The 57,671-nt window shown below is 49.7% G+C and carries 48 protein-coding genes (1 of these 48 cut by a window edge); 45 read left to right on the top strand and 3 right to left on the bottom strand.

The window, feature by feature from the left end:
• The first annotated feature begins 247 nt into the window (after positions 1–247).
• The 8 genes from ecpA (at position 248) to ACN9MQ_RS14810 (ending at position 9,542) form a co-directional block, all read left to right on the top strand.
• Positions 248–832, top strand: a complete 585-nt coding sequence (ecpA, locus tag ACN9MQ_RS14845) for a common pilus major fimbrillin subunit EcpA (RefSeq protein WP_020883247.1) — start codon at positions 248–250, stop codon at positions 830–832.
• Between the two features lie 51 nt (positions 833–883).
• Positions 884–1,561 (top strand): hypothetical protein, encoded by a 678-nt coding sequence (locus tag ACN9MQ_RS14840; protein ID WP_410377223.1) that lies wholly within the window; start codon positions 884–886, stop codon positions 1,559–1,561.
• Positions 1,562–1,616: 55 nt separating this feature from the next.
• The gene (locus tag ACN9MQ_RS14835; RefSeq protein WP_138014022.1) at positions 1,617–4,109 is read left to right on the top strand and encodes a TcfC E-set like domain-containing protein; all 2,493 of its coding nucleotides are present in this window, start codon (positions 1,617–1,619) and stop codon (positions 4,107–4,109) included.
• A gap of 4 nt (positions 4,110–4,113) precedes the next feature.
• Entirely contained in the window at positions 4,114–5,730 is a 1,617-nt protein-coding gene (locus ACN9MQ_RS14830; protein ID WP_072255707.1) for a fimbrial protein, read from the top strand.
• Complete coding sequence (locus tag ACN9MQ_RS14825) at positions 5,727–6,422, top strand: molecular chaperone (RefSeq protein WP_426021389.1); 696 nt, start codon at positions 5,727–5,729, stop codon at positions 6,420–6,422. Before ACN9MQ_RS14830 ends, ACN9MQ_RS14825 begins: the two co-directional genes overlap by 4 nt.
• A gap of 96 nt (positions 6,423–6,518) precedes the next feature.
• Positions 6,519–7,247, top strand: a complete 729-nt coding sequence (locus ACN9MQ_RS14820; protein WP_422710394.1) for a winged helix-turn-helix domain-containing protein — start codon at positions 6,519–6,521, stop codon at positions 7,245–7,247.
• Positions 7,222–7,695, top strand: a complete 474-nt coding sequence (locus ACN9MQ_RS14815; RefSeq protein WP_410376334.1) for a hypothetical protein — start codon at positions 7,222–7,224, stop codon at positions 7,693–7,695. Before ACN9MQ_RS14820 ends, ACN9MQ_RS14815 begins: the two co-directional genes overlap by 26 nt.
• 359 nt (positions 7,696–8,054) lie before the next feature.
• Positions 8,055–9,542, top strand: coding sequence for an EAL domain-containing protein (locus tag ACN9MQ_RS14810; RefSeq protein WP_047743112.1), 1,488 nt, complete (start codon positions 8,055–8,057; stop codon positions 9,540–9,542).
• 41 nt (positions 9,543–9,583) lie between these two features.
• Here ACN9MQ_RS14810 and yegD read toward each other — a convergent pair whose 3' ends face one another.
• On the bottom strand, positions 9,584–10,936 hold the full coding sequence (gene yegD / locus ACN9MQ_RS14805) for a molecular chaperone (RefSeq protein WP_047355750.1): 1,353 nt from the start codon (positions 10,934–10,936) through the stop codon (positions 9,584–9,586).
• Between the two features lie 130 nt (positions 10,937–11,066).
• Here yegD and alkA point away from each other — a divergent pair, with 130 nt between their 5' ends.
• Positions 11,067–11,939 (top strand): DNA-3-methyladenine glycosylase 2, encoded by an 873-nt coding sequence (alkA, locus tag ACN9MQ_RS14800; protein WP_426021399.1) that lies wholly within the window; start codon positions 11,067–11,069, stop codon positions 11,937–11,939.
• On the opposite strand, the gene ACN9MQ_RS14795 is transcribed toward alkA, so the two are convergent.
• Positions 11,904–15,233, bottom strand: coding sequence for a diguanylate cyclase (locus ACN9MQ_RS14795; protein WP_426021390.1), 3,330 nt, complete (start codon positions 15,231–15,233; stop codon positions 11,904–11,906). The genes alkA and ACN9MQ_RS14795 overlap by 36 nt on opposite strands.
• Before the next feature lie 343 nt (positions 15,234–15,576).
• Between ACN9MQ_RS14795 and udk the strand changes: the two genes are divergently transcribed.
• From udk to asmA, 3 genes are all read left to right on the top strand, one after another.
• Positions 15,577–16,218, top strand: coding sequence for a uridine kinase (gene udk, locus ACN9MQ_RS14790; protein ID WP_020883256.1), 642 nt, complete (start codon positions 15,577–15,579; stop codon positions 16,216–16,218).
• 91 nt (positions 16,219–16,309) lie between these two features.
• A complete protein-coding gene (gene dcd, locus ACN9MQ_RS14785; RefSeq protein WP_020883257.1) occupies positions 16,310–16,891 on the top strand; it encodes a dCTP deaminase in 582 nt (193 codons plus the stop codon).
• A gap of 22 nt (positions 16,892–16,913) precedes the next feature.
• On the top strand, positions 16,914–18,764 hold the full coding sequence (gene asmA / locus ACN9MQ_RS14780; protein ID WP_014170831.1) for an outer membrane assembly protein AsmA: 1,851 nt from the start codon (positions 16,914–16,916) through the stop codon (positions 18,762–18,764).
• A 46-nt stretch (positions 18,765–18,810) separates the two neighbouring features.
• On the opposite strand, the gene ACN9MQ_RS14775 is transcribed toward asmA, so the two are convergent.
• A complete protein-coding gene (locus ACN9MQ_RS14775) occupies positions 18,811–20,394 on the bottom strand; it encodes a TerC family protein (RefSeq protein WP_020883259.1) in 1,584 nt (527 codons plus the stop codon).
• Positions 20,395–21,086: 692 nt separating this feature from the next.
• Between ACN9MQ_RS14775 and ACN9MQ_RS14770 the strand changes: the two genes are divergently transcribed.
• From ACN9MQ_RS14770 to gndA, 33 genes are all read left to right on the top strand, one after another.
• The gene (locus ACN9MQ_RS14770) at positions 21,087–22,226 is read left to right on the top strand and encodes a polysaccharide export protein (protein ID WP_014170829.1); all 1,140 of its coding nucleotides are present in this window, start codon (positions 21,087–21,089) and stop codon (positions 22,224–22,226) included.
• 6 nt (positions 22,227–22,232) lie between these two features.
• Positions 22,233–22,676: a low molecular weight protein-tyrosine-phosphatase Wzb gene (gene wzb, locus ACN9MQ_RS14765; protein WP_014170828.1), complete on the top strand. Its 444-nt coding sequence runs from the start codon at positions 22,233–22,235 to the stop codon at positions 22,674–22,676.
• Positions 22,677–22,678: 2 nt separating this feature from the next.
• Positions 22,679–24,841, top strand: coding sequence for a tyrosine-protein kinase Wzc (gene wzc / locus ACN9MQ_RS14760; RefSeq protein ID WP_032680628.1), 2,163 nt, complete (start codon positions 22,679–22,681; stop codon positions 24,839–24,841).
• 22 nt (positions 24,842–24,863) lie between these two features.
• On the top strand, positions 24,864–25,706 hold the full coding sequence (gene wcaA / locus ACN9MQ_RS14755; RefSeq protein WP_032680629.1) for a colanic acid biosynthesis glycosyltransferase WcaA: 843 nt from the start codon (positions 24,864–24,866) through the stop codon (positions 25,704–25,706).
• On the top strand, positions 25,706–26,197 hold the full coding sequence (wcaB, locus tag ACN9MQ_RS14750) for a colanic acid biosynthesis acetyltransferase WcaB (protein ID WP_014170825.1): 492 nt from the start codon (positions 25,706–25,708) through the stop codon (positions 26,195–26,197). Before wcaA ends, wcaB begins: the two co-directional genes overlap by 1 nt.
• The gene (wcaC, locus tag ACN9MQ_RS14745) at positions 26,194–27,411 is read left to right on the top strand and encodes a colanic acid biosynthesis glycosyltransferase WcaC (RefSeq protein ID WP_014170823.1); all 1,218 of its coding nucleotides are present in this window, start codon (positions 26,194–26,196) and stop codon (positions 27,409–27,411) included. The genes wcaB and wcaC overlap by 4 nt, the downstream gene beginning before the upstream one ends.
• Positions 27,386–28,606, top strand: a complete 1,221-nt coding sequence (wcaD, locus tag ACN9MQ_RS14740) for a colanic acid polymerase WcaD (protein WP_020883262.1) — start codon at positions 27,386–27,388, stop codon at positions 28,604–28,606. The genes wcaC and wcaD overlap by 26 nt, the downstream gene beginning before the upstream one ends.
• Positions 28,607–28,622: 16 nt before the next feature.
• A complete protein-coding gene (wcaE, locus tag ACN9MQ_RS14735) occupies positions 28,623–29,369 on the top strand; it encodes a colanic acid biosynthesis glycosyltransferase WcaE (protein ID WP_014170821.1) in 747 nt (248 codons plus the stop codon).
• 15 nt (positions 29,370–29,384) lie between these two features.
• Positions 29,385–29,933, top strand: coding sequence for a colanic acid biosynthesis acetyltransferase WcaF (wcaF, locus tag ACN9MQ_RS14730; protein WP_151711895.1), 549 nt, complete (start codon positions 29,385–29,387; stop codon positions 29,931–29,933).
• A gap of 24 nt (positions 29,934–29,957) precedes the next feature.
• On the top strand, positions 29,958–31,079 hold the full coding sequence (gene gmd / locus ACN9MQ_RS14725; protein ID WP_014170819.1) for a GDP-mannose 4,6-dehydratase: 1,122 nt from the start codon (positions 29,958–29,960) through the stop codon (positions 31,077–31,079).
• 2 nt (positions 31,080–31,081) lie between these two features.
• Complete coding sequence (gene fcl, locus ACN9MQ_RS14720) at positions 31,082–32,047, top strand: GDP-L-fucose synthase (protein ID WP_014170818.1); 966 nt, start codon at positions 31,082–31,084, stop codon at positions 32,045–32,047.
• A 2-nt stretch (positions 32,048–32,049) separates the two neighbouring features.
• Entirely contained in the window at positions 32,050–32,529 is a 480-nt protein-coding gene (locus tag ACN9MQ_RS14715; protein WP_072126435.1) for a GDP-mannose mannosyl hydrolase, read from the top strand.
• Positions 32,526–33,749 (top strand): colanic acid biosynthesis fucosyltransferase WcaI, encoded by a 1,224-nt coding sequence (gene wcaI, locus ACN9MQ_RS14710; RefSeq protein WP_426021391.1) that lies wholly within the window; start codon positions 32,526–32,528, stop codon positions 33,747–33,749. Before ACN9MQ_RS14715 ends, wcaI begins: the two co-directional genes overlap by 4 nt.
• Positions 33,750–33,752: 3 nt before the next feature.
• Positions 33,753–35,189 (top strand): mannose-1-phosphate guanyltransferase, encoded by a 1,437-nt coding sequence (gene cpsB, locus ACN9MQ_RS14705; RefSeq protein ID WP_014170815.1) that lies wholly within the window; start codon positions 33,753–33,755, stop codon positions 35,187–35,189.
• Positions 35,190–35,298: 109 nt separating this feature from the next.
• Complete coding sequence (gene cpsG, locus ACN9MQ_RS14700) at positions 35,299–36,669, top strand: colanic acid biosynthesis phosphomannomutase CpsG (RefSeq protein ID WP_032680630.1); 1,371 nt, start codon at positions 35,299–35,301, stop codon at positions 36,667–36,669.
• Between the two features lie 62 nt (positions 36,670–36,731).
• On the top strand, positions 36,732–38,126 hold the full coding sequence (wcaJ, locus tag ACN9MQ_RS14695) for an undecaprenyl-phosphate glucose phosphotransferase (RefSeq protein WP_014170813.1): 1,395 nt from the start codon (positions 36,732–36,734) through the stop codon (positions 38,124–38,126).
• A gap of 1 nt (position 38,127) precedes the next feature.
• Positions 38,128–39,606 carry a colanic acid undecaprenyl disphosphate flippase WzxC gene (gene wzxC, locus ACN9MQ_RS14690; RefSeq protein ID WP_032678528.1) on the top strand — a complete coding sequence of 493 codons (1,479 nt, stop codon included), beginning with the start codon at positions 38,128–38,130 and terminating at the stop codon, positions 39,604–39,606.
• 17 nt (positions 39,607–39,623) lie between these two features.
• Positions 39,624–40,904: a colanic acid biosynthesis pyruvyl transferase WcaK gene (wcaK, locus tag ACN9MQ_RS14685; RefSeq protein ID WP_032678527.1), complete on the top strand. Its 1,281-nt coding sequence runs from the start codon at positions 39,624–39,626 to the stop codon at positions 40,902–40,904.
• Positions 40,901–42,121, top strand: coding sequence for a colanic acid biosynthesis glycosyltransferase WcaL (wcaL, locus tag ACN9MQ_RS14680; RefSeq protein WP_014170810.1), 1,221 nt, complete (start codon positions 40,901–40,903; stop codon positions 42,119–42,121). The genes wcaK and wcaL overlap by 4 nt, the downstream gene beginning before the upstream one ends.
• Before the next feature lie 12 nt (positions 42,122–42,133).
• Positions 42,134–43,525, top strand: a complete 1,392-nt coding sequence (gene wcaM / locus ACN9MQ_RS14675; protein WP_426262645.1) for a colanic acid biosynthesis protein WcaM — start codon at positions 42,134–42,136, stop codon at positions 43,523–43,525.
• Positions 43,526–43,703: 178 nt separating this feature from the next.
• Positions 43,704–44,600: a GalU regulator GalF gene (gene galF / locus ACN9MQ_RS14670; protein WP_020883269.1), complete on the top strand. Its 897-nt coding sequence runs from the start codon at positions 43,704–43,706 to the stop codon at positions 44,598–44,600.
• A 349-nt stretch (positions 44,601–44,949) separates the two neighbouring features.
• Positions 44,950–46,035, top strand: coding sequence for a dTDP-glucose 4,6-dehydratase (gene rfbB, locus ACN9MQ_RS14665; RefSeq protein ID WP_426021392.1), 1,086 nt, complete (start codon positions 44,950–44,952; stop codon positions 46,033–46,035).
• A complete protein-coding gene (gene rfbD / locus ACN9MQ_RS14660; RefSeq protein ID WP_020883271.1) occupies positions 46,035–46,934 on the top strand; it encodes a dTDP-4-dehydrorhamnose reductase in 900 nt (299 codons plus the stop codon). Before rfbB ends, rfbD begins: the two co-directional genes overlap by 1 nt.
• Before the next feature lie 51 nt (positions 46,935–46,985).
• Positions 46,986–47,864 carry a glucose-1-phosphate thymidylyltransferase RfbA gene (gene rfbA / locus ACN9MQ_RS14655; protein ID WP_014170805.1) on the top strand — a complete coding sequence of 293 codons (879 nt, stop codon included), beginning with the start codon at positions 46,986–46,988 and terminating at the stop codon, positions 47,862–47,864.
• A 3-nt stretch (positions 47,865–47,867) separates the two neighbouring features.
• Positions 47,868–48,416, top strand: a complete 549-nt coding sequence (gene rfbC / locus ACN9MQ_RS14650; protein WP_047742849.1) for a dTDP-4-dehydrorhamnose 3,5-epimerase — start codon at positions 47,868–47,870, stop codon at positions 48,414–48,416.
• A complete protein-coding gene (locus ACN9MQ_RS14645; RefSeq protein ID WP_052951141.1) occupies positions 48,413–49,402 on the top strand; it encodes a nitroreductase family protein in 990 nt (329 codons plus the stop codon). Before rfbC ends, ACN9MQ_RS14645 begins: the two co-directional genes overlap by 4 nt.
• A gap of 39 nt (positions 49,403–49,441) precedes the next feature.
• On the top strand, positions 49,442–50,950 hold the full coding sequence (locus tag ACN9MQ_RS14640; RefSeq protein ID WP_063215318.1) for an oligosaccharide flippase family protein: 1,509 nt from the start codon (positions 49,442–49,444) through the stop codon (positions 50,948–50,950).
• Positions 50,947–52,101, top strand: coding sequence for a polysaccharide pyruvyl transferase family protein (locus ACN9MQ_RS14635; protein ID WP_063215320.1), 1,155 nt, complete (start codon positions 50,947–50,949; stop codon positions 52,099–52,101). The genes ACN9MQ_RS14640 and ACN9MQ_RS14635 overlap by 4 nt, the downstream gene beginning before the upstream one ends.
• An 85-nt stretch (positions 52,102–52,186) precedes the next feature.
• Positions 52,187–52,993 (top strand): glycosyltransferase family A protein, encoded by an 807-nt coding sequence (locus ACN9MQ_RS14630; protein WP_063215322.1) that lies wholly within the window; start codon positions 52,187–52,189, stop codon positions 52,991–52,993.
• 63 nt (positions 52,994–53,056) lie between these two features.
• Positions 53,057–54,154: an EpsG family protein gene (locus ACN9MQ_RS14625; protein WP_047742845.1), complete on the top strand. Its 1,098-nt coding sequence runs from the start codon at positions 53,057–53,059 to the stop codon at positions 54,152–54,154.
• A 20-nt stretch (positions 54,155–54,174) separates the two neighbouring features.
• Positions 54,175–55,128 carry a glycosyltransferase gene (locus tag ACN9MQ_RS14620; protein WP_270306995.1) on the top strand — a complete coding sequence of 318 codons (954 nt, stop codon included), beginning with the start codon at positions 54,175–54,177 and terminating at the stop codon, positions 55,126–55,128.
• A 13-nt stretch (positions 55,129–55,141) separates the two neighbouring features.
• On the top strand, positions 55,142–56,272 hold the full coding sequence (locus ACN9MQ_RS14615) for a glycosyltransferase family 4 protein (protein ID WP_047742843.1): 1,131 nt from the start codon (positions 55,142–55,144) through the stop codon (positions 56,270–56,272).
• Positions 56,273–56,405: 133 nt separating this feature from the next.
• On the top strand, positions 56,406–57,671 hold the 5' portion of the coding sequence (gndA, locus tag ACN9MQ_RS14610; protein ID WP_426021393.1) for an NADP-dependent phosphogluconate dehydrogenase. The gene runs 141 nt beyond the window's last position; the window shows 1,266 of its 1,407 coding nt (coding positions 1–1,266); the start codon lies at positions 56,406–56,408; the stop codon falls past the right edge of the window.

The raw sequence follows: 57,671 nt of genomic DNA, 5'->3' as shown, positions 1-57,671 counted from the left end.
AATTATAGATTTTTATTTTAAAAATGTTATTTAAATGGTTTTATGTTTTTATTTAAGCGATCTCGTCATGAATGATTATGAGAAAAATCCTAACAGCGGAGGGTTTTTTCGTCATTCGCTTGGTTGTCCTGAAACATAATTCAAATAATACTTTTTTGGCGCGGTAAATCCCGTTCGCATTTAAATGGAGCTTCCAGGTTATTTATTAAATGGCACCTGGCAGTACGTTTGTTCTCAGGAGATGAAAATGAAAAAATTATTACTGGTGGCCTCTCTGGTTTCTGTATTTGCTGCTGCAAATGCTATGGCTGATGTTACGGCATCTGCCACCGCATCATGGGATGCAACGGCCACGAAAGATACAACCAGCCTGCTGGTCGTGACCCCATTGAACTCGCTGACGTTCCAGTATGCAGAGGGCCTGAATGGGTTTAACACTCAGGATGGCGCTTTTGATGTGACGATTCAGGGACAGGAAAGTGCAACCGATTTTGAACTGACTGCTCAGGTCATCAGCAATACGCTGACCAATGCAAGCGGTGATGCATCTACCCTGAATGTGGGCGTGGCATGGAATGGTCAGGCGCTGTCTAACTCTGCCGAAACCGTTCTGGTGAATGCGGCTTCCACTTCAGGTCTGGAAAGCCTGCTGGCCGATGGCGCCTATAACGGCGCTGAGCGTGTAAGCGATCAGTCCAGCTTCAAATTCTCCATCGCTTCAGCGACTTCAGACGGTTCGACTGCTGTAACTGACTATTCTGCGCTGCCGGATGGTTACTGGACGGGTGACGTAAAAGTTCAGTTCAATGCAACCTGGACCACTCCAGCGTAATGAATATTAATTCGGGAGAGGCTCTCTCCCGAATTTCTCAGGAATGCACTGATGAAGAAATATTTGCCACTCGCAGCGCTGGCAGGGATGGCTATATCCTTTTCCAGTCTGGCGATTAATGTGGGTGATATCACGTCAATAATGACGGCCGATCAAAACGCGTTATCAAAAGAAATTATTAACACCACTGATTCCGCCCGCTATGTGAGCGTTACCGTAAAAAGGCTCTCTTCACCGCTGCCTGACGGAACAGAAATGCAATTTGAAACGTCGGGAGAATTACTTTCTACACCGGCGAGCCTTATTTTACCCGGTGAGGCGAAAGATGTTTTTCGCTTTTTCTATAAGGGCCCTGAAGATGACAAAGAACGTTATTACCGGCTGCAGTGGGTTGACGAACCCGTAAGCGAAAGCGCATCGACTAAGGCTGGCAAAGCCGCGATTGCGACGGCGTCGGCAGAAATCGGGACAATTCTGGTCGTGGCGCCACGCAAGGAACGATTTGAATACGGTCGTGACGGGGATGTCATCGCCAACAAAGGCAACGTCTCGTTTCGGGTCATTGCTTACGGAGCCTGCAAAGAGGCGTCACAGGATCGGGGACGCGGGTGTCGCGAGCGTTATTACGTCATGCCAGGTACAAAAATAAGATTGCAGAAAAGCGATGTGTCAAACAGTCGCACCCGCATTGGGATTTGGCATGGCAAGCAATTTATTACAGTGAAGTAATACACGGCGTCATTTCCGGTACCAGTAATAAAAATACCGAAAAGTAAGGATGCGTATGTCTTTTAAATATCTTATAGGAGGGAGTTTATTACTCTCTTATGCGCTAACATCAGGGGTTGCGCATTCTGCACCGGTTAAGATTGGTAATTATGTTATTCCAGGGGCATTCGCGCGTTCTCTTGAACAGGGGATGACGGTCCCCGTTTATATCCGCTACCAGGAGACGGATACAAAAAGCCAACAAAAAATTGCTGATGCGGTCATCTCGCTGGTTGAGGGAAATATCGTTGTAAAATCCATTATGGTTGCCGATCTGCCCAATAACGCGGTGCTTTCAGAGAAAACGCGCGAGATGGTGGAAAAAATAGGCGATGCGAAATTTATCGACAATACCTCTCTTGCCCTTTCGCGAGACGCACGGCTGAAATTAAACGTCTCCTCTTTTCATCTGGAGATGATTGTCAGCCGGGATGCCCTGACTGAAGCGGTGGTCGCCCGCAGTTCATTGCTGGGACCGTCCAGCGTTGATCGACTGTCTACTGTGCTGAATTACAACTTTGGCACCTATTACAATGACTACCGCAATGGCAGCAGCTCTCGCAGTTATTTAACCCTGGATAACACCACCTCGTTGAGAGAGCACCACCTCAATATCAATGGCTCGGTCTATGGTATTGGCGAGAGTAACCGCTCCAGCAAACTGTATCGTGCCATGTATGAGCGCGATTATGAGGGTTATCGTCTGGCGTTGGGCATGCTCGACACCTGGAACGTTCAGTCGATCGCCAGCCTCAATGCTCTGAATGGCGGCAAGATCTACGGCGTCAGCTACGGCAATAAAGGCAGTACGGTGGTTGAAAACACCTCCCTGTCCTTGATCCCAATAACCATATTTTTGCCGTCTGCCGGTGAAGTGCATGTGTTTCGTGATGGGCGCTTGTTAAGCGTTCAGAACTTCAACATGGGCAGCTACGAAATTGATACCAGCCGGTTCCCTTACGGTGTGTATGACGTCACGGTGGATGTCGTGGTAAATGGCCGGACGGTGAACACCCGCGTCAGTCGGGTGAATAAAATTTTTGCCCGCCAGCAGGCCGCAGGCCTGCATGAAGTCGCATGGCAAATTTTTGGCGGTTCACTTGATTACGACCGCGTGAGTTATAAGCGCAATCATTACCGTGATGCCGGCAGTGAACAGACCTGGATTGCGGGTGGTGCGGCCTCGTTAACCCTGGCAATGCTCTCCGGGCTCACCCTGAAAACGACAGGCTATGGGTTTGATGACAATGCCGTCAATGAAACGGACATTACTCTTAACGTCAACGAATATGTCAGCGTCGGGACACAAACGCTGGTGGCGAACGACGGAACATGGCGCAACGTCAGCAGCGCCAGTCTTAATGCTCCAGGCGGGTTTGGATCGCTGTGGGCGTCGCGGGAAGACAGCAAAATCGGTAACCGTCTGCCGGTGCAGGAGCGGGATAACTATTCGATTGGCGCAACATTGAACCTGAGCCGGTTTATTCCGCACGGTGGCACGTTAACGGTCAGCCAGACCGAAAACCGCTATTCCGGTAATACCTATCGGAACCTGGATTACAGTACCACCCTCTATGCGGGACGGTACGCCACAGTGGGGTTACGGGCCGGGGTACAGCGCTATTACTACAACAATACGAATGATGACGGACGTCAGGAACGCTATGTCAGCCTGGATTTATCGCTGCCGCTGGCCTCGTGGATGAGTGTCGGGGTTTCACGCGATCGCTACGGCGCAACACAGGGCAATATCAGCGCGCGTAAACAATTTGAGGATAGCGTTATTACGTCTGCAGGCATTTCCGCCTCGACTCGCCTGAGTGGAGAGCAGAACTACGACAACAATTACGCTGTAAATGGCAACCTGAGTTATGACACCCGCTATAACGGCGGTACGGTTTCGGTGACCCGTTCAGCGGACAACTCGACCAATATGAACTTCTCCTCTCAGGGTTCCGTTGCCTGGGCGGGTGGGGATTTTGGTCTGAGCAAAGAGCGACAGCGCTCGGGCATTATTGTGAAAACCGATCTTGTGGGTGATGGAAAGCTGGCCGCAAAAATAAATAACCGAAATTATATTCTTAGCGGCAAATCGAGCTTTATTGCACTCCCGCCTTACGCGCAATACAAGCTGGAAATTATGAATGATAAAAACTCTGAAGACAGTTTTGACATTGTCTCCGGCCGTAAACAGGCGCTTAACCTTTATCCCGGTAACGTCGGCGTGGTGTCACCTGAGGTGAAAAGTATGGTGACCGTGTTTGGCCGGGTGCGATATCCCAATGGTGAACTGGCGTCAAATACGGACATCCATAACCACATTGGCAAAACGCGCACCGACGCGAAAGGTGAGTTCGCCATTGATATTGATAAGAAGTATCCCGTTATTACCCTGGTGTCCGCCAACGGTAATATCTGCGAAGCGGATTTAGATCTGGAAAAAGCCAGGGGCGCTGCGTGGGTAGGGGATGTTAAATGTGCACCACAAACCACGATGGCGCAGAGATAATGCTATGAAAAAAAGTGCTTCCGTTTTTATTTCGCTCCTGTTTTTGGCGGGGTTAATTCCCTTCTCCGCAAGGGCACTGACCGCCTCATCGTCAGGGGCGATCAACAACACGTTTTTATTTATCGAGAACGACATTGACGGTGAGTATTTCATTACGCCGTCCGCGTTAGATCCCCGTTTCAGCGGCTCAAATACCTGGGTTAAATACGGCACATCCCAGGTCAGCCTCGGTTACCTGGGTTATGTCATTTGGACTGCGCCGGCCAATAATTATCAGGATATGTGGATTGATAATTCGCCCATTGATGCTCCTTTCACAGGAATACGCTGCTACCGAGGTTCGCAGTGTCCGACGACGGGCTACATTGCCGGACAGGGGGTGGATAACAATGGTTTTTACCACGCGCAGGTTGGATCCGTGGCGGGGGTTATTGGCGGAGCGTATGGCTTTGCTTCGCTGAGCAACTCAGCCTATGAGTATTTTCGTAATATGCCGACGGGTGGCAGCGAAACCTATGTTTTTAACCGCTGCTATACCTCGGTTAACTATGATTACGCCTCAGGACAACGCTGTAAGGATCAGACAACAGGTCGCTGGAATTACATCAATTACACGTTAAACAAGCGGGGACATCTGGCGCTGGAATCAACAAGTGCCTTTCAGGAGCTGTGGATCGCCAGTGATGGAACCCCAAGTATCACAAATGATTCCGGATCCTGTGAGCTGGGTGTCGTCAGTAACGTTGATGGCGTAATTTGTAAAATGGTCAAATACAACCTTGAGCAGACGCAAAATTTGACGGCATCGTTGACATTCAGAGCGTATATCGATTCTGCTGCGTTGGGTTTTACCCCTTCCGCAACCACCGTGAAATATTCAGGAAATGGCTCGACATGGTATAACTTCAGCGCCTCGACGGCGTATTACAACGTCTTTTCGACATCTGGCCAGTATATCTATGTCTTTTTGTCGAAAACATTCCTTAAGAATCTGGTGGATGCAGGCGTCAGTATTACCAACAGCCAGCCCTTTACGTTTGCGTTTACGAATGCATTAACCCCGGAGTCAGGCTATTACCAGTTTACCCCCTCTTTACAGCTCAATATTGTGCCGAAGGAGTATGGGATTAGCATTGTCTCATCGAATAATACGGCCTCTGCCAGTGGAAGCGGCACCATCGGAGATGACGCGCCGATCGAGATGGATTACGTCGTCACCGTATCGGGACCCCGTCAGGCTGACAGTATTACGGCCCAGGTTATCGGGGACAGCACGACAATCAACGATACCCCTTACTGCCTGTTTACGTCGGCCCAGGGGGGGATAAACGTGCCTGTCCCTGCCTATCTGCAATACAACACCGCGTCGGGAAGCCCTACTCAGGTGAGGAACAGCTGCAGTGAAAATGCCATTAGTCTGAACGATGCGTTATGGCAACAGGTGCCATGGGATGCCAACAACACGGATGATGGCAGCTTTTTCAGCACCAACTTAACGCTGCTGTTCCCGATGAATGATTCCCGCTCAGCACTGACGGTGGCTGGCGCTGACTGGGAAGGCGTGGTCAGCGCCAGTGGTGAAATCAAAGTCACCGCGAACTGGCTGGGAGTAACAAAATGATGCGCTGGCGGAAGGTCACGGAGGGTGTGGTGGGACTCTGCATTGCGCTTTACACGCTTTCTGCCCACGGGCTGTATCTGGACTCCACGATCTATGATATCCCCGCAGAGCGGTCGTTCATTAGCAAACGTATTTACAACGACAGCCACAAACAGAATGTGTACAGCATTTCGGCGATTAAAATCGACCGTCCAGGACCGGGTGGGGAAAAGCGTCTGCCAATAGAGGACGGGGAGTTGCTGTTTACACCGCTCACGTTTTCGCTCGCCCCGGACGCCGGGGAGTATTTTAAGATCTTCTATCGCGGGCCCGAGGATGACAAAGAGCGTTACTACCGGATTCAGTTTCGCGAGATGCCGGTAACGCTGTTTGCTGAACGTCATTCAGGCAAAGCAAGTGAAGCTGTGCCCGCTATTGCATTGGATACGATACTGGTGGTCAGGCCCAGAAAGCTGACGCTAGGTTATACTCTGGATGAGCAAAAAGGGGCGCTGACAAATACCGGCAATACGTTTTTCAGGATCATCGTACACCAGGGATGCCAGTCAACCGATGACGAGGCGACGATGCGCTACCTGCTGCCTGGAGAGACCTACCGAAGCAGCGCGTTAAACACTAAAAATAAAAAATTCATCGTTGCGTTGAAAAAATATATACCGATAGGCGATGGTTGTTTTAAAAATAACAGTTAAAGTTTAAAGAAACAGTTCTTATATTGCTAACTGAACTCTGGGAATATATTCTGTACTGCGTGCTGGCACTGCCGCCGATAATAAAAGAGTTCCCGGATGAAAAAGATAATCAATGATCATATTATATACGATTCAGAGACCAGAGCGCTAAGTGTACAGGGAGAAAGAGTGGTTCTGTCCGCTGCAACGGCAAGATTACTGGAGCTCTTTATTGCGAACAACCGCAAACAATTACATCGGGATCTGATTATAGAAGAAGTGTGGGGAAGGTATGGGTTGATCCCATCAGGTCACAGTCTGAATAAAAATGTCAGTATTTTGCGCAAAACGTTAGCAGAACTGGGAATGGATAATCTGATCGCAACTATCCCCCGAGAAGGATTTGTTTTTCAGGCGCAGATCGAAAACGTAAAAGAAGATGCGTTGCCGCATAGCATCACTGCATTAACCTCCGCCACCAAACCCGGGTTAAGGCGATACGGTAAAACGATCGTTGGCGGAATTTTAGGCATCAGCCTGGTGATATCTGGCTTTGTCCTTCTGCCAAAATTATTACGAGATACCGATGGTGTCGTGCATGTACAAAAATCCGGTTCCTGTGAAATATTTACGACAGATGATAATTCAGTTGAGAAAATATCCACTTTTTTGAATTCATCCCGATGGCAGCAATTCAAATCTATCTGTAAGGGAAGAAATAAGGTCATTGTGTTTTATGATGACAATGGATTGTCTGCAGGTAATAAACTAAAGGAATCATTTTTCAGTATTTGTACGTTAGGCTCCCGGGGAGTTGCACATGCGTGCGAAAATTATGTATTTTAGTCTTGCCGTAGCGCTTGTTATCATTTTCTTGTTTTTATTTAAACGTCATGAGGTTCCGGCAGCGCTGGTATGCTCAGCGAAGAACCATCTTGTGCTCAATACGCAAAAAACAGGTATGCACATCGAAGGGGAGGTATTGCTGGTTTTCAGGATATCATCTGCTGAAGAGGGGGTATTGTCACAAGTGGGCGTGATTAATGTTAATGGGAAAAGCTACGCTATTAACCGTTCCACGATGCTTAAATTTTTAGGTAATGATAGTGACGGCTACATACGTACCCAACGGGTTTCTGTGATCAAAAATGATAATGATGATTTGCCTGATGAGATCACGGGATTAATTATGTCTAAGCAACACAATTTCTATTATAAAATAATGCATATTGCGAACAATGTGTACGGTGTACGCGATTTGCGACGCACCCTGTTGGTGTGTCGGGCAGCGTAATCCTCAGAATGGGGTGTCGCCTTATTCTGAAATAATAACCTATGTATCACATTATTTATGGTTTTTTATTCTGTTAAAATCGAGTTTACTATCATTAAAATTTGTCTGAATGTGAATATAAGCGCATAAGTTTGTACTCATTTCGGACCTCAGAATTCGCTACCGATACAGCAAGAATATTCTTATCATTTCCCCTGCGCTCAGTTTTATTGCAAGGGGGATGAGCTACTACACATTATGCAATCTAAAGGCATTTTATTTGTTTTACCTTAAGTTTATGTGAATACCAGGTCAATTGTGAATACACTTTCCTGTTCGGGAAGGCTGCGTTTTACAATGAAAACGTGATGGTGATTATTATGAATAAGAAAAAGGTCTTCCTGCTCAGTTATGACATTTATCTTTTCGCCGGGCTTAGGGCTTTTTTGCCTAATCTGGTACTGGTCGACAGTCAGACATTTATATCAGAGTCAGACCTTTCTTTTCAGCAATACAACTCCTGTCTGTTAATTGTTGATAACCGGATGCCCTTTTTCCTGGTGAAGAAATGGCTACATCGTAACAGTAGCCAGTTTATCATGGTAAACAGCGTTGTTCTCAGGTTGAGCGAAAATGAGTGTATTAATCGAGGCTATGAATACAGTACCTCAATTGATGTAACACTGCATTATACGACCGTCATCGATATACTCACGCGTATACTGATGACCACCCCGCAACCGGAATCACGCGTAAAATCAGATGAGCTGGACGTTTTCGCGTTAACCGAATTTGAGGCAGACATGCTTAATGCCATGATGACGAAAGAGGGGCAGGCCGAATTCTGCCGGGCCAATTCATTGACCACAAAATCCCTGTATCGCTACCGGGATAAAATAACGCACAGGCTTGGTTTTAAAAATTTTATTGAATCTATTATTTTTCTTATCCGCAATGGTTTCCTGACGGAAAGGGATGTGGGGCAGAACAGTACGTTAATGCGCAAATCCACCGGGCGTAGTTATGATAATAATGATGCGGGGCGTCTGAGTCTGGCACTCAAAAATGATGAAATTTTACCTTATTATCAACCCGTTGTCGGTGCAGGTGGTGAACTGTGCGGTATAGAGATTTTGGCCCGCTGGCCATTAGGGCATAATTACACGATTTCGCAGCGAGAATTTATTCCGCTGGCAGAAAGTTGTGGTCTGATTAACGAACTCACCAGCTATTTAATGCATAAAGTTGCCAGTGACTTAAAGCAAAAGAGCAACGGGTTAAATACACCGCTGTTTGTGGCGTTTAATGTCAGTCCAACCACGTTAAGTAACCCGGTGTTTTATTGGGAGTGCCTCAATTTTTTAGAGCTGACAGAATCGTTACCGGTGAAGCTCATGATTGAGATTACCGAAAATCAAACGCTGGCCGTGACGCCTGCAATAAAAGAACTGATCCGTTCACTGCGTAATCGCGGGGTGATGTTTGCTCTGGATGACTTTGGTACAGGATACGCGAATTTATGCTATCTGAATGAACTCGAACTGGATGTCATAAAAATTGATAAGACCTTTATCAACGCTATACAGGCTGATAACCAACCGCTGCCGATGCTGGAATCGATTATTAATCTGGCGATGATTCTGGGGCTGCGTACCGTGGCGGAAGGGGTGGAGTACGCTTATCAGCGAGAGTGGCTTATCAGCAAACAGGTGGATTACCTGCAGGGGTATCATTTCCTGCCCCCGGTGCCGTTCGCTGATTTCCGGCGATTTGTCGAGCAAAGCCAGCCGACGACAAGAGAAGCGGCATGCAAAAAGGGCAGCGTGCTGCCAGGTAAAAAGGAAAATGTGCGTTTTAACGCGCTGTAAACGACGGAAGCCCTGCGCATTTCGAGGGCTTCCGTCGGGGCTTAACGGAACATCACCTGTGCCCAGCGGGCCAGACCTGCCGTTACGGAGCCAAAGTCATCGCCACCGGCAATCGGAATACCCGGAAGCTGTTCCGCCAGCGCTTTCTTGATAAGCGGTGAACGGGCGCTACCACCGGTCAGGTAAATCACATCCGGCTTCTCTTTGCCATTCTCCAGCGCCAGTTGCACCTGCTCGAGGATCCGCTGCAGCGGCTGGGCGAGTGCCGTTTCCAGCCCTTCCTGCGATATCGCGGTCGCCAGCTCATCACTGATAAAAGGTAATGAGACAGCGTGTTCAGCATGGTCAGAGAGGGCGATTTTGCTCTCTTCAGCGGTACGCACCACGCGATAGCTGAGACGCTGACGCCACACTTTATAGAGCAGGGCGACTTTATCCGCGTCCTGCGCGTCGCGTACCAGATCGTTCAGGAAGCGCCCGTTCGCGGTGCTGTAAAAATCACTCTGCGCCGGAACGTCGTTGATGGCGATGGCGTTCCACCAGGGCAGAATTGGCAGGGCAATGCCTTTTTCGGTTTGTCCGCCCATGCCGAGCAGCGGCATCAGGCTTTTAAATGCCAGAGCAATGTCCAGGTCGTTACCGCCTACGCGGCAGCCGCTGTGGCCCAACAGGCTGGTTTCGCGGTCACGACGCTGATGCCATTGTGGCCCCATCAGCAGTAAAGAGCAGTCGGTGGTGCCCCCGCCGATATCCACAACGAGCACGCGTTGCTCTTGCGTTAATGTGGCTTCAAAATCCAGCCCTGCCGCTACCGGCTCATACTGGAAGACCACGTCACGGAAACCGGCCCGGTGTGCGGCGCGCTCGAGGATCCCCTGCGCTTGCTGGTTAGCCTCTTCACCGCCCAGACCCTGGAAGTTGATCGGGCGACCAATAACGGCCTGCGTGATGGGATCGGGTACCTGGGTCTGCGCCTGGTTGCGGATGTGCAGCATCATGGCGCACACCAGATCTTCGAACATCGCCACCTGCTGTGGTTTTAACCCACTGGCGCCCAGAAACGACTTCGGTGATTTAACGAAGTAAACCTCTTCCGGATCGTCAATGTAATGGCCCAGCGATGAGAGGCCAAACTGCACGCTGGAAGGGGTCACGTCGATATCTTCGTCGCGGTTAAAACTTACCGCCCGGCGCAGCAGCGCCTGGGTTTCCGCCGCGGTAGCGGGCACCTGATGATGACGGAACAGCCATTCGCTGACCGCTTCGCGAGTGGGTGCGCAGAGCATTGATGGCAGCAGCGTGCTCTCTTTTTCCATCTTCAGGAGCTGTGGTTGCCCGTTTTGCATAATGGCAACCGAACAGTTTGCCGTACCGTAGTCAAATCCAATAAACACGATTAATCCCCATGCCAGTGAGAAGGGGCGAGACTTTAGCGAAATGTCTGCCTGGCGACAACAGGAATATGAAAGCAAGGCGAAACAAGGCCTTTCGGTTTATGCTGAGGGGAACAAAAAAGGAGCGATGATGTATACCCTGACCTGGCAACCCCCTTACGACTGGCAATGGATGTTTGGTTTCCTTGGCGCACGTGCGGTAGCGGGCGTAGAGACCGTCACGGACCACTATTACGAGCGCAGTTTCGCCTGTGAGGGGCATCAGGGGATATTTCGCGTTACGCCGGACAGCCAAACCCCTACGCTTACCGTGACGCTCAGCCCGGGCTTGATTCCGGTTGCGCAGACCTGCCTTGAGCGTATCGGGCGACTTTTCGATCTTGGCTGCGATCCTCAGGCGATCCGCTCGACACTGGGGGATCTGGGGGCCGCACGGCCAGGCTTACGGTTGCCGGGGGCGATGGATGCCTGGGAGCAGGGTGTGCGGGCGATACTCGGGCAACTGGTTAGCGTGGCGATGGCGGCAAAGCTGGCTTCCCGCGTTGTCGCCCTGTGCGGGGAGCCGGTTGAAGACGCCCCGGGTTATCTCTGCTTCCCGACCCCGCACGCGCTGGCCGCAGCGGACCCGCTGGCGTTGAAAGCGCTTGGAATGCCGGTAAAACGGGCGGAGTCGATCGTTCATCTGGCTCAGTCTGTGGTGGACGGGACGTTTCCGCTTTTCCCTCCTGCGGATATTGAGGCAGGAATGAAGGCCTTACAGCAGCGGCCAGGAATAGGACGCTGGACGGCAAACTACCTGGCCCTGCGTGGCTGGCAGGCGAAGGACGTTTTTCTGCCGGATGATTATCTGATAAAGCAACGTTTTGCCGGGATGACGCCTGCGCAAATTCGGCGCTACGCCCAGCGCTGGCAGCCCTGGCGTTCGTATGCGTTGCTGCACATCTGGTATACCGATGGCTGGGCGCCATCAGTTGATGGCGAAATAGCTGGTATTAAGCAGTAGATCCAACGGCTGCGGCTCGGCGATGGTGTCGCCGTAAATAAAATCAATGCCGATGCCGGAGAGCGTGTCCATCATGATGGGCTGGTTACACGGACCGGCGATGGTTTTCATGCCCAGGCGCTGGGCGTGCCCCTGAACGATCGTCACCATCATCTCATCCATCAGGTTGCCATAAACATTCGTCACCATTTCCGTATCAAGCATCAGATAATCGGCCATATTGGCGCTGAGGTGGCTAAAGACGTTCATATCGCGTCCCACCTGGCTGAGCACGACGCGGCAGCCAGCATGGCGAAGTTTTTGCAGGCCCTGCTGCAGGTTCTCATCCGGGTTACATACCACGTCGGCAGCGATAACCAGATGCAGCAGACGGCCCGGCATGGGGCTCTTCTCCAGCAGGTCGACAAGTTCATCAACCAGCGTGACGCTTGCTAAACCCGCTTCAGACAGCGGAAGCGCGACCCCCATGCCTTTGTGGGCGACCTGTGCGGCGGAGGTGCGGAAAAACTCGTTGAAGATACGTCTGTCAAGGGCGTGCAACAGTTCAGGCTCCGCAAGTCCGGAGCGGAACGCATGCTCTTCCTGCACTTCGCCCTGGCTGGTCCACAGGCGTAATGAAATCAGCCAGAAGTTGCAGCTTTCCGGTATCCGTGGAGACGCGACGCTGCGGGCAATCATCATCAGATGATTGTCTTTAATCATGTGCCACTGCTCATCAAGCGACATCATGCTGCGCATGCCGTGGTCCCGTTCCTGCTGGGGTTCATAAACCGTGACGACACCGCGTCCGCTGTTTTTCGAGGCGTAACAGGCGATATCCGCCTGTGACATGATTTCTGAAGCCTGATGGTTATTTTCATCAATCAGAGTGATACCCGCGCTGGCGCCGATCCGGTGCAGACGTCCTTCCCACATAAAGTGGTAGTCATTGATGGTGTTTATCAGGCGGCCGGTAATATAACGCGCGCTTTCGATATTGCAGTCCGGGAGCAACAACCCGAATTCGTCCCCGCCGAGACGAGCCAGCACGTCGCTGGAACGGAGCATGGTCAACATTAATGACGAAAGCTCCCGCAGCAGAGCATCACCCGCCGCATGGCCTGCGGTGTCGTTGACGGCTTTAAAACGATCGAGATCGATAAACACCAGCGCATGACGCTGGCGTGTCTCCTGTACGGTGTGTAAGAGCCGTTTGAGGTGATTTTCGAAACTGACCCGGTTTGCGAGGTGGGTGAGGGCATCGTGCGAGGCACTGTAACTGAGCTGACGCAGCATTTTGCGCGATTCCGTCACGTCCTGAATCACGATCACGGAGCCAATGTTCTGCCCGTCCAGCGTACTGAGCGGGGTGATGCTGTAGTGGATATCGTAGTTGCCGCCGGTACGGCAGTTCAGCACCACGTCCTGGTCTATATCGGAACGGGACATATCGCCGCTGTGAATATTCTCCATCAGCGGTCCCTTTTCACCAAAGGTGATGTGCAACACTTTCAGGACAGGCTGCCCGATAGCCTCGGTCTGCAGCCAGCCGCTCATTTTCTCGGCAACCGGGTTCATAAAGGTGACATTCATGTCGATATCGGTACACAACACCGCTTCGCCGATGGAATCGAGGGTAATGTGCAAACGCTCTTTTTCCTGGAACAGCGCTTCGTTGAGTTGCTTCACCTCGGTCATGTCCATGTTGATGCCGAGCAGGCGTTCGACTTCACCCTGTTTGTTCAGTACCCGGTTCGCCAGAGAGCGTATATGGCGCACGCCTTCTTTAACACGAATGCGGAACTCAAGCTTAAACGGCAAACGTGAAATGAGGGAATCCCGGAGCACCTTTTCAGCGTGAGCGCGGTCTTCCGGGAGCATCGTTTCGTGCCAGAGCTGCCAGGTGGGCTTGATGTGCGGCGGGATCTCATACAGCTCAAACATCCGCTTATCCCAGCTGATAATGTCCGGCTCCAGATCCCACTCCCAGATGCCGATACCGCCCGCTTCGTTGGCGAGGGTGATGCGCTCCATCAGGCGTTTATTGACCCACTCGGTCTGCTTCAGGTCGTTAATATCTTCAATCTGGGCGATAAAATAGAGCGGTGAACCGTCGGTGTGGCGCACCACGGAGACGGCAAGCAGGGCCCAGACCACTTCACCATTGCGGGTGTAGTAACGCTTTTCAAGTGTGTAGGTGTTGATGTCGCCGTTGACCAGCTGCTCCAGCTGTTCGAGATCGGTATTCAAATCTTCCGGCCAGGTTAACTGCTGGAAGGTGAGGGCCTGAAGCTCCGTCTGGCTGTATCCCAGGAAGTTACACAGGGCTTTATTGGCCTGAAGCCATTGCCCCTCAATGCTGACCAGCGCCATGCCGATGGCGGAATACTCCATCGCGTTACGAAAACGCGCTTCACTTTCGGTGATATGTTTGCGTTCGGCGCGAAAGGCATACATCACCATGGTCATAATATTGGCCGGCAACAGCATCATCAAAAAGGGCAGCCAGGGCGCGTTTAGCGTTACCTGCAGGTTTTGCGGCGTCATGGATACAGGGTTACGCGTCATGATCAGCGAGACCATCATCACGGTGACCAGAAATACCAAAAACGCCTCCATTCGCGGCAGGCGCACGGCGCTCCACATAAGCAGAACGATAACGCAGGTGAAGGGCCACGGCAGCCAGGTAATCGCCATCCAACTGAGAGCAAGCGTCACGGCCATGGTGGCGAGCGTTTCCAGCAGCAATTTTGGGTTGCGGTGACGCAGCAGATAATGAGGTTTAAACAGTAACCCTAACGGCACCAGCGCCAGCGCGCCAATGGCTTCTGATAACACCCAGACGAGGAAATTACGCAGCGGCTCCGGACCCGGCACCAGAAGATACACCAGCACCCCGCCAACCAGCGGTGGCACCAGCGCACTGCCGATGGACAGACGGATCCAGTCATTCAGATTCTGCAGGGGGTTATACCACGGGAGCAGTTTACGCAGTAACACCGCGCCAATCACGGCTTCAACAACGTTGATAGCGGTATAGGTCGGGTTGATCGACGACCAGGAGAAAAGCATCCACGCGGCCAGGATATTGCCAAACGAGCAGGCCAGGGCGATACCCGGCCACATCTTTCCTGCATGGCGGTAAAAGGCCACCATCATGATGGCGGTAGGGAACCAGAGCGGGGCGAGCAGGGTGCCGAAGCGGGTCAGCTCCAGCGAAAATAAGGTAAAGATAAAGGTGACCAGGCCCAGACAGACAAGTCGCAATAAAGGATGTGGGGTGGTAACCAAAACCCGCTGGTATTGTTTATTCATTACCGCTTTATCCAGAGACGCCATGCCGTCAGGAGAGAAGTCCGGACGAGTGAATTTGATAATTTGGTTTATGCTAGTACAAACAATTTACAATTCATATGGCGACTGCTCATAATTTGACATCATAGACTTATTAAATAGTTACTCGGTAAAAAATCCCCGACAAACGCTGAAAAAACGTGCGTTTAAATTTCACAAAGGGATCGTTTCGTCGCTTTTCACCCTGTCTCGCAGAACCTGCGCTTTCGACTGGTATCATGCCCGCGAAATCCCTATAATTGCCGCGTTTGACGCTCCGGCGTCGTCCTTCCTTAACATCCAGGTTAATCAGGTCGCTAAATTTATGACTGATAAGTCTCATCAGTGCGTCATTATAGGCATCGCCGGCGCATCGGCTTCAGGTAAAAGTCTTATTGCCAGTACGCTTTACCGCGAACTGCGTGAACAAGTTGGTGATGAGCATATCGGCGTCATTCCCGAAGACAGCTATTACAAAGATCAATCCCATCTGTCGATGGAAGAACGCGTAAAAACTAACTATGACCATCCTAATGCGATGGATCACAGCTTACTGTTCCAGCATTTAGAAGCACTTAAAAGCGGCCAGGCAATTGAACTTCCCGTCTATAGTTATGTAGAACATACCCGTACGCAGGAAACGATCCGTATCGAACCGAAGAAGGTCATTATCCTTGAAGGTATTTTGCTTCTGACCGACTCCCGTCTGCGTGAATCAATGAACTTCTCGATTTTCGTCGATACGCCGCTGGATATCTGCCTGATGCGCCGCATTAAGCGTGACGTGAATGAGCGTGGGCGTTCGATGGATTCCGTGATGGCGCAATACCAGAAAACTGTCCGCCCGATGTTCCTGCAATTCATTGAACCATCCAAGCAATACGCCGATATCATCGTGCCTCGCGGCGGTAAAAACCGCATAGCCATTGATATCTTAAAAGCGAAAATCAGCCAGTTTTTTGAATAAGCCGCGCGAATTGTGTACCGTTCAGGGATAACCTGGTTTTGCCCTGAGTCTTTATGGCTTCAGGGTACGATGCATGAAAGGAGAAAGTGCGATGCGTCTTTGTGATCGCGATATTGAAGCCTGGCTGGATGAAGGCCGTCTGTCTATTACACCACGTCCACCTGTGGAACGTATCAATGGTGTGACTGTTGATGTGCGCCTGGGAAATAAATTCCGCACCTTTAGCGGCCATACCGCACCGTTCATCGACCTTAGCGGGCCGAAGGATGAAGTCAGCGCCGCGCTTGATCGCGTGATGAGTGATGAAATCGTTATTGACGAGGGCGAAGCCTTTTATCTGCATCCGGGTGAACTGGCGCTGGCGGTGACCTATGAATCCGTGACGCTGCCTGCGGACCTGGTCGGCTGGCTCGATGGCCGTTCTTCTCTGGCGCGACTGGGGCTGATGGTTCACGTGACCGCGCACCGTATCGATCCAGGCTGGTCGGGCCGTATCGTGCTCGAGTTCTTCAATGCCGGTAAACTGCCTCTGGCACTGCGTCCAGGGATGATGATCGGCGCGCTGAGCTTTGAACCGCTAACCGGTCCGGCAGATCGTCCTTATAACCGCCGTCAGGACGCTAAATATCGCGACCAGCAGGGTGCGGTCGCGAGCCGTATTGATAAAGACTGATCGTTAGTCCACTGAGGATGCTATGAGAAGAGTTCTGACAACGCTGATGATTTTGCTGGTGGTTCTGGTTGCTGGCCTTTCGGCGTTAGTCCTGCTTGTTAACCCTAATGATTTCCGTGCTTACATGGTGCGGCAGGTCGAAGCGCGTAGTGGTTATCAACTGAAGCTTGATGGGCCGCTGCGCTGGCACGTCTGGCCGCAACTCAGCATTCTCTCAGGCCGCATGTCGTTAACCGCGCCGGGTGCCTCCCAGCCGCTGGTCTCTGCCGATAACATGCGTCTTGATGTGGCGTTGATCCCGCTCTTTTCACACCAGTTGCAGGTCGACCAGGTGATGCTGAAAGGGGCGGTGATTCAGCTGACGCCGCAAACTGAAGCCGTGCGTGACTCGGATGCGCCGGTCGCCCCGCGGGAAAATACGCTGCCCGACGAGCCGACGGATACGGGCTGGTCATTTGATATCGCCAAACTGAAAGTCGCCGACAGCGTGCTGGTTTTCCAGCATGAGTCCGACGAGCAGGTAACCGTCCGTAACATCAACCTGAAGATGGAGCAGGACGCCCATCATGTTGCCTCGCTGGAGTTTAGCGGAAGGCTGAACCGCGATCAGCGCGATCTCAATTTGTCGCTGAACGCCAACGTGAATGCCTCAGATTACCCCCATCAGCTCACGGCGGATATTCAGCAACTGAACTGGCAACTGACGGGAGCCGATCTTCCTGCCCAGGGGATCACCGGTCAGGGAACGCTGCAGGCCGTGTGGCGCGAAGAGCAAAAACAGCTTGAGCTGGATAACCTCAATCTGCAGGCGAACGACAGCAGTCTGACAGGGCAGGCGAGCGTCACGCTTGAGGAGAAGCCGAAGTGGGTAATGAATCTGCAGTTTGACAAGCTCAATCTGGAGAACTTACTTCCGCCTCAGCCAGCAGGTGCGACCGACGGTAACGCTGCTCAGAATGGGCAAAGCCAGCCGTCCAAGCCGCGTCCGGTCATCTCCTCGAGTCTTGATCAGCCAGACTATAACGGTCTGCGCGGATTCACGGCCGATATCTTACTGAAAGCTAACAGCCTGCGCTGGCGCGGTATCGATTTTACCGACGTGAGCAGCCAGATGTTTAACCATAACGGTTTGCTGGTGATCTCCGAACTGAGCGGCAAAATGGGTGCCGGACATCTTTCTCTGCCGGGCACGCTGGACGTGCGTAAAGAGACGGCCAGCGCCGAATTCCAGCCGCGTCTCGACAACGTTGAGATTGGTACCATCCTTAAAGCCTTTAATTACCCGATCTCCTTAACGGGCCAATTGACGCTGGCGGGTGACTTCTCGGGGACGAAGATTGATGCTGAGGCTTTCCGCCGCGAATGGCAGGGGCAGGCCCATCTTGATCTGAAAGATTCCCGTATGGAAGGGCTTAACTTCCAGCAGCTGGTGCAGCAGGCGGTGGAGCGCAGCAGTGATGTCAAAGCCCAGGAAAACTACGACAGCGCAACGCGCCTCGACAGCTTTACCACTGACCTGACGCTGGATAACGGGCAGCTCACCCTCGACGGAATGCAGGGAACCTCTTCACTCCTGTCGTTAACCGGTGAAGGTAAGCTGGATCTGGTGAAAGAGACGGCGGATACCCGATTTAACGTGCGGGTACTTTCCGGCTGGCAGGGTGAAAGTAAACTGATCGACTTCCTTAAAGAGACGCCGGTTCCGCTCACTGTCTATGGCAAATGGCAGGCGCTGAATTACAGCCTTCAGGTGGATCAGATCCTGCGCAAACATCTGCAGGACGAAGCGAAACGTCGTCTGAACGACTGGGCGGATCGGAATAAAGATTCACAGTCAGGGAAGGATGTGAAGAAGCTGTTAGATAAGCTTTGATGCCCGAGCGCCCGGTAGCGCACATGCTACCGGGCAAAACAACTCACTAAACCTCATAGTCCAGTTCTTCTTCATCCCGCAGTGGAATGAGCTGTACCTTCTGTACACGGTGGCTCTCAACCTGCAACGTTTTAAGCAGATAGTCGCCCACCTGAACCTCTTCTCCCGGTTGCGGGATACGCTGCAAATATTCCATCAGCAGACCGGCAATAGTGTGATACTCGCGTTTTTCATCCAGCGGTAGCGGCACATATTGCACCAGGTCCTCCAGCGGCATATGGCCGTTCGCCGTCCACGACCCGTCGGCATTTTTCTGGATGTCGTGGCGCGCATCAATCTCATCCACCTCGTTGGGCAAATTACCGGCGATGGTTTCCATGACGTCGCTGAGCGTGACAAGTCCTTCAACGGAACCGAATTCATCCACCACAAAGGCAAAGTGAGTACGCGCGTTACGGAACTGCTCAAGAGCAGAAAGCAGCTGCAGTCCCTCAGGGAAGACCAGCGGCTGGCGTACCAGGGCACGCAGATTGAGTGCTTCACCGTGCAGCTGCTGTTGCAGCAGGTCGATGACGTGCACCACGCCCAGCAACTCCTCTTCCTCTTCGCCGCCGGTGACAACCACGCGGGTGTGCTGGTTTTTATCCAGCAGGGCGCGAATGTGCTCCTCCGGTGCCGTCAGGTCGATATGTTCGATGTCATGCCGTGATGTCATGATGCTGCTGACCGTCCGCTGATTAAGATTGAGCACCCGCTCAATCATCAGTCGCTCCTGCGGATTAAAGATCAGCCCGTCACTGTGATCGGCAAGCATCGCGGCGGATTCCGCATCCAGTTCTGCATCCTCTTTTTTCCCGCTCAGCAGGCGCATGACCGTGTCGGCCGTGCGTTGACGTAACGTCTGATTCGCTGAGAGGAAGCGGCGACGGTTGAATATCGCCAGCTGGTTCAGCGCTTCAATCATTACTGAGAAACCAATGGCGGCATACAGATAGCCTTTCGGAATGTGGAATCCAAACCCGTCTGCCACCAGGCTAAAGCCAATCATCAACAGGAAACTCAGGCAGAGAATAACAATGGTCGGGTGGCTGTTAACGAACCGGGTCAGGGCTTTACTTGCCATCACCATCAGCGTAATGGCAATGATCACTGCGGCCATCATCACGGCCAGGTGGTCAACCATCCCGACGGCGGTGATCACCGAGTCCAGTGAGAAGACGGCGTCCAGCACCACGATTTGCGCCACCACAGGCCAGAATTTTGCCCCGCGTCGCTGGGTCGGGTTTTCACTGTCTTTGCCTTCGAGCCGCTCATTGAGTTCAACCGTCGCTTTAAACAGCAGGAACAAGCCACCGAAGAGCATGATCAGGTCACGGGCGCTGAAGCTCAGGCCGTGAACGGAGAACAGAGGCTGTGTCAGCGTGACCAGCCAGGAGATAGAGGCCAGCAGCAGCAACCGCATCACCATCGCCAAAAGCAGGCCCGTTACGCGAGCGCGGTCACGCTGAGAAGGGGGCAGTTTTTCGGCGAGGATGGCGATAAAGACCAGATTATCAATACCGAGCACCAATTCGATGACAACCAGCGTCACCAGTCCGGCCCAGATTGATGGATCGGCAATCCATTCCATAGTAATAGCAATACCTTCTGTTATATGACGAATGTCACACTTCGATCATGGATAAAGCGGCGGGAAATTGCAATGCCGGGCTGAGATTTCTCTTAATAAGGCCGAACAAAAAGAGAGCAATACGCTGGCGCTGTAAATAAGGTAATTACGTATATTTTATTACGCACAGTACATTTTAGGATATATCGCAATTAATGGTTTTTATTGTTGCTTTGTCAATATAAAGAAAATCCTAAAAGGTCAAAACTTTGCTCTTAATATTAATCTTAAAAACAGTTATTAGGACAGTTGTCTCCTTGCCTGCTATTAGGTTAGCTGCAACAATTCCTCCAGCATCAAATGTTAAATCTCCTTGTTGCTATTATTGTTTCGGTCTTCAGGAATGGTTATTGATTATCCGTCGGGCGTTTTTGCGGCTGATATATTTCCAGAAGACCTTGTTCAAGAGGGTGTCTATCCATAACACATTGTTTAGTCAGTGGATTGGTAACTGAAAGCCAAGGGCGGTAGCGTGCCTGAAAGCGTGTGAATCAGCCTCGATTATTCTGTCAATAGCCAATGGATGAATAAGCTTTTTTTAGGACTGATGCCAGTTATATTTCTATTTGATTAACTGCATGCTGAAACCCAATACGACCCGGCTTATTTTAAATTGCACAGGATAATTACTCTGCCAAAGTGATAAATAATCAATGATGAAATCCAAAATGAAATTGATGCCATTATTGGTGTCTGTGACCTTGATGAGTGGTTGTACGGTCTTTCCCGGCAGCAATATGTCAACAATGGGTAAGGATGTGATCAAGCAGCAGGATGCCGATTTTGATCTCGACAAAATGGTGAATGTTTATCCACTCACGCCACGTCTGGTCGAACAATTACGCCCACGTCCGAATGTTGCTCAGCCGAATATGTCTCTGGATCAGGAGATTGCCTCCTACCAGTACCGCGTGGGGCCGGGTGATGTCATCAACGTCACCGTCTGGGACCACCCTGAACTGACCACACCAGCGGGCCAGTACCGTAGCTCAAGCGACACCGGTAACTGGGTACAGTCAGACGGCACCATGTTCTATCCCTATATTGGCAAGGTACACGTTGCCGGGAAAACGCTCGCCGAAATCCGCAGTGATATTACCGGCCGCTTAGCGCAGTACATCGCCGATCCGCAGGTGGACGTTAATATCGCCGCATTCCGCTCGCAAAAAGCCTATATCTCCGGACAGGTGAATAAATCCGGTCAACAGGCCATCACCAACGTACCGCTGACCGTTCTGGATGCCATTAACGCCGCCGGCGGTTTAACCGACGGTGCCGACTGGCGCAACGTGGTTCTGACGCACAACGGCAAAGAGCAGCGCATTTCGCTGCAGGCGCTGATGCAAAACGGTGACCTGACTCAGAACCGTCTGCTCTATCCGGGCGATATTCTCTACGTACCGCGCAATGACGATCTGAAAGTGTTCGTGATGGGCGAAGTTAAGAAACAGAGCACACTCAAAATGGACTTCAGCGGCATGACCCTGACCGAAGCGCTGGGTAATGCAGAGGGTATTGATCTGACCACCTCCAACGCCACCGGTATCTTCGTGATCCGTCCGCTGAAAGGTGAGGGCAGTGCGAAAGGCAAGATTGCCAACATCTACCAGCTGGATATGTCCGATGCGACGTCTCTGGTGATGGCAACGGAGTTCCGTCTCCAGCCATACGATGTGGTGTATGTCACCACCGCACCGGTTGCCCGCTGGAACCGTCTGATCAACCAGTTGCTGCCAACCATCAGTGGCGTTCGCTACATGACGGATACGGCGCGCGACATTCATACCTGGTAATCCGCGATGTTTAACAAAATTCTGGTGGTATGCGTGGGGAACATTTGCCGTTCCCCCACGGCTGAACGGCTGCTGAAACTCTACCAGCCCGAACTGACCGTTGAATCCGCAGGGCTGGGTGCGCTGGTCGGTAAAGGTGCCGATGAGCGCGCAACGAGCGTGGCCCGCGATCATAACCTTTCGCTCGACGGGCACATCGCCCGTCAGGTCACCGGCCGTATGTGCCGGGAGTATGACCTGATCCTGACGATGGAAAAACGCCATATCCATGCGCTGTGTGATATCGCACCGGAGATGCGCGGCAAGGTGATGCTGTTTGGTCACTGGGACAATGAACGCGAAATCCCCGATCCATATCGCAAAAGCCATGAGGCCTTCGAGGCGGTATACACCTTACTTGACCAGTCTGCCCGTCAGTGGGCGCAGGCACTGAAAGCTCAGCAGGGATAACAATGACAGAAAAAACAAAACCTTCTGCCGCCCCGACTTCGGGCAGTGATGAAATCGATATTGGTCGCCTGGTCGGCACCGTCGTAGAGGCAAAGTGGTGGGTGCTTGGGATCACCGCCGTGTTTGCCGCGGCGGCCGTCGTCTATACGCTGTTTGCGACGCCCATCTACAGTGCCGATGCGCTGGTGCAGATTGAGCAGAATACCGGTAACTCGCTGGTGCAGGACATTGGCTCCGCACTGGCGAACAAACCGCCGGCCTCCGATGCGGAAATTCAGCTGATCCAGTCGCGCCTGGTTCTGGGTAAAACCGTTCACGACCTCGGCCTTGATATCTCCGTCACCAAAAATACCTTCCCGATCTTTGGTGCCGGCTGGGACCGTCTGATGGGACGCAGCAACGACACGGTCAAAGTGACTGATTTTGTGCTGCCAAAAGGAAGCGCGGATCAGACCTTTACCCTGACGGTGTTAGGCCCAAAACAGTACCAGTTGACCAGCGATGCGGGCTTTAGCGCGCGCGGTGAAGTGGGGCAGATGCTGACGAAAGAGGGTGTCAGCATGATGGTCAGCGCGATCCACGCCCAGGAGGGCGGTGAATTTACCGTGACCAAATTCTCCACGCTGGGAATGATTAACAATCTGCAGAACAACCTGACCGTCACTGAAAACGGCAAGGACACCGGTGTCCTGAGCATGACCTTTACCGGTGAAGATAAGGATCAGATCCGCGACATCCTCAACAGCATCACCCGTAACTATCTTGAGCAGAACGTTGAGCGTAAATCGGCTGAAGCGGCGAAAAGCCTGGCATTCCTCGCCAAACAGCTTCCGGAAGTCCGCGCCCGTCTGGATGATGCCGAGAACAAGCTGAACGCCTATCGTCAGGATAAAGACTCTGTCGACCTGCCGCTGGAAGCGAAATCCGTTCTCGACTCGATGGTTAACATTGATGCCCAGCTTAACGAGCTGACCTTCAAAGAGGCGGAGATTTCCAAGCTTTATACCAAGCGTCACCCGGCCTACCGTACGCTGCTGGAGAAACGCCGCACGCTGGAAGAAGAGAAGGCGAAACTCAACGATCGCGTCACTGCGATGCCTAAAACGCAGCAGGAAATCGTACGTCTGACCCGCGATGTGGAATCCGGACAGCAGGTGTACATGCAGCTGCTGAATAAACAGCAGGAGCTGAAAATTACCGAAGCCAGTACCGTTGGTGATGTGCGCATCGTTGACCCGGCCATCACGCAGCCAGGGGTGCTGAAGCCGAAGAAAGCCCTCATCATTCTCGGCAGCATTATTCTGGGTCTTATCCTCTCCATCGTTGGCGTGCTGCTTCGCTCGCTGTTCAACCGTGGAATCGAAAGCCCGCAGGCACTGGAAGAGAGCGGTATCAACGTCTACGCCAGCATCCCGCTGTCGGAGTGGCAAAAATCGCGTGACAGCGTCAAAACCACCAAAGGCGTTAAGCGTTACAAACAAAGCCAGCTGCTGGCCGTGGGTAACCCAACCGATCTGGCCATCGAAGCGATTCGTAGTCTGCGTACCAGTCTGCACTTCGCCATGATGCAGGCCAAAAACAACGTCCTGATGCTGACCGGTGTCAGCCCGTCAATTGGTAAGACCTTTGTCTGTGCCAACCTGGCGGCGGTGGTGAGCCAGACCAATAAACGGGTGCTGCTGATCGACTGTGATATGCGTAAGGGCTATACCCACGAACTGCTGGGTACCAATAACGTCAACGGGCTGTCGGAAATCCTGCTGGGCAAAGGTGAGATTAGCCAGAGTGCAAAACCGACGACGGTGCCGAAGTTTGACCTTATTCCGCGTGGTCAGGTGCCGCCAAATCCATCAGAGCTGCTGATGAGTGAACGTTTTAGCGAGCTGGTGGAGTGGGCGAGCAAAAACTATGACCTGGTGTTGATTGATACCCCACCAATTCTGGCGGTGACCGATGCCGCCATTGTGGGCCGCCATGCCGGCACCACGCTGATGGTGGCGCGTTACGCGGTGAACACGCTGAAGGAAGTGGAAACCAGCCTGAGCCGCTTCGAGCAAAACGGAATTGAAGTGAAAGGGGTGATCCTGAACTCCATCTTCCGTCGTGCGACCGGTTACCAGGACTACGGTTACTACGAGTACGAATACAAGTCTGACAGTCACTAATCGTTAGCTTTCGGGGAAGACCATGACTACACAACGCCCTTTAGTTTCTATTTATATGCCGACATGGAATCGTCAGCAGCTGGCGATCCGCGCAATAAAATCTGTGCTGCGACAGGATTACGATAACTGGGAACTGATCATCGTTGATGACTGTTCTTCCTCATACGAACAGCTGCAAAAGTTTGTGACTGACCTTAACGACCCGCGCGTGGTTTACACGCACAACGAGATTAACTCCGGTGCGTGCGCGGTGCGTAACCAGGCGATTATGCAGGCTAAAGGCCAGTATCTGACCGGCATCGACGACGATGACGAATGGACGCCGAACCGTCTGTCGATCTTCCTGTCGCACAAAGCACAGCTGGTGACGCATGCGTTTTTGTATGCCAACGACTATGTCTGTCAGGGTGAAGTTTACTCGCAGCCTGCCAGCCTGCCGTTGTACCCGAAATCGCCTTACTCACGCCGCCTGTTCTTTAAACGCAACATCATTGGTAATCAGGTCTTTACCTGGGCGTGGCGCTTTAAGGAGTGCCTGTTCGATACCGAGCTGAAGGCTGCGCAAGATTACGACATCTTCCTGCGCATGGTGATGGAGTATGGCGAGCCGTGGAAGGTGGAAGAGGCGACGCAGATCCTGCATATCAATCACGGGGAGATGCAAATCACCTCGTCGCCGAAGAAATTCTCTGGTTACTTCCACTTTTACCGCAAGCACAAGGACAAGTTCGACCGTGCCAGCCGGAAGTATCAGCTGTTTACCCTCTATCAGATCCGCAATAAGCGCATGAACTGGCGCACGCTGCTCACGTTGTTGTCCGTGCGTAACGGCAAGCGTCTGGCTGATGGACTTCGGGGGAAATAATGTTTCTGGAAGATTGCCGCGCTAACAGCTGGAGCCTGCGCCCGTGCTGCATGGTTCTGGCGTACCGCATCGCGCATTTTTGCTCGGTGTGGCGCAAGAAAAATGTTTTAAACAATCTCTGGGCAGCACCGGTGCTGGTGCTGTACCGCATCATTACTGAATGTTTTTTTGGTTATGAAATTCAGGCCGCTGCCACCATTGGTCGCCGTTTTACCATTCATCACGGTTATGCCGTGGTGATCAACAAATTCGTTGTAGCCGGTGATGATTTCACTATTCGCCATGCGGTCACCATCGGTAACCGTGGGCCCGACAGCCTGGCCTGCCCGGTGATTGGCAATAACGTCGAGCTGGGCGCGAACGTGGTCATCATTGGCGACATCACGATTGGTAACAACGTCACGATAGGCGCAGGGAGCGTGGTGCTGGACAGTATTCCGGATAACGCGCTGGTGGTGGGTGAGAAAGCCCGCGTGAAGGTGATCAAATGAACATTCTGCAATTTAACGTCCGTCTCGCAGAGGGCGGGGCGGCCGGTGTGGCGCTGGATCTTCACCAGCGCGCGCTGCAAAAAGGACTTCAGTCTCGTTTTATTTACGGTTATGGCAAAGGCGGTAAGAAAAGCGTCAGCCACGATAACTACCCGCAGGTACATAAGCACACGCCGCGCCTGACTTCCGTGGCCAACATTGCCTTGTTCCGCCTGTTTAACCGCGATCTGTTTGGCAATCTTAATACCCTTTATCGCACCGTGACGCGCTCCCAGGGGCCGGTTGTGCTGCATTTCCACGTGCTTCACAGCTACTGGCTGAATCTGGAAGAGGTGGTGGCGTTTTGCCAGAAGGTGCAGGCCCACAAACCGGATACCCGCTTCGTCTGGACGCTGCACGATCACTGGAGCGTGACCGGTCGCTGCGCCTTTACCGACGGGTGTGAAGGCTGGAAAAGCAACTGCCAGAAGTGCCCGACGCTGAGCAACTATCCGCCGGTGAAAGTGGATCGTGCCCATCAGCTGGTGGCCGGAAAGCGCCAGCTGTTCCGCGACATGCTCTCGCTCGGCTGTACGTTTATCTCTCCAAGCCAGCACGTGGCCGATGCCTTTAACAGTCTGTATGGGGCAGGGCGCTGTCAGATCATCAATAACGGTATCGACGTGGCGACGGAAGCGATTCTGGCCGAACTTACCCCGGTTGCAGAAACCCCGGGTAAACCAAAAATCGCTATCGTTGCGCATGACCTGCGTTACGACGGCAAAACCAATCAGCAGCTGGTGCGCGACATGATGGCGCTGGGTGACAAGATTGAACTGCACACCTTCGGCAAGTTCTCGCCGTTCGAAGGGGCTAACGTGGTGAATCACGGGTTTGAAACCGACAAGCGCAAACTGATGAGCGCCCTCAATGGGATGGATGCGCTGGTATTCAGTTCGCGCGTGGATAACTACCCGCTGATCCTGTGCGAAGCGCTCTCCATCGGTGTGCCGGTGATTGCCACCCACAGCGATGCGGCACGTGAAGTGCTGGAAAAATCGGGCGGGACCACGTTTGCGGAGCATGAGGTGCTGCCTCTGGTGCAACTGCCGAAGGCGCAGATCGCGCAGGCCGTTTTTGGTACCGACCTGGAATCGTTCCGCAACCGCAGCCGCAAGGCCTACAGTGGACAACAGATGCTGGAGGAATATGTCTCGTTCTATCAGAGTCTGTAGTTATCTGCTGCTGCCGCTGATTTACCTGCTGGTCAACGTCAAAATTGCCCAGCTTGGCGAAAGCTTCCCGATAACCATAGTGACCTTCTTGCCCGTTCTGCTTCTGCTGTATGTCGACAAAATCAACCTCAAGAAGCTGATGATGGCCTTAGGGCTGGGCGTGGGTCTGACGCTATTTAACTACATCTTTGGTCAGTCTCTGGATGCCAGTAAATACGTCACCTCCACCATGCTGTTTGTTTATATCGTCATTATTATTGGCATGGTCTGGAGTATTCGTTTCAAGGTTATTTCGCCACACAATTATCGGAAAATCCTTAGGTTCTTTTATATTGCCGTTGCGTTAATTGTTATGCTTGCTGCACTGGAAATGGCGCAAATTATTTTGACCGGTGGCAGTAGCCTGATGGAGATAATTTCGAAATATCTCATTTACAGTAACAGCTATGTATTGAACTTCATCAAGTTTGGCGGAAAGCGTACGACAGCCCTCTATTTTGAACCGGCGTTTTTTGCTCTGGCACTAATCTCAATTTGGCTCAGCATCAAACAGTTTGGTATCAAAACCCCTAAGACCGATGCTATGATTCTTGCAGGAATTGTTCTGTCAGGATCGTTCTCGGGGGTAATGACATTTATCCTGTTTTACCTGCTGGAGTGGGCGTTCCAGTACCTGAACAAAGATGCGATTAAGAAAAAACTGCCGCTGGCGATTATCTCTCTGACAGTATTTATGGTTGGCGTGATATTTGCCTTCCCATACATCTCAGAACGCCTGGGAGATTTGGGAACCGAAGGCTCGTCATCCTATTATCGTATCATTGGTCCACTGGTGATGGTGGGTTATTCCTTAACCCATATCGATGGTGTAGTAAGATTCGGCTCACTTTACGAATATGTTGCATCATTCGGAATCTTTAACGGTGCGGATGTCGGTAAAACCATAGACAATGGCCTGTATCTGTTAATTATCTATTTTTCGTGGTTCGCCGTACTGTTGACACTGTGGTATCTGTTTAAAGTTTTCAAAATGATGATTAACGCGTTTGGTGATAACCAGAACTTTCGCGTGCAGCTTTATCTGTTTACACCGGTGTCGTTGTTTTTTACCGGGTCAATATTTAGCCCGGAATATGCTTTCTTGATTGTCTGTCCGTTTATTCTGCGCAAAGCGCTTAATATTACGAACGTATGACGAAATGAGGTGATTTATGTTTCTTAGCGTCATTACTGTCGCTTTTCGTAATTACGAAGGGGTGGTAAAAACCTGGCGCTCGCTGCGCAACCTGGCGCGCGATCCAAGCCTCACCTTTGAGTGGATTGTGGTCGATGGCGGCTCGAACGATGGTACGGCGGAGTTTCTGGAAAAACTCAACGGTGAGTTCAACTTACGTTTCATCAGCGAGAAAGATAAAGGCATCTACGATGCGATGAATAAAGGCATCGACATGGCGCAAGGCCGTTATGCCATCTTCCTGAATTCCGGTGACGTATTCCATGAGGATGTGGCATTATTTGCCCGTCAGCTGGCGCGCCAGAAAGAGGATGCGATGTACATTGGCGACGCGCTGCTCGATTTTGGCGATGGCCATAAAGTTTGCCGCAGTGCGAAACCTGGCTGGTATATCTACCACAGTTTGCCTGCCAGCCATCAGGCCATTTTCTTCCCGGTAAAAGGTCTGAAAAAACAGCCTTACGATCTGCAGTATAAAGTTTCTTCAGATTATGCGCTGACTGCCAGTCTGTATAAATCAGGTTACCCGTTCCGTCGAATTAAAGGGCTGGTATCTGAATTTTCAATGGGCGGCGTGTCAACGTCTAATAATCTGGAACTGTGCCAGGATGCCAGAAATGTGCAGCGTAAAATATTAGGCGTGCCGGGGTTCTGGGCGGAATTATCTTATTTATTACGTCTGCGTACCACCGGTAAAACGAAAACCTTATATAACAAAGCCTGAATATAAGGAAACGTAATGCAGGATCTTAAAGGTTTCTCCGTGCCGAAAGGCTTTCGGGGCGGGAGCGGTATTAAAGTGCAGTTGTGGTGGGCCGTACAGGCCACCTTATTTGCCTGGTCACCGCAAATACTGTACCGCTGGCGAGCTTTTTTATTGCGACTGTTTGGCGCAAAAATCGGAAAAAACGTAGTCATTCGCCCGTCGGTAAAAATTACCTACCCGTGGAAATTAACGCTTGGGGATTATGCGTGGGTAGGGGATGAGGCGGTGTTATATACCCTTGGCGATATTACGATTGGCGCAAATTCAGTGGTTTCACAGAAGTGTTATTTGTGCACCGGCAGTCACGATTTTATGAGTCAGCATTTTGATATTACCGCCACTCCGATTGTGATTGGCGAAAAATGCTGGCTGGCGACAGATGTTTTTGTTGCACCTGGTGTTTCTGTTGGCGATGGCACGGTAGTCGGTGCCCGCAGCAGCGTTTTTAAATCGCTACCGGCAAATAAAATTTGCCGTGGCAACCCCGCAGTGGTGATACGCGAACGCGTTGAAACTGATTAAATTCATAAGTAGAGGAATATAAACATGTCTAAAGTCGCTCTCATCACCGGCGTTACCGGACAGGATGGTTCTTACCTGGCAGAACTGCTGCTGGAAAAAGGTTATGAAGTACACGGTATTAAGCGTCGTGCTTCTTCATTCAACACCGAACGTGTGGATCACATTTATCAGGATCCTCATGCGGCGAACCCGAAATTCCATCTGCACTACGGCGACCTGACCGATACTTCCAACCTGACCCGTATTCTGCAGGAAGTGCAGCCGGATGAAGTGTACAACCTGGGCGCGATGAGCCACGTTGCGGTCTCCTTCGAATCTCCGGAATACACCGCTGACGTTGACGCAATGGGTACGCTGCGTCTGCTGGAAGCGATTCGCTTCCTCGGCCTTGAGAAGAAAACCCGTTTCTACCAGGCATCCACCTCTGAGCTGTACGGTCTGGTGCAGGAAATTCCTCAGAAAGAGACTACCCCGTTCTACCCACGTTCTCCGTACGCGGTGGCGAAACTGTACGCGTACTGGATCACCGTGAACTACCGTGAATCCTACGGCATGTATGCCTGTAACGGCATTCTGTTCAACCACGAATCCCCACGTCGTGGTGAAACTTTCGTTACCCGTAAAATCACCCGCGCTATCGCTAACATCGCACAGGGTCTGGAATCTTGCCTGCACCTCGGCAACATGGATTCCCTGCGTGACTGGGGCCATGCCAAAGACTACGTAAAAATGCAGTGGATGATGCTGCAGCAGGAAAAACCAGAAGACTTCGTTATCGCAACCGGCGTGCAGTACTCCGTACGTCAGTTCGTTGAGATGGCTGCCGCTCAGCTGGGTATCAAACTGCGCTTCGAAGGTACCGGCGTGGAAGAGAAAGGCATCGTGGTTTCCGTAACGGGCCATGACGCACCGGGCGTGAAACCGGGCGACGTGATTGTACAGGTTGACCCACGTTACTTCCGTCCTGCTGAAGTGGAAACCCTGCTGGGCGACCCAACCAAAGCACACGAAACACTGGGCTGGAAACCAGAAACGACTCTGCAGGAGATGGTTTCCGAGATGGTTGCCAAAGATCTTGAAGCAGCGAAAAAACACTCCCTGCTCAAGTCTCATGGCTACGAGGTTGCCATCGCGCTGGAGTCCTGAGAATGACAAAACAACGTATTTTTGTCGCGGGTCATCGCGGAATGGTGGGTTCCGCGATTGTTCGCCAGCTTGAACAGCGCGGTGATGTCGACGTGATTGTCCGTACCCGTGACGAGCTGAACCTGCTCGACAGCAAAGCGGTACAGGACTTCTTCGCCAGTGAACGTATTGACCAGGTGTATCTGGCGGCGGCGAAAGTGGGCGGCATTGTTGCCAACAACACGTATCCGGCGGATTTCATCTACGAGAACATGATGATTGAGAGCAACATCATTCACGCAGCGCATCTGCACAACGTGAATAAGCTGTTGTTCCTCGGCTCATCCTGTATCTACCCGAAAATGGCGAAGCAGCCGATCGCTGAGAGCGAACTGCTGCAGGGCACGCTGGAAGCAACCAACGAGCCGTATGCGATTGCCAAGATTGCCGGGATCAAGCTGTGCGAATCCTACAACCGTCAGTATAACCGCGACTATCGTTCGGTGATGCCGACCAACCTGTACGGACCGCATGACAACTTCCACCCGAGCAATTCACACGTGATCCCGGCGCTGCTGCGTCGTTTCCACGAGGCAACGGCCGAAAATGCACCGGATGTGGTGGTGTGGGGCAGCGGGACGCCAATGCGTGAATTCCTGCATGTGGATGACATGGCGGCTGCCAGCATCCACGTAATGGAGCTGGATCGTGAGGTGTGGCAGGAAAACACCGAACCGATGCTGTCGCACATTAACGTCGGTACTGGCGTGGATTGCACCATTCGTGAGCTGGCGCAAACCATCGCGCAGGTGGTGGGTTACAAAGGCCGCGTGGTCTTTGACGCCACCAAACCGGACGGCACGCCGCGCAAACTGCTGGACGTGACCCGTCTGCATCAGCTGGGCTGGTATCACGAGGTATCACTGGAGCAGGGGCTGGCAAGCACCTACCAGTGGTTCCTTGAAAACCAGCACCGCTTCCGGGGGTAATGATGTTTTTAAGTCAGGAAGATTTTGCCACGGTAGTGCGTTCCACTCCGCTCATCTCAATTGATTTGGTGGTGGAGAACGAACGCGGCGAGTTCTTGCTGGGAAAACGAACCAACCGTCCTGCACAGGGCTTTTGGTTCGTGCCCGGCGGGCGCGTGCAGAAGGATGAGACGCTGGAAAATGCTTTTGAGCGTCTCACTCTGGCGGAACTGGGCCTGCAACTGCCGATGGCGGCAGGCCAGTTTTACGGGGTCTGGCAGCACTTCTATGACGATAACTTTTCGGGCACCGGTTTCACCACGCACTATGTGGTGCTCGGTTTTCGCCTGAAGGTGAGTGAGGCAGACCTGCGTCTGCCTGATTCTCAGCATGACGACTACCGCTGGCAGACGCCAGAGGCGTTGCTGGCCAGTGACAATGTGCATGACAACAGTCGTGCCTATTTCCTGGCCGATCGTCAGTCCGGAGTGCCGGGCTTATGAAAATTCTGGTGTACGGAATCAACTATTCGCCGGAGTTAACCGGCATCGGTAAATACACCGGCGAAATGGTCGAGTGGATGGCGAGCCAGGGACATGACGTGCGGGTCATTACCGCGCCGCCATACTACCCGGAATGGAAAGTAGGTGAGCGCTATTCAGGCTGGCGCTACCGTCGCGAAGAGGGTGCCGCGACCGTCTGGCGTTGCCCGCTGTACGTGCCGAAACAGCCCTCAACGCTGAAGCGGTTACTTCATCTGGGCAGCTTTGCCCTGAGCAGTTTCTTCCCGCTGATGGCGCAACGTCGCTGGAAGCCGGATCGCATTATCGGTGTGGTGCCAACGCTGTTCTGCACCCCAGGCATGCGCCTGCTGGGCAAACTCTCCGGCGCGCGCACGCTGGTTCACATTCAGGATTATGAAGTGGACGCCATGCTCGGCCTGGGAATGGCCGGCAAAGGTAAGAGCGGGAAGGTGGCGAAACTCGCCAGCGCCTTCGAGCGCAGCGGCCTGCATAACGTGGATTATGTCTCGACCATCTCGCGCTCAATGATGAACAAAGCGCAGGAGAAGGGCGTACCGGCGGAAAAAGTGATCTTTTTCCCCAACTGGTCTGAAGTGGCGCGTTTTCGCGACGTAACAGACAGTGACGCTCAGGCGCTACGCGCTCAGCTCGGTCTGCCTGACGACCAAAAAATCATTCTTTACTCAGGCAACATCGGCGAGAAGCAGGGGCTTGAGAGCGTCATCGACGCCGCACAGCAACTGAGCCATCAACCCTGGATGTTTGTCATCGTCGGGCAGGGCGGCGGAAAAGCGCGACTGGAAAAAATGGCCAACGAACGCGGCCTGACGAACGTGAAATTTTTCCCGCTTCAGTCTTACGAGGCACTGCCTGCGTTGCTGAAGATGGGCGACTGCCATCTGGTAGTACAAAAGCGCGGCGCGGCAGACGCGGTGCTGCCGTCCAAGCTGACCAACATTCTGGCAGTGGGCGGTAACGCGGTGATCACGGCGGAAGCCGAAACAGAATTAGGCCAGCTGTGCGACAGCTATCCGGGGATCGCCGTTTGCGTGGAACCGGAATCGGTCCCGGCGCTGGTCACTGGCATTGAACGGGCACTTGCCATGCCAAAAACGAACACGGTGGCACGTGAATATGCCGAACGCACGCTCGAGAAAGAGAACGTGCTGAGCCAATTTATTGCAGATATACGGGGATAAATCATGAGTCAAACCACTTTGTATCCGGTTGTGATGGCAGGTGGCTCTGGTAGCCGGTTGTGGCCGCTGTCCCGCGTGCTCTATCCAAAACAGTTCCTCTGCCTGAAAGGGGAGCTCACCATGCTGCAGACGACGGTTAACCGCCTGCAGGGTGTGGAGTGTGAAAGCCCGGTGGTGATTTGTAACGAACAACACCGCTTTATTGTCGCCGAGCAGCTGCGCCAGCTGAACAAACTCACAGAAAATATCATTCTGGAGCCTGCCGGACGTAACACCGCCCCCGCGATTGCGCTGGCTGCGCTGGCGGCCAAACGCAGCAGCCCGGATTGCGATCCGCTGATGCTGGTTCTGGCGGCAGACCATGTTATTCAACAGGAAGAGTCGTTCCGCGAGGCGGTACGCGCGGCTATTCCTTACGCCGAAAACGGCAAACTGGTGACTTTCGGCATCGTGCCGGACCTGCCGGAAACCGGCTACGGGTATATTCGTCGTGGCAATGTGACCCCGGGCGAAGGCGACAGCGTAGCGTTTGACGTGGCGCAGTTTGTCGAAAAACCGAATCTGGAAACCGCGCAGGCTTATGTGGCCAGCGGTGAATATTACTGGAACAGTGGGATGTTCCTGTTCCGCGCTGGCCGCTACCTGGAAGAGCTGCGCAAATATCGCCCGGATATTCTGGACGCCTGCGAGAAAGCGATGGCGGTAGTGGATCCGGATCTCGATTTTATCCGTGTTGACGAAGCGTCTTTCCTCGCCTGCCCGGAAGAGTCAATTGACTATGCGGTAATGGAACGCACGGCCGATGCCGTTGTGGTACCGATGGATGCGGGCTGGAGCGATGTTGGCTCCTGGTCCTCCCTGTGGGAGATCAGCGCCCATACCCCGGAGGGTAACGTCCACCACGGTGATGTTATCAGCCACAAAACGGAAAACAGCTATGTCTACGCCGAGTCCGGTCTGGTGACCACAGTTGGCGTGAAGGATCTGGTGGTCGTACAGACGAAAGACGCCGTGCTGATTGCTGACCGTAATGCCGTGCAGGACGTTAAAAAAGTGGTGGAGAAGATCAAGGCCGATGGTCGCCATGAACACCATATCCACCGCGAAGTGTATCGTCCGTGGGGCAAATATGACTCCATCGATGCCGGTGAACGTTACCAGGTGAAACGCATCACCGTGAAACCGGGTGAGGGGCTGTCGGTACAGATGCACCACCACCGTGCCGAGCACTGGGTCGTGGTGGCGGGTACCGCCAAAGTCACGATTGATGGCGAAGTGAAACTGCTGGGCGAAAACGAGTCAATCTATATTCCGCTGGGAGCCACGCACTGTCTGGAAAACCCGGGGAAAATTCCTCTCGACTTAATTGAAGTGCGCTCCGGTTCGTACCTGGAAGAAGACGATATTGTCCGTTTCCAGGACCGTTACGGGCGGGTATAGCGCCGTCTCTAAAGCCGGATAGCGTTTCGCGCATCCGGCCTGCGAATGAATAAAAACAAATTTGCCTGTTAATCGGGCGGGCCAACTGTTGCCTGAAAAAGGGGTCATCATGGAAAAATTAACCTGTTTTAAAGCCTACGATATTCGCGGCAAGCTGGGCGAAGAGCTGAATGAAGACATTGCGTGGCGCATTGGCCGCGCATACGGCGAATATCTTAAGCCACAAACGATTGTCCTGGGCGGCGATGTGCGCCTGACCAGTGAGTCCCTGAAGCTGGCGCTGGCAAAAGGGCTGCAGGATGCGGGAGTGGACGTGCTGGATATCGGCTTGTCTGGCACCGAAGAGATTTACTTTGCCACTTTCCACCTCGGCGTGGACGGCGGTATCGAAGTGACGGCCAGCCATAACCCGATGGACTACAACGGTATGAAGCTGGTGCGCAAGGGCGCGCGTCCTATCAGCGGCGATACCGGTCTGCGTGACGTGCAGCGTCTCGCCGAAGCTAACGATTTCCCGCCGGTGAATGAAGCGAAACGCGGCAGCTATAAGCAGATCGACCTGCGTAAAGCGTACATCGACCATCTGCTGGGCTACATCAACGTTGCAAACCTGAAACCGCTGAAGCTGGTGATCAACTCCGGTAACGGCGCGGCCGGCCCGGTGGTGGATGCGCTCGAAGCCCGCTTTAAGGCCCTGAACGTCCCGGTAACCTTCGTTAAGGTCCATAACACCCCGGACGGCAACTTCCCGAACGGTATCCCGAACCCGCTGCTGCCGGAGTGCCGCGACGACACCCGTAACGCGGTCATCGAACACGGTGCCGATATGGGTATCGCCTTTGACGGCGATTTCGACCGCTGCTTCCTGTTCGACGAAAAAGGCCAGTTCATCGAAGGCTACTACATTGTCGGTCTGCTGGCGGAAGCGTTCCTCGAGAAGAACCCGGGCGCGAAGATCATTCACGATCCGCGTCTGTCCTGGAACACCGTGGATGTGGTGAACGCCGCGGGCGGCCAGCCGGTGATGTCCAAAACCGGTCATGCCTTCATCAAAGAGCGTATGCGCGAAGAAGACGCCATTTATGGCGGCGAGATGAGCGCCCACCACTATTTCCGTGATTTTGCCTACTGCGACAGCGGGATGATCCCGTGGCTGCTGGTGACCGAGCTGCTGTGTCTGAAAGGGCAGACCCTTGGCGAGCTGGTACGCGACCGCATGGCGGCCTTCCCGGCAAGTGGCGAAATCAACAGCAAACTGGCGCAGCCGGCCGAGGCCATTGCCCGCGTGGAGCAGCATTTTGCCCTCCATGCGCTGGAAATTGACCGTACCGACGGCATCAGCATGGCGTTCCCGCAGTGGCGTTTTAACCTGCGCTCTTCAAATACCGAGCCGGTGGTGCGCCTGAACGTGGAATCCCGCGCGGATACCGCGCTGATGGAAGCGCGAACGAAGGACATTCTGGCGCTGTTGAATCAGTAAATAGCTTTCCCCCTCCCCCTGATATGGGGTGAGGGGGCAGGTGTTGAACTAAAGGAACAACGATGACGAATCTAAAAAAACGCGAACGAGCGAGAACGAATGCATCGTTAATCTCCATGGTGCAGCGTTTTTCTGATATCACCATCATGGTCGGCGGATTATGGGTGGTGAGTTGGGTAAGCGGGCAATCCTTCTTCTACATGCATCTGCTCATGGCGCTGATTGCGCTGGTTGTGTTCCAGATGATCGGGGGGATGACCGACTTCTACCGTTCGTGGCGTGGTGTGAAAATGACCACCGAACTGATGCTGTTGCTGCAGAACTGGACATTAAGCCTGATCTTCAGCGCAGGGCTGGTGGCATTCAGCCATGATTTTGATAATCGCCTGGTGACGTATCTGTGCTGGTATCTGATTACCAGCGTCGGCATGGTGGTATGCCGCACCCTGATCCGTTTTGGCGCCGGCTGGCTGCGTAACCGCGGTTATAACCGTCGCTTTGTCGCCGTGGCGGGGGATTTGCCGGTAGGGAAGGTGCTTCTCGATAGCTTCCGCAAAGAGCCATGGTTAGGTTTTGAAGTGGTCGGGATTTATCACGACGCGAAGCCTGGCGGCGTGCCTTCAGACTGGGCCGGTAATTACGAACAGCTTATTGAGGACGCGAAAGCCGGCAAAATTCATAACGTCTACATCGCGATGCAGATGAAAGATGAATCCCGCATTAAGAAACTGATGCGTGAACTGGCCGATACCACCTGTTCGGTGATCCTGATCCCGGACGTCTTTACCTTTAACATCCTCCATTCCCGTATTGAAGAAGTGAACGGCGTGCCGGTCGTGCCGCTGTATGACACCCCGCTGTCGGGTATCAATCGCGTGCTCAAGCGCCTGGAGGATATCGTGCTCTCTTCACTGATCTTACTGCTGATCTCCCCGGTGCTGTGCTGCATTGCTCTGGCGGTGAAGCTGAGCTCCCCGGGCCCGGTTATCTTCCGTCAGACCCGCTACGGCATGGACGGTAAGCCCATCATGGTGTGGAAATTCCGCTCAATGAAGGTGATGGAGAACGACAAGGTCGTGACCCAGGCGACGCAGAACGATCCACGCGTTACGCGGGTGGGGAACTTCCTGCGCCGCACCTCGCTGGATGAGCTGCCGCAGTTTATCAACGTCTTTACCGGTGGCATGTCGATTGTCGGACCCCGTCCCCATGCCGTGGCTCACAACGAACAGTACCGCTCGCTGATTGAAGGCTACATGTTGCGCCATAAAGTGAAGCCAGGCATTACCGGCTGGGCGCAGATCAACGGCTGGCGCGGCGAGACCGACACGCTGGAAAAAATGGAAAAACGCATCGAATTCGACCTGGAGTACATCCGTGAATGGAGCCTCTGGTTCGATATCAAGATCGTCTTTCTGACCATCTTCAAAGGTTTCGTGAACAAAGCGGCGTACTAAGATGAGCTTACGTGAAAAAACCATCAGCGGCGCCAAATGGTCAGCGATGGCGACCATTGTCATCATTGGCCTCGGCCTGGTGCAGATGACGGTGCTGGCGCGCATTATCGATAACCACCAGTTCGGTCTGCTGACTGTCTCGCTGGTGATTATCGCGCTGGCCGATACGCTGTCTGACTTCGGAATTGCTAACTCGATTATCCAGCGCAAAGAGATCAGCCATCTGGAACTGACCACGCTCTACTGGTTGAACGTTGGGCTGGGGGTGTTCGTTTTCGTGCTGGTGTTCCTGTTGAGCGATACCATCGCCAGCGTGCTGCACAACCCCGATCTGGCACCGCTGATGCGTACGCTCTCGTTTGCTTTTGTGGTGATCCCGCACGGGCAACAGTTCCGCGCGCTGATGCAGAAAGAGCTGGAATTCAACAAGATTGGGATGATCGAGACCAGCGCCGTTCTCGCAGGGTTTACCTTTACCGTGGTCAGCGCCCATTTCTGGCCGCTGGCCATGACCGCTATCCTCGGGTATCTGGTTAACTCTGCCGTGCGTACGCTGCTGTTCGGCTACTTTGGTCGCAAGATTTACCGTCCTGGGCTGCATTTCTCTCTCGCTTCGGTGTCATCCAACCTGCGTTTTGGCGCGTGGCTCACCGCCGACAGCATCATCAACTATGTCAACACTAACCTCTCCACGCTGGTGCTGGCACGCATCCTCGGGGCGAGCGTCGCGGGCGGGTACAACCTGGCGTACAACGTCGCGGTAGTACCACCAATGAAGCTCAACCCGATTATCACCCGCGTACTGTTCCCGGCGTTCGCCAAAATTCAGGACGACACCGAGAAGCTGCGCGTCAATTTTTACAAGCTGCTCTCTGTGGTGGGCATTATCAATTTCCCGGTTTTGCTGGGGCTGATGGTGGTCTCGAGCAACTTCGTGCCGCTGGTGTTTGGCGAGAAGTGGAACAGCATTATCCCGATCCTGCAGCTGCTGTGCGTGGTGGGGCTGCTGCGATCCGTTGGCAACCCGATTGGCTCACTGCTGATGGCTAAAGCGCGGGTTGATATCAGCTTCAAATTCAACGTGTTTAAAACGTTCCTGTTTATTCCGGCGATTATCGTCGGTGGACATATGGCCGGCGCCATTGGGGTCACGCTTGGTTTTCTGCTGGTGCAGATCATCAACACCGTTCTGAGCTACTTCGTGATGATCAAGCCGGTGCTGGGCTCCAGCTACCGGCAGTACATTCTGAGCCTGTGGCTGCCGTTTTATCTGTCACTGCCTACCCTTGTGGTGAGCTATGGACTGGGCATCGTGCTCACTGGCCATCTGCCGCTCGCGGCCATGCTGGCAATACAGGTCGCAGCAGGTGCACTGGCGTTTGGCGCGATGATTGTGCTGTCACGTAATGCGCTGGTGGTGGAGATGAAGCGCCAGTTTTGCCGTAACGAAAAAATGAAAACGCTGCTTCGCGCAGGCTAGTTATTTAAGAGGCCATTATGAAATTACTTATTCTTGGCAACCATACCTGTGGCAACCGTGGCGACAGCGCCATTCTGCGCGGTTTATTGGATGCGATTAACACCCTTAAGCCTGAGACTGAAGTGGACGTGATGAGCCGTTATCCGGTCAGCTCTTCCTGGTTATTGAACCGCCCGGTAATGGGCGACCCGCTCTACAGCCAGATGAAGCAGCACAACAACGCTGCCGGCGTGATGGGACGCGTGAAGAAAGTTCTGCGCCGTCGCTATCAGCACCAGGTGTTGCTGTCCCGTGTAACTGATACCGGCAAGCTGCGTAACATCGCCATTGCTCAGGGCTTCACGGATTTCGTTCGACTGCTGTCGGGCTACGACGCCATTATTCAGGTCGGCGGATCGTTCTTCGTCGATCTTTACGGTGTGCCGCAGTTTGAGCACGCACTCTGCACATTCATGGCGAAAAAACCGCTGTTTATGATTGGTCACAGCGTCGGGCCGTTCCAGGATCCGCAGTTTAACCAGCTGGCAAACTATGTCTTTGGCCACTGCGATGCCCTGATCCTGCGTGAGTCGGTAAGCCTCGATATGATGAAACGCAGCGAGATTGACACCTCTAAAGTGGAACACGGGGTGGACACCGCCTGGCTGGTGGATCATCAGGACGACAGTTTCCAGGCGAGCTACGCAGTGCAGCACTGGCTGGACGTGGCGGGGAAACAGAAAACGGTCGCCATCACCCTGCGCGAACTTGCACCGTTTGATAAACGTTTAGGCACCACCCAGGCGGCGTATGAGAAAGCGTTTGCTGACGTGGTTAACCGTGTGCTGGACAGCGGATACCAGGTGCTGGCGCTTTCAACCTGTACCGGCATCGACAGCTATAACAAAGATGACCGCATGGTGGCGCTGAACCTGCGCAACCTGGTAAACGATCCGTCCCGTTATCACGTGGTGATGGACGAACTGAACGACCTCGAGATGGGCAAATTGCTCTCAGCCTGTGACCTCACCGTGGGCACGCGTCTGCACTCGGCGATCATTTCGATGAACTTTGGCACGCCGGCCATTGCGATTAACTACGAGCACAAGTCAGCCGGCATTATGCAGCAGCTTGGCATGCCTGAAATGGCCGTTGATATTCGTCATCTGCTGGATGGTTCGCTTGGCGCGATGGTGGGCGATACCCTGGGGCAACTGCCTGCCATCAATGAACGCCTGGCCGTCGCGGTGAAAGCCGAGCGCGAGAAGGGAATTGGGATGGTGAAATCGGTGCTCGACCGCGTCCGGGAGGGGAAATGAAGGTTGGTTTCTTCTTACTGAAATTTCCGCTGTCGTCTGAAACCTTTGTGCTGAACCAAATCACCGCGTTTATCGATATGGGATACGACGTGGAGATCATCGCCCTGCAAAAGGGCGATACACAAAATACCCATGCGGCGTATACGCAGTATGGGCTGGAGGCGAAAACCCGCTGGCTGCAGGACGAGCCCTCAGGAAGAGTAAATAAGCTGCGCCACCGGGCCAGCCAGACCTTACGCGGGATCCATCGTGCGTCGACCTGGCGCGCGCTGAATGTTTCCCGCTATGGCGCGGAATCTCGCAACCTGATCCTGTCTGCCATTTGTGGTCAAACGGCGCAGCCGTACCGCGCCGATGTGTTTATTGCTCACTTTGGCCCGGCGGGCGTGACCGCCGCCAAACTGCGTGAGCTGGGGGTGATTGACGGTAAGATTGCGACCATCTTCCACGGTATCGACATCTCCAGCCGCGAGGTATTGAACCACTACACGCCGGAGTATCAGCAGCTTTTCCGCCGTGGCGACATGATGCTGCCCATCAGCGACCTGTGGGCCGGGCGTCTGAAAAACATGGGCTGTCCGCAGGAAAAAATCACCGTTTCGCGTATGGGCGTGGATTTAGAGCGCTTTACCCGCCGCCCGGTCAAGGTACCGGGAAAACCGCTGCAGATAATCTCTGTTGCGCGTCTGACGGAGAAAAAAGGTCTGCACGTGGCCATCGAAGCCTGCCGCCAGCTGCGAGCGCGCGGCGTGGATTTCCGCTATCGCATTCTCGGTATTGGCCCGTGGGAGCGTCGTCTTCGCACGCTTATCGAACAGTATCAGCTGGAAGATTATGTGGAGATGCCAGGCTTTAAGCCAAGCCACGAGGTGAAGGCCATGCTGGATGAGGCGGATGTATTCCTGCTGCCTTCCGTCACCGGCGCCGATGGCGATATGGAGGGGATCCCGGTTGCGTTAATGGAGGCGATGGCCGTCGGTATTCCGGTGGTGTCGACCCTGCACAGCGGGATCCCGGAGTTAATCAAGTCTGATTACTCCGGCTGGCTGGTACCGGAGAATAATGCGATGGCCCTTGCGGATCGTTTAGCCGAATTTAGCGGCATCGACCAACAGGCGCTGGAGCCCGTTATCCACAACGCCCGACAAAAAGTTGAAGCAGATTTTAACCAGCAGGTGATTAATCGCCAGTTAGCGAGCCTGCTGCAAACGTTGTAACGCCGAGGTTGTATGCTGAAAAAGATTACCCGACGCACCTTTGTCTCTTCTTTATCCGTCCTGGCGGCTACGCCGCTGCTGTCGTCCCGCATTGCGCGGGCGGCAACCGGAAAGACGGTCTCTGTTAACCAGTACAATAACAACGACTGGATCGCCGCCTTTAAGCAGGCGTTTAACGAAGGCGACACCGTTGTTGTCCCTGCCGGGCTCACCTGTAAAAACATCAATACGGGCATTTTCATTCCTGACGGTAAAACGCTGTTGATCCGCGGTGCGTTAACGGGAAATGGTCGCGGGCGCTTTGTGCTGCAGGAAGGCAGTAAAGTGATTGGTGAAGGTGACGGCCGCACGGAGAACATTACGCTGGACATTCGCGGTTCAGACTGTGTGATCAAAGGGCTGGCAATGAGCGGCTTTGGACCGATGACGCAGATCTACATTGGCGGCAAAAAGCCGCGCGTCATGCGCAACCTGCTGATTGATAACATCAGCGTAAGCCAGGCGAACTACGCCATCCTGCGCCAGGGATTCCATAATCAGATAGATGGCGCGCGCATCACCAACAGTAAATTCAGCCATTTGCAGGGCGACGCGATTGAGTGGAACGTCGCCATTAATGACCGTAACATCCTGATCTCCGATCATGTGATTGACAACATTAACTGTACGAACGGCAAGATCAACTGGGGCATCGGCATTGGTCTCGCCGGCAGCACCTACGACAACGATTATCCGGAAAAGCAAACCGTGAAGAACTTCGTGGTGGCAAATATCACCGGCAGCAACTGTCGTCAGTTAGTCCACGTCGAAAACGGTAAGCACTTTATTATTCGCAATATTAAGGCCAAGAATATCACTCCTGACTTCAGCAAGAAGGCGGGAATAGACAACGCCACGGTAGCCATTTATGGCTGTGATAATTTCATTATCGATAATGTCGATATGGTCAATAGTGCCGGCATGCTGATCGGCTACGGTGTAATAAAGGGCGACTATCTCTCGATACCTCAGAACTTTAAGCTGAACGACATTCGCCTGGATAATCGCCAGCTTGCGTACAAACTGCGCGGAATACAAATTTCCTCCGGCAACGCCACCTCCTTTGTGGCCATCACCAACGTTGAGATGCAGCGGGCTACGCTTGAGTTGCACAACAAACCGCAGCACCTCTTCTTGCGTAATATCAACGTGATGCAGGAAGCTGCCGTCGGCCCGGCGCTGAAGATGAATTTCGACCTGCGTAAGGATGTGCGAGGCAAGTTTATGGCTAAAGATGAGACCTTACTGTCGCTGGCGAACATCAAGGCTGTGAATGAGAAAGGGCAGAGCTCCGTGGATATTGACCGCGTGGACCAACAGGTGGTGAATACGGAGCGGCTGAATTTTGCGCTCCCGCACAGATAATCGACAATTGCCTTTTTTTTGCGACTATTCCTGGCACAGAAACGCGATCTATTCAGATTACAACTACTGTTTTTTGTGATGTGGTCCCCTAACATCATATAAGAATCACGGCAAATCATGCTGGCGAAAACAGGTTAAAGAGCTATAATTCGTCAACCATTTTAAGGTGGAAGAAATAATGATTAATTTGAAAGCAGTCATTCCGGTAGCAGGCCTGGGCATGCATATGTTGCCAGCCACAAAAGCCATTCCTAAAGAGATGCTGCCGATTGTCGACAAACCGATGATTCAATACATTGTCGATGAAATTGTTGCTGCAGGGATCAAAGAAATCGTCCTGGTTACGCACTCCTCCAAGAATGCGGTAGAAAACCACTTCGACACCTCTTACGAACTCGAAGCGTTGCTTGAGCAGCGCGTAAAACGCCAGCTGCTGGCTGAAGTGCAGTCTATCTGTCCTCCTGGCGTAACCATCATGAACGTGCGTCAGGCGCAGCCGCTGGGTCTGGGCCACTCCATTCTTTGCGCGCGCCCGGTCGTGGGTGACAACCCGTTCATCGTTGTACTGCCGGATATCATTATCGACAGCGCATCTGCCGATCCGCTGCGTTACAACCTGGCGGCAATGGTGGCGCGCTTCAACGAAACGGGCCGTAGCCAGGTGCTTGCTAAGCGCATGAAAGGCGATCTCTCTGAGTACTCTGTTATCCAGACTAAAGAAGCGCTGGAGACGGAAGGGCAGGTGAGCCGTATCGTTGAGTTTATCGAGAAACCGGATCAGCCGCAGACGCTGGATTCTGACCTGATGGCCGTTGGCCGTTATGTTCTCAACGCGGATATCTGGGCCGAGCTGGAAAAAACCGAGCCGGGTGCCTGGGACCGTATCCAGTTGACCGATGCGATTGCTGAACTGGCTAAGAAGCAGTCTGTTGATGCGATGCTGATGACTGGTGACAGCTACGACTGCGGTAAGAAACTGGGCTATATGCAGGCATTTGTGAAGTATGGCCTGCGTAACCTGAAGGAAGGTCAGAAGTTCAGAAGCCGGATTGAGAAGTTGCTGGCTAACGACTGATTCCTCTCTGTCTTTTGAATAAGCGGCAGTTATCATTTGGCTATGTAAAACATAACCAAAATGGTGACTGCCGTTTTTTGTTATTAATTATAATGATAACATGGGGTTATCTGATTCAAATGTGGACTGATTTGTAACGATTTGTGCTTGTTTCTAAGACCATTTAGGATGACAATTAACGCCAGTTTTTGTCTGTAATCAGACCCAAAATCCTTTATCTAACTTTCGCTCAGTGCACTGGTAGCTGTTAAGCCAGGGGCGGTAGCGTGCAAAATTTCTGAAAACGATATTTTTAATCGGTTTCCTGAGCATCAATATCTCGATATACCCAATAGATGGAAGAGCTAACGTGAAAATTCTTGTTACGGGCGGTGCCGGTTTTATCGGCTCAGCGGTGGTGCGGCATATTATTAAAAATACCCAGGATGCAGTCGTTAATGTGGATAAACTGACGTATGCAGGTAACCTGGAGTCACTGACCGACGTTAATGGTAGCGATCGTTATGTCTTTGAACATGCGGATATTTGCGATAAGGCGGCTATGGATCGTATTTTCGCCGAGCACAAACCGGATGCGGTGATGCACCTTGCGGCAGAGAGTCACGTTGACCGATCTATTACCGGCCCCGCTGCGTTTATTGAGACCAACATTGTGGGTACCTATGTCCTTCTGGAAGCCGCGCGAGCTTACTGGTTGACGCTGGATGACGCGGCTAAAGCGGCGTTTCGTTTCCACCACATCTCTACGGATGAAGTGTATGGCGATTTGCCGCATCCTGATGAACATCCTGCGTCTGCTGAGCTACCGCTGTTTACCGAAACCACAGCCTATGCTCCAAGCAGCCCGTATTCCGCCTCTAAAGCGTCCAGCGATCACCTCGTACGCGCATGGCTGCGTACCTACGGTTTCCCAACAATCGTGACCAACTGCTCAAATAACTATGGCCCGTATCACTTCCCTGAAAAGCTGATCCCGCTGGTGATTTTGAATGCGCTGGACGGTAAAGCGCTGCCAATTTACGGCAAAGGCGACCAGATCCGTGACTGGCTGTATGTTGAAGACCATGCTCGTGCGCTGTATACCGTTGTAACCCAGGGTAAACCGGGTGAAACTTATAACATCGGTGGGCATAACGAAAAGAAGAATCTGGATGTGGTACACACCATTTGCGATCTGCTGGATGAAATCGTGCCGAAAGAAGGTTCCTATCGCGATCAAATTACTTACGTCGCTGACCGCCCCGGGCATGACCGCCGCTACGCGATTGATGCGCATAAAATTGGTGTTGAGCTGGGATGGAAGCCTGAAGAGACGTTCGAAAGCGGTATCCGTAAGACCGTGGAATGGTATCTGAGCAACCAGGACTGGGTTAACAACGTTAAAAGCGGTGCTTACAAGACCTGGATCGAACAGAATTACGGAGAACGTCAATAATGAACATTCTTCTGTTCGGCAAGACAGGGCAGGTGGGTTGGGAACTCCAGCGCGCTCTCGCACCGTTAGGAAACGTGATTGCACTGGATGTGAAGTCGGAAGAGTACTGTGGTGATTTTAGTAACCCTGAAGGCATCGCTGAAACCGTCCGTGTAATTAAGCCTGACGTCATCGTCAATGCAGCAGCGCATACCGCAGTCGATAAAGCTGAATCAGAGCAGGAATTCGCACAGCTGCTCAACGCAACCAGCGTCGAGGCAATTGCGAAAGAAGCGGCGAAAATAGGTGCTTGGGTTGTCCACTATTCTACTGATTACGTCTTTCCAGGCGATGGCGAAACGCCATGGCGCGAAACGGATGCGACCGCACCTCTTAATGTGTATGGACAGACCAAGCTCGACGGTGAAAAAGCGCTCCAGGCACATTGCGCTAAACACCTGATTTTCCGCACAAGTTGGGTTTACGCCGGCAAAGGCAATAACTTTGCAAAAACAATGCTTCGCCTGGCGAAAGCGCGTAAAGAACTCTCCGTAATCAATGATCAGGTTGGTGCGCCAACAGGCGCTGAGTTACTGGCTGACTGTACCGCGCATGCTATCCGTGTGGCCATGGTAAAACCTGAAGTGGCTGGCCTCTATCATCTCGTTGCATCAGACACGACCACCTGGTATGACTATGCCGCGTTAGTCTTCGATGAAGCCAGAAAGGCGGGGATTGAACTGGAAATTGAAAAGCTCAATGCCGTTCCTACCACTGCGTATCCTACGCCTGCGCGTCGTCCTCAGAATTCGCGTTTAAATACAGAGAAATTCCAGCGCAACTTTGGCCTGGTTTTACCGGCATGGGATGTTGGCGTTAAGCGAATGCTCACCGAGCTTTTTTCCGCTGAATCAATCTAATATTAAATAATTGCCCGGCTTCGGGCAATTTGCATTTATAGAGAAATTACAATGGCTACGCGTAAAGGTATTATTCTTGCTGGTGGATCTGGCACTCGTCTCTACCCAGTTACTATGGCTGTGAGCAAGCAATTGCTGCCAATTTATGACAAACCAATGATTTACTATCCGCTGTCAACGCTGATGTTGGCGGGGATCAAAGATATTCTCATCATCAGTACGCCGCAGGATACTCCGCGCTTTGAACAACTTCTGGGCGACGGCAGCCAGTGGGGATTAAACCTTCAATATAAAGTTCAGCCAAGCCCTGATGGACTTGCACAGGCCTTTATTATTGGCGAAGAGTTCATTGGTGACGATAGCTGCGCGCTGGTGCTGGGCGATAACATTTTCTATGGACATGATCTGCCGAAGCAGCTTGAAGCTGCGTTGAATAAAGATGATGGTGCAACTGTATTTGCCTATCACGTTAACGACCCTGAACGCTATGGCGTTGTGGAGTTTGATAAAAACGGTACGGCAATCAGCCTGGAAGAAAAGCCGCTGGAGCCTAAGAGTAACTATGCCGTTACGGGCCTTTATTTCTACGATAACGACGTTGTAGAAATGGCTAAAAACCTGAAACCTTCTGCGCGCGGTGAGCTTGAAATTACGGATATCAACCGTATTTATCTTGAGCAAGGACGTCTGTCAGTTGCCATGATGGGACGTGGTTATGCCTGGCTGGATACCGGTACGCACCAGAGCCTGATTGAAGCAAGTAACTTCATCGCAACAATTGAAGAGCGTCAGGGGCTGAAGGTCTCCTGTCCGGAAGAGATTGCGTATCGCAAAGGGTTTATTGATGCGGAGCAGGTAAAGAAGCTGGCTGAGCCGTTGAAGAAAAATGCATATGGCCAATACCTGCTGAAGATGATTAAAGGTTACTAAGACATGAACGTAATTAAAACTGATATACCAGATGTATTAATTTTTGAACCAAAAGTATTTGGTGACGATCGTGGTTTTTTCTTTGAAAGTTTCAGTCAGAAAGTTTTTGAAGAGGCGGTAGGACGTAAAGTTGAGTTTGTGCAGGATAATCATTCAAAATCCTGCAAAGGAGTTCTGCGTGGTTTGCATTATCAACTGGAACCCTATGCACAGGGCAAACTGGTGCGCTGTGTTGCAGGGGAAGTATTTGATGTCGCGGTTGATATTCGCAAATCTTCGCCTACATTTGGGAAATGGGTTGGGGTGAATCTTTCAGCTGAGAATAAACGTCAGTTGTGGATCCCGGAAGGGTTTGCTCATGGGTTTCTGGTGTTGAGCGAGATGGCTGAGTTTGTTTATAAAACTACTAATTATTATAAGCCAAGTTCTGAAGGTAGCATCAATTTTCGTGATCCAGAATTAGCAATTTCTTGGCCAGAAATAGGAGTTGAATATTTATTGTCAGGGAAGGATTTGTGTGCCCCTTTATTATCTGATAGAGAAAAAGAATGAAAACACTAATGAGAAAAATAAAAGGTAAAATTGCTTCTTTAATAGGTCTTGAGATAAATATAATTTATGATTATCTCAAATTTAAAAAATATTATACTAAGGCATCACAGGCCTCACAAGACAAACAAAAACTGCAATCTTGGATACTACAAGATAAGCATAGAATAGAAAAAGCTTTTACTCTCCCAGAACCTAGGCCTGGTTTTGGAAAAGAGGTTATACCAAGATTAATTGATAATTTGGCCAGTTATAATAGTTCATTTAACACAGATTCAGTTTATTATATTGGTGTTGGGGCATTGAAGGCTTATATTAAATTTCATGAGGAAATTGGACACGAATTGCCTTCTTTCTTTTTAAAAAATATTGGTAAGATCCCTGCAGATGATTTTGATTGTGAGGAGTGTGAACTAGCAGGTTATAGCCAGGGTGTTGTTTATGACAAATCATCGAAACGGTCGTTGGCGGATTTTATTCGCGAACGAAAAAGTTGCCGTAATTTTGATATTAATAAGTCGCTTGAAATAAATAAAGAATTACTCGAAAAAGTAGTCGACTTATCAATAACTGCACCTTCTGTATGTAATCGTCAACACTGGAGAGTCCATTTTTTTAATGGTGACTTAAAAAATAATGTATTAAATTTCCAAAACGGCAATGCTGGGTTTCAAGAAAACATTCCTTATATAGCAGTGGTTACTAGTGATTTACGTGCGTTTTATTCTCATGATGAACGTAATCAACCATATACAGACGGTGGAATATTTTCGATGAATCTAATGTATTCTATGCAGCATTTTGGGCTGGCAACATGCCCGCTAAATTGGTGTAATTCAGCCCGTGTTGAGCAAAGATTTAAAAAACTTAATCTAATTCCCGAAAATGAATCCATCATACTGGTTATTGCTTTTGGTTATCCAAGTACTAATGCAATATATGCAAAATCACCCAGACTACCAGTAGATACCTTCTACCAGGTACATTAATAAAAAGCCATCTTTAATGATGGCTTATACTTATTAACAATGAAAAAACAAATAGCGAAAAATATATCTACAAACTTTCTTAACCTTTTGGTAAGTATTGTTATTGGATTGATATTAACACCGGTTCTGGTAAAAAAGCTTGGGGTTTCGGTTTATGGACTAATACCTATTGCTCTATTCCTGACTTTCTATATGGGGGTTATTGCTCAGTCGTTAACTGCTTCGGTAAATCGATTCCTGATTGAAAAATTCATTTCGCAAGAATTTAAACAAGCCAACGAAATATTTAGCACTTCTTTTATTTTGATTTTATTATATGTTTTAGTCTTGTCAGTTGTCTTATTTATTCCAATTGTTCACATAGATTATTTTCTAAATATACCAAATGGTTATCAAGACGATACCGTAAATCTATTTTTAGCGGTCTTAATATCATTTGTTTTAGCGATGATTAGCTCATCGATATCTGTCGCAATGTATGCAAAAAATAGAATAGATTTGATGCAGATTGGGAACATTATACGTAATATTAGTAAAATCTCTGCTATTTTTATTTTTATTAACTCCGGTTTTATAAGTCTAACATTTATTGGAATCTCAATCGTTCTTTCAGAGCTGTGCTATCTTATATACGCCATAATCACGTGGAAAATATTAACTCCCGAACTTGTAATTAAAATAAGATTTTTCAAAAAAGAGAGAGCAAAGGAAATTACAGCATTCAGTGGTTGGGTTTTGTTTGATCAAATAGGGACGATTCTTTTTTTAAAGACAGACCTAATTTTAGTTAATATGTTAATGGGTAGCAAGGCTAATGGAGAGTATTCGGTAGCAACTCAATTTAGTGATTTATTAAGATCGATGGCAGGACTCGTCGCTAGTAGTCTAGGACCTGTAATGGTAATTATGTATGAGAAAAAACAGCTAAAGCAGCTGGCTGATATTACTATTGCGTTTGTTAAGTTTTTGAGTCTAACGTTAGCCGTTCCTATCATAATACTTTGTATATATTCAAAAGAAATACTTGATTTATGGTTAGGTGCTGATTTCGTAAAATTATCGCCTTTAATAATATTGATGGTACTCCCATTAATTATCAATCTTGGTACTTTGCCAATACTGTCCATAAACATTGCAGTTAAAAAAATCAAAATACCTGCTGTAGTAAATATTGCATTAGCCCTCAGTGGAATATGTCTTTCGCTAATTATTTTCAATAGAACAACATTCGGCTATTACAGCATTGCTATTGCTTACACGTTAACACTTACAGTAAAAAATGCTTTTTTCATACCGTGGTACGCTGCTGCAATTATGAATAAACCGAAGTACACATTTTTTACAACCCATTTAAAGACCGTTATTTTTTCTGTTTTATTTTTAATAACAGCAAATTATCTAAAGTTATTAATGCATTGGTTTGAACTTAATATACTTTTGCAATGGACAGGACTGGCAATCATAGGTTTCTGCTCAACCCTTCTTTTTTATACGAAATCAGAAAGACAAATTTTTGTAAGTTTTTTAAAACGGAATAAAAGAAAGTGAAAAAAATAAAACAAGTCGGTATTATAAATTTCCAGTATTCTGATCATAACTATGGTGCTGTGTTACAAGCAGCAGCCTTAGAAAATGTTTTAAAGAATAAAGGATTCATCGTAAAACATATTGACTATATTTCTTCTCCCGAAATAAAAATAAATCCATTCTCTGTAGCAAAAAAACTCTCCAAGAAGATTGGTTTAACAAAATTAATTAAAACTATTCTTGGTAAGAAGATAATTATTAAGCATGATGTTAGTAATAATCAAGTATTTGAAGATTTCAGAAAAGCATGGATAAATCGTACAAAACGGTTCGACTCCTTAGAATGTCTACAAAATGAGAAATTAGAGTTTGATGCTGTTATAGTTGGAAGTGACCAAGTGTGGCGCCCTACAATGTATAATAGAAGAAATGACTATAAAGTCTATTTCTTAAGCTTTTTGCCAAGTACTTGTAAGAAAATTTCTTATGCAGCAAGTTTTGGTGTCGATTATTGGGAAATTACAGATAAATTTGTAACGTCTGATATTGCCAATTTGGTTCATGATTTCGATGCAGTCTCTGTTAGAGAAGAGTCAGGGATTTCAATTTGTAAAACTATTTTTCAGAAAGAGAGCTCACATGTATTGGATCCTACATTACTAGCGGGCAAAGATTTCTTTGATGGAATCATTGCATCGGAGGTAAAAATTGATTCAACACCCAAGCAAATCGTTTATTATAAACTGGATGTTGATCATACATTTACATCTAATATTGAGCAGTTTGGTTTGTTTAATAATAAAACCGTTACTAACATTTATTATAATCGAATTGAAAATAGGTTTGCATATTACACTGTTGGTCAGTGGTTAAGTAATATTAAAGAAAGCGAAATTATTATCACTGATTCATTTCACTGTGTATGTTTCTGTATACTATATCACAAAGATTTTATTTGTTGCGTTAATGAATCAAGGGGGCTATCCAGACTAAAAAGTTTGTTAACGATGCTTGGTATTGAAGATAGAATATGTTCCTCTGATGATAATTTCATTGACACGTACAAAAAAATGCGCCCTATAAATTACACAGAAGTCGATGCTATTCTTTCAAATGAACGAGTATTATCAGAAGAATTCTTAATGGATAGCTTACGGGATAAAATAGATTAGGATTCTTTGCATGAAATGTAGCTCTTTTCCAGTTATTGTAATGACCCGAAATGAAGGTTTATTTTTATTTCGATGTGTCGAGTCGATGCTAAAAAATGTAAGCATAGACATTCATGTATATATTATAGATAACAATTCATTAGATGATGAACATTTCGCTGTCCTCGATGTAATAGAAAAAAAATACACAAACAAAGTATCGGTTATTAGGAACACTAGTAATCTATGGGTTTTAGGTATAAATAAGACATTAAAACAAATCAGAGCTAAACATAGCAGTCCATATTTTTTTGTTACTGATGGAGATATCGATTTTTCTATATGTAAAGCTCAGCCTTGTTGGTTGACGTATCTAATACAACAAATGGAACAAAATATCGTAGTTGGTAAAATTGGCTATTCTTTAGATTGGGCTTATTTATCAAAGCAAGAAAACTTAAAAGATATTCTCTTGCAGGAAGAATCGTTATATGACGAAAGCAGGAGAATCAATGACTTATATATTGCACAAGTGGATACAACTGCGACCTTATTCCGATGGGATTGGTCGATTGAAAGTAGTGGGAATATTTTCCCTGATCATATGAGATATCTCCGCCCTGAATTGTACTCTTGCAGAACAAGTAAGAAACTAGTCGTGGAACATCTTGGTTGGATGAATTATAAAACTAATGCTTTAAGTCAGGGTAATATAGATAGTAAAGTTATATGTTTCACGATAGTTGGTGCAACTATTAAAAAAGAAATTTTGTGCCAAGCCAGTTTGAAAGCAAGAGTTTTCTTTTTTATATTAAATAGGCCATTTCAAATCCTCTGGGTGTTAAGGCGGTATTTATTTTTATTTAAATATATCTTCAAAAAAGGTCGCAGACTGTTTGATGGACAAAAGTGACATTTTAAATCCGGAGCTATGTATTTTACCACTGATGTTATGTGACTTCCTCCTGAGGAATATATGTATCTTTTTTCAAATAGTTTAATATTCTTATTTTTTTTATTGCATATCGCAGTTATATTTATCGGTATGGCAATCGCTTATACTAATTCAAAGCATTGTGATAATTTAGGTGTTCTTCTTGTAGCGGTTGTATATTTTGCACTTAATTTGACCCGAACTGGACTAGGGGTTGATGAACCAGTTTACCTTGAAGCGTATAAAGATTATATTCAGCAGGGTATACTTCATTTTGAGTATTCCTTTAATGCTGTTTATTATTTACTATCCATAGCGAATGTTGGGCCCGAATATTTCAATATAACTATATCAACTTTGTTTATCATTTTTTCAATTACGATGATTGTAAAATGTGTTGAAAGGCCTTATAGAACAATTGGATTAGTATTTTTCTTATTCTTTTCAATTACTTTGGATTTTATATTTAATGCTTACAGGCAAGGGTTGGCTTTTTTGTTTGTGGCATTGTCCCTACACTATTATTCAGTTAATAGAAAAAGAATGTCATTGCTCATGTTTATCATTGGGCTCGGTTTCCATTGGTCATCTATAGTTGTTGCAATAGCTATATTTTTATGCCGATTTATATCGATTCGTTTAGCGATGAGGCTGAATATTGCCATCATATTTTTAACATTAGTCGCTGCTTTAGTTCCTTTAAAAATAATCCCGTTGATTAGCAAAATTCTCTTTATTGGAAGTTTTGGATCACCTTATATCCTTAAGATTACGCGTTATTTAGATTCACCAATAGCATATTTCTATGATTTAAATATGTTAGGCCGAATGCCTTTAATAATTTCCGTAATTGCGACATTATTATATGTATATATATATAGAAATTTTATTCCTGAGTTTCTTTACAAACTGATTATCGTATTAATGGTGTATTGCCTTTTGTTCCTTGAAATGTCTTATAGTTTTAGAAACTACTATTGGGTACTTCCACTAATGCCTTTAATAATGGCTAATACACCATGTTTCGTTCAAAGTAATCGTGCAAAAAAATCCGTATTATTTGTGGCGTTTTTATTTCATGTGATATTATCAATAACTGGCTATTATACGTCTGGAATCATGCCAATGATTTTTGCATGAAAAATTAATTTAAAGGGTTAATGATGTTGGAGTCAGGAAAAAAATTAAAAATAGCTATATTGCTTTCCACCTATAATGGAAAGCAATATGTTGTCGAACAACTATCGTCTTTAACTAAACTTTTAGTCAATGACTATGCTATTGATATACATATTCGTGATGATGGTTCTTCAGATGAAACAATTATCTTAATTAAAGAATTTATGAAGCATAATTCAAACATTTTTCTTTATGAAGAGAAAAATGTTGGCGTAATTAATAGCTTCATTACTCTTGTTAAGAACGTTGAAGGTTATGATTTCTATGCTTTCTGTGATCAAGATGATAGTTGGGAACCACTAAAAGTAATGGCGGGAATAGTAAAGTTGCAAGAATTTGATTCTGCTATCCCAATGATATATTGCTCTGCATATGATTATGTAGATCAAGATTTAAATCATATTGGACGCTTCGTTTCTGAAAGTGACTTTACGGTTAATAATTTATTGATTGAAAATTGTGCTCCTGGCTGCACAATGATTTTTAATTCCTCGCTGCGTGATAGGTTTATAGGGATCATGTATCCTGATATTGCAAATCATGTTGTTATGCATGATTGGCTATTTTTATTAGTAGCTGCTTATCATGGTCGAATAATATATGATCGTAATTCTTACTTGTTGTATAGGCAACATGCTAATAATGTTATTGGGAAAAAAAGTGGTTTCATTTCCGTTATAAAATCTAAAATTAAGCAATTTAAACGAGAGATTAAAAGACCTCAGCATCTTCTTTATTTACAAACAAAACTACTTTCTGAAATTACATCAAGCGAACCATTGAGTGAAATTCATTGTTTAAGCCGCTCTTTTGTAAGCTCACAAACAAATTTTATGTCAAGGTTAAAATTTGCTATTAATAGTAATATTAAACGAGTAAAAAAAATCGATGATATCATTTTTAAGATTTTGTACGTTTTCGGATATTACAAATAACCTTTGGTGTAGTATGGATAATCAAAAGCAGCTTCACATAGCCTTAGTCGCAAATACTTTATGGTCTGTATATAATTTTCGGAAAGGGCTTATCAACAGCTTCATTAAGCGTGGATACAAAGTTACTATTGTTGGTCCAGTCGATGATTATGCTAAAAAATTAAAAAAATTAGGTTGTAGCGTTGTTGATGTGCATATCGCATCGCAGGGAATGAATCCGTTTGTCGATCTTAACCTTATAATGAAATTAAAAAAAATATATTCTCAAATTGATCCAGACTTTATTTTTCATTATACGATTAAACCTAACATTTACGGCTCAATTGCTGCCTGGTTGTGCAATAAAAAATCAATTGCAGTTACTACCGGGTTAGGTTTTGTTTTTAATAAAAGCTCGTTTTTTACTAAGGTCATCTCTCAGTTGTATTCCTTTTCATTTAATTTCCCCAAAGAAGTTTGGTTTTTAAATGAAGATGATAAAGCTGTTTTTATTTCTAAAAAAATTATCAAGGAATACAAGTCATATGTTTTAGATGGCGAAGGGGTAGATACACAATATTTTTCTCCTGGAAAGTTGATTAAACAACCTGATGATGGCGTCACATTTCTACTAGTAGCGCGAATGTTATGGGATAAGGGGGTAGGGATTTATGTTGAGGCTGCACGGAAGTTAAAGGTTCAATATCCTAATGCCAAATTTCAACTTCTAGGGGCATGTGATGTTGAGAACCCGAGTGCGATCTCAAAAGATGTGATTGATTCCTGGGATAAAGAAGGTGTTATAGAATATTTGGGCGTTACAAGTGACGTTCGGCAAATCGTTAGTCAAGCCGACTGCATTGTCCTGCCTTCATATTATCGCGAGGGTATACCCCGGACGTTAATGGAAGCAGCTTCGATGGCTAAACCCCTTGTAACAACGGATAATGTTGGTTGCAGGAATGTCGTTATTGATGGCGTAACTGGTTACCTGTGTCAGGTAAAAAATGTGGACAGTTTAGCTGATGCTATGCGCAATATTATTCAACTAACCCCAGAAGCCAGAAACGAAATGGGGGCTAAGGGAAGAGAATTTATGCTTCGTCGCTTCGATGAAAAAATAATCATCTCTGACTATTACAGAGCTATCCAAAAATACATTTAACTTTTTCCATAAAACATACTTTAGCTCAGCAATAGCATCTTCTTCTACCCATTCCCCCTTATCCTGAGTTAACATCACAGACACATTTCAAGCCGCACACAGTCGCGGCGACCACACCTGACAGGAGTATGTAATGTCCAAGCAACAAATCGGCGTTGTCGGTATGGCAGTGATGGGGCGCAACCTGGCGCTCAACATCGAAAGCCGTGGTTATACCGTCTCCGTTTTCAACCGCTCCCGTGATAAGACCGAAGAAGTGATTGCTGAGAACCCGGGCAAGAAACTTGTTCCTTTCTATACGGTGAAAGAGTTTGTTGAGTCCCTGGAAACGCCTCGTCGTATCCTGTTAATGGTGAAAGCGGGCGCAGGTACCGATGCTGCTATCGACTCTCTGAAACCTTTCCTCGAAAAAGGCGACATTATTATTGATGGCGGTAACACCTTCTTCCAAGACACCATTCGTCGCAACCGTGAACTGTCTGCTGAAGGTTTTAACTTCATCGGTACCGGTGTTTCCGGTGGTGAAGAGGGCGCACTGAAAGGCCCATCTATCATGCCTGGTGGTCAGAAAGAGGCGTACGAACTGGTTGCGCCAATCCTGACAAAAATCGCTGCGGTTGCGGAAGATGGCGAGCCGTGTGTGACCTATATTGGTCCAGACGGTGCAGGCCATTACGTGAAGATGGTTCACAACGGCATCGAATACGGCGACATGCAGCTCATCGCAGAAGCTTACTCCCTGCTGAAAGGCGGCCTGAACCTCTCTAACGAAGAGCTGGCTGAAACCTTTACCGAGTGGAACAAAGGTGAGCTGAACAGCTACCTGATTGACATCACCAAAGATATCTTCACCAAGAAAGATGAAGAGGGTACATACCTGGTTGATGTGATTCTGGACGAAGCTGCGAACAAAGGTACCGGTAAATGGACCAGCCAGAGCTCTCTGGATCTGGGTGAACCGCTGTCTCTGATCACCGAATCCGTATTTGCGCGTTATATCTCTTCCCTGAAAGAGCAGCGTGTTGCGGCATCCAAAGTGCTGTCTGGCCCACAGGCTAAACCCGCGGGTGACAAAGCTGAATTCGTCGAGAAAGTTCGCCGCGCTCTGTACCTGGGTAAAATCGTCTCCTACGCGCAAGGCTTCTCTCAGCTGCGTGCCGCGTCAGACGAGAACAACTGGGATCTGAACTACGGTGAGATCGCGAAGATCTTCCGCGCAGGTTGCATCATTCGTGCACAATTCCTGCAGAAAATCACCGATGCTTATGCGGAAAACGCGGGTATTGCTAACCTTCTGCTGGCGCCATACTTCAAGAAGATTGCCGACGAATACCAGCAGGCGCTGCGTGACGTTGTGGCTTACGCTGTGCAGAACGGTATTCCGGTTCCGACCTTCTCC

This window comes from Enterobacter sp. R-25, assembly GCF_049913205.1.
GTDB lineage: Bacteria > Pseudomonadota > Gammaproteobacteria > Enterobacterales > Enterobacteriaceae > Enterobacter > Enterobacter ludwigii.
This window is presented reverse-complemented; position numbering and strand designations above follow the sequence as displayed.

What these genes read in the sequence shown, in the direction of transcription:
- ACN9MQ_RS14645 (WP_052951141.1), top strand. Translation starts at nt 48,413, where the DNA reads ATGAAAACACTAATGAGAAAAATAAAAGGTAAAATTGCTTCTTTAATA.
- wzc (WP_032680628.1), top strand. Translation starts at nt 22,679, where the DNA reads ATGACAGAAAAAACAAAACCTTCTGCCGCCCCGACTTCGGGCAGTGAT.
- cpsB (WP_014170815.1), top strand. Translation starts at nt 33,753, where the DNA reads ATGAGTCAAACCACTTTGTATCCGGTTGTGATGGCAGGTGGCTCTGGT.
- wcaC (WP_014170823.1), top strand. Translation starts at nt 26,194, where the DNA reads ATGAACATTCTGCAATTTAACGTCCGTCTCGCAGAGGGCGGGGCGGCC.
- ACN9MQ_RS14615 (WP_047742843.1), top strand. Translation starts at nt 55,142, where the DNA reads ATGGATAATCAAAAGCAGCTTCACATAGCCTTAGTCGCAAATACTTTA.
- wcaE (WP_014170821.1), top strand. Translation starts at nt 28,623, where the DNA reads ATGTTTCTTAGCGTCATTACTGTCGCTTTTCGTAATTACGAAGGGGTG.
- wzb (WP_014170828.1), top strand. Translation starts at nt 22,233, where the DNA reads ATGTTTAACAAAATTCTGGTGGTATGCGTGGGGAACATTTGCCGTTCC.
- wcaI (WP_426021391.1), top strand. Translation starts at nt 32,526, where the DNA reads ATGAAAATTCTGGTGTACGGAATCAACTATTCGCCGGAGTTAACCGGC.
- dcd (WP_020883257.1), top strand. Translation starts at nt 16,310, where the DNA reads ATGCGTCTTTGTGATCGCGATATTGAAGCCTGGCTGGATGAAGGCCGT.
- wcaA (WP_032680629.1), top strand. Translation starts at nt 24,864, where the DNA reads ATGACTACACAACGCCCTTTAGTTTCTATTTATATGCCGACATGGAAT.
- cpsG (WP_032680630.1), top strand. Translation starts at nt 35,299, where the DNA reads ATGGAAAAATTAACCTGTTTTAAAGCCTACGATATTCGCGGCAAGCTG.
- ACN9MQ_RS14770 (WP_014170829.1), top strand. Translation starts at nt 21,087, where the DNA reads ATGATGAAATCCAAAATGAAATTGATGCCATTATTGGTGTCTGTGACC.
- ACN9MQ_RS14795 (WP_426021390.1), bottom strand. Translation starts at nt 15,233, where the DNA reads ATGAATAAACAATACCAGCGGGTTTTGGTTACCACCCCACATCCTTTA.
- ACN9MQ_RS14835 (WP_138014022.1), top strand. Translation starts at nt 1,617, where the DNA reads ATGTCTTTTAAATATCTTATAGGAGGGAGTTTATTACTCTCTTATGCG.
- wcaK (WP_032678527.1), top strand. Translation starts at nt 39,624, where the DNA reads ATGAAATTACTTATTCTTGGCAACCATACCTGTGGCAACCGTGGCGAC.
- ACN9MQ_RS14840 (WP_410377223.1), top strand. Translation starts at nt 884, where the DNA reads ATGAAGAAATATTTGCCACTCGCAGCGCTGGCAGGGATGGCTATATCC.
- ACN9MQ_RS14620 (WP_270306995.1), top strand. Translation starts at nt 54,175, where the DNA reads ATGATGTTGGAGTCAGGAAAAAAATTAAAAATAGCTATATTGCTTTCC.
- ACN9MQ_RS14810 (WP_047743112.1), top strand. Translation starts at nt 8,055, where the DNA reads ATGAATAAGAAAAAGGTCTTCCTGCTCAGTTATGACATTTATCTTTTC.
- alkA (WP_426021399.1), top strand. Translation starts at nt 11,067, where the DNA reads ATGTATACCCTGACCTGGCAACCCCCTTACGACTGGCAATGGATGTTT.
- ACN9MQ_RS14625 (WP_047742845.1), top strand. Translation starts at nt 53,057, where the DNA reads ATGTATCTTTTTTCAAATAGTTTAATATTCTTATTTTTTTTATTGCAT.
- wcaD (WP_020883262.1), top strand. Translation starts at nt 27,386, where the DNA reads ATGTCTCGTTCTATCAGAGTCTGTAGTTATCTGCTGCTGCCGCTGATT.
- rfbA (WP_014170805.1), top strand. Translation starts at nt 46,986, where the DNA reads ATGGCTACGCGTAAAGGTATTATTCTTGCTGGTGGATCTGGCACTCGT.
- ACN9MQ_RS14825 (WP_426021389.1), top strand. Translation starts at nt 5,727, where the DNA reads ATGATGCGCTGGCGGAAGGTCACGGAGGGTGTGGTGGGACTCTGCATT.
- udk (WP_020883256.1), top strand. Translation starts at nt 15,577, where the DNA reads ATGACTGATAAGTCTCATCAGTGCGTCATTATAGGCATCGCCGGCGCA.
- wcaF (WP_151711895.1), top strand. Translation starts at nt 29,385, where the DNA reads ATGCAGGATCTTAAAGGTTTCTCCGTGCCGAAAGGCTTTCGGGGCGGG.
- ACN9MQ_RS14775 (WP_020883259.1), bottom strand. Translation starts at nt 20,394, where the DNA reads ATGGAATGGATTGCCGATCCATCAATCTGGGCCGGACTGGTGACGCTG.
- galF (WP_020883269.1), top strand. Translation starts at nt 43,704, where the DNA reads ATGATTAATTTGAAAGCAGTCATTCCGGTAGCAGGCCTGGGCATGCAT.
- wcaB (WP_014170825.1), top strand. Translation starts at nt 25,706, where the DNA reads ATGTTTCTGGAAGATTGCCGCGCTAACAGCTGGAGCCTGCGCCCGTGC.
- wcaM (WP_426262645.1), top strand. Translation starts at nt 42,134, where the DNA reads ATGCTGAAAAAGATTACCCGACGCACCTTTGTCTCTTCTTTATCCGTC.
- rfbC (WP_047742849.1), top strand. Translation starts at nt 47,868, where the DNA reads ATGAACGTAATTAAAACTGATATACCAGATGTATTAATTTTTGAACCA.
- wcaJ (WP_014170813.1), top strand. Translation starts at nt 36,732, where the DNA reads ATGACGAATCTAAAAAAACGCGAACGAGCGAGAACGAATGCATCGTTA.
- gmd (WP_014170819.1), top strand. Translation starts at nt 29,958, where the DNA reads ATGTCTAAAGTCGCTCTCATCACCGGCGTTACCGGACAGGATGGTTCT.
- ACN9MQ_RS14640 (WP_063215318.1), top strand. Translation starts at nt 49,442, where the DNA reads ATGAAAAAACAAATAGCGAAAAATATATCTACAAACTTTCTTAACCTT.
- asmA (WP_014170831.1), top strand. Translation starts at nt 16,914, where the DNA reads ATGAGAAGAGTTCTGACAACGCTGATGATTTTGCTGGTGGTTCTGGTT.
- ACN9MQ_RS14820 (WP_422710394.1), top strand. Translation starts at nt 6,519, where the DNA reads ATGAAAAAGATAATCAATGATCATATTATATACGATTCAGAGACCAGA.
- rfbD (WP_020883271.1), top strand. Translation starts at nt 46,035, where the DNA reads ATGAACATTCTTCTGTTCGGCAAGACAGGGCAGGTGGGTTGGGAACTC.
- fcl (WP_014170818.1), top strand. Translation starts at nt 31,082, where the DNA reads ATGACAAAACAACGTATTTTTGTCGCGGGTCATCGCGGAATGGTGGGT.
- ACN9MQ_RS14830 (WP_072255707.1), top strand. Translation starts at nt 4,114, where the DNA reads ATGAAAAAAAGTGCTTCCGTTTTTATTTCGCTCCTGTTTTTGGCGGGG.
- ACN9MQ_RS14815 (WP_410376334.1), top strand. Translation starts at nt 7,222, where the DNA reads ATGCGTGCGAAAATTATGTATTTTAGTCTTGCCGTAGCGCTTGTTATC.
- wzxC (WP_032678528.1), top strand. Translation starts at nt 38,128, where the DNA reads ATGAGCTTACGTGAAAAAACCATCAGCGGCGCCAAATGGTCAGCGATG.
- ACN9MQ_RS14715 (WP_072126435.1), top strand. Translation starts at nt 32,050, where the DNA reads ATGTTTTTAAGTCAGGAAGATTTTGCCACGGTAGTGCGTTCCACTCCG.
- ecpA (WP_020883247.1), top strand. Translation starts at nt 248, where the DNA reads ATGAAAAAATTATTACTGGTGGCCTCTCTGGTTTCTGTATTTGCTGCT.
- ACN9MQ_RS14630 (WP_063215322.1), top strand. Translation starts at nt 52,187, where the DNA reads ATGCTAAAAAATGTAAGCATAGACATTCATGTATATATTATAGATAAC.
- wcaL (WP_014170810.1), top strand. Translation starts at nt 40,901, where the DNA reads ATGAAGGTTGGTTTCTTCTTACTGAAATTTCCGCTGTCGTCTGAAACC.